This is a genomic window from Candidatus Poriferisocius sp. (assembly GCF_965202595.1).
GTDB lineage: Bacteria > Actinomycetota > Acidimicrobiia > Acidimicrobiales > Bin134 > Poriferisocius.
Window position 1 is genome coordinate 57,672 of record NZ_OZ241836.1, and the last position, 56,651, is coordinate 114,322.

At 64.8% G+C, this 56,651-nt stretch carries 55 protein-coding genes and 2 tRNA genes (2 of these 57 cut by a window edge); 35 read left to right on the top strand and 22 right to left on the bottom strand.

Translation table 11 applies throughout. From position 1 onward, the window contains the following. Together ACOGXC_RS00625 and ACOGXC_RS00630 are read right to left on the bottom strand one after the other, a co-directional pair. Positions 1-513, bottom strand: the 5' portion of a protein-coding gene (locus tag ACOGXC_RS00625; RefSeq protein WP_419918814.1) for a Rieske 2Fe-2S domain-containing protein. Its footprint begins 708 nt before the window's first position; the window shows 513 of its 1,221 coding nt (coding positions 1-513); it begins with the start codon at positions 511-513; its stop codon lies off the left edge, out of view. Positions 514-644: 131 nt separating this feature from the next. Continuing rightward, positions 645-1,457, bottom strand: coding sequence for an oxidoreductase (locus ACOGXC_RS00630; protein WP_419918815.1), 813 nt, complete (start codon positions 1,455-1,457; stop codon positions 645-647). Positions 1,458-1,638: 181 nt separating this feature from the next. Between ACOGXC_RS00630 and ACOGXC_RS00635 the strand changes: the two genes are divergently transcribed. After that, on the top strand, positions 1,639-2,463 hold the full coding sequence (locus ACOGXC_RS00635) for an HpcH/HpaI aldolase/citrate lyase family protein (protein ID WP_419918816.1): 825 nt from the start codon (positions 1,639-1,641) through the stop codon (positions 2,461-2,463). Positions 2,464-2,505: 42 nt separating this feature from the next. Here ACOGXC_RS00635 and ACOGXC_RS00640 read toward each other — a convergent pair whose 3' ends face one another. Both ACOGXC_RS00640 and ACOGXC_RS00645 read right to left on the bottom strand, forming a co-directional pair. Further along, positions 2,506-4,104, bottom strand: coding sequence for a nitrilase-related carbon-nitrogen hydrolase (locus ACOGXC_RS00640; protein ID WP_419918817.1), 1,599 nt, complete (start codon positions 4,102-4,104; stop codon positions 2,506-2,508). A 147-nt stretch (positions 4,105-4,251) separates the two neighbouring features. After that, positions 4,252-5,037 carry an IclR family transcriptional regulator gene (locus tag ACOGXC_RS00645; protein ID WP_419918818.1) on the bottom strand — a complete coding sequence of 262 codons (786 nt, stop codon included), beginning with the start codon at positions 5,035-5,037 and terminating at the stop codon, positions 4,252-4,254. Between the two features lie 212 nt (positions 5,038-5,249). Between ACOGXC_RS00645 and ACOGXC_RS00650 the strand changes: the two genes are divergently transcribed. Genes ACOGXC_RS00650 through ACOGXC_RS00665 form a run of 4 tightly spaced genes read left to right on the top strand, consistent with a single transcriptional unit; the run spans position 5,250 to position 10,192 of the window. Continuing rightward, a complete protein-coding gene (locus ACOGXC_RS00650) occupies positions 5,250-6,380 on the top strand; it encodes a CaiB/BaiF CoA transferase family protein (RefSeq protein ID WP_419920090.1) in 1,131 nt (376 codons plus the stop codon). Beyond that, positions 6,377-7,201 carry a cyclase family protein gene (locus ACOGXC_RS00655; protein WP_419918819.1) on the top strand — a complete coding sequence of 275 codons (825 nt, stop codon included), beginning with the start codon at positions 6,377-6,379 and terminating at the stop codon, positions 7,199-7,201. Before ACOGXC_RS00650 ends, ACOGXC_RS00655 begins: the two co-directional genes overlap by 4 nt. Before the next feature lie 52 nt (positions 7,202-7,253). Further along, positions 7,254-8,666 carry an MmgE/PrpD family protein gene (locus ACOGXC_RS00660; RefSeq protein WP_419918820.1) on the top strand — a complete coding sequence of 471 codons (1,413 nt, stop codon included), beginning with the start codon at positions 7,254-7,256 and terminating at the stop codon, positions 8,664-8,666. Then, entirely contained in the window at positions 8,663-10,192 is a 1,530-nt protein-coding gene (locus ACOGXC_RS00665) for a dihydroorotase (protein ID WP_419918821.1), read from the top strand. The genes ACOGXC_RS00660 and ACOGXC_RS00665 overlap by 4 nt, the downstream gene beginning before the upstream one ends. Positions 10,193-10,221: 29 nt before the next feature. Here the strand turns inward: ACOGXC_RS00665 and ACOGXC_RS00670 are convergent, their stop codons facing one another. Beyond that, complete coding sequence (locus ACOGXC_RS00670; protein WP_419918822.1) at positions 10,222-11,124, bottom strand: hydroxymethylglutaryl-CoA lyase; 903 nt, start codon at positions 11,122-11,124, stop codon at positions 10,222-10,224. Between the two features lie 38 nt (positions 11,125-11,162). Here ACOGXC_RS00670 and ACOGXC_RS00675 point away from each other — a divergent pair, with 38 nt between their 5' ends. Beyond that, complete coding sequence (locus ACOGXC_RS00675) at positions 11,163-12,359, top strand: CaiB/BaiF CoA transferase family protein (protein ID WP_419918823.1); 1,197 nt, start codon at positions 11,163-11,165, stop codon at positions 12,357-12,359. A 79-nt stretch (positions 12,360-12,438) separates the two neighbouring features. Next, positions 12,439-13,065 carry an N-carbamoylsarcosine amidohydrolase gene (locus ACOGXC_RS00680; protein WP_419918824.1) on the top strand — a complete coding sequence of 209 codons (627 nt, stop codon included), beginning with the start codon at positions 12,439-12,441 and terminating at the stop codon, positions 13,063-13,065. A gap of 45 nt (positions 13,066-13,110) precedes the next feature. Here ACOGXC_RS00680 and ACOGXC_RS00685 read toward each other — a convergent pair whose 3' ends face one another. Beyond that, entirely contained in the window at positions 13,111-13,263 is a 153-nt protein-coding gene (locus ACOGXC_RS00685) for a hypothetical protein (protein ID WP_419918825.1), read from the bottom strand. 58 nt (positions 13,264-13,321) lie between these two features. Here ACOGXC_RS00685 and ACOGXC_RS00690 point away from each other — a divergent pair, with 58 nt between their 5' ends. Together ACOGXC_RS00690 and dcd are read left to right on the top strand one after the other, a co-directional pair. Then, complete coding sequence (locus ACOGXC_RS00690) at positions 13,322-13,906, top strand: HD domain-containing protein (RefSeq protein WP_419918826.1); 585 nt, start codon at positions 13,322-13,324, stop codon at positions 13,904-13,906. Further along, on the top strand, positions 13,903-14,463 hold the full coding sequence (dcd, locus tag ACOGXC_RS00695) for a dCTP deaminase (RefSeq protein ID WP_419918827.1): 561 nt from the start codon (positions 13,903-13,905) through the stop codon (positions 14,461-14,463). The genes ACOGXC_RS00690 and dcd overlap by 4 nt, the downstream gene beginning before the upstream one ends. A 60-nt stretch (positions 14,464-14,523) precedes the next feature. Here dcd and ACOGXC_RS00700 read toward each other — a convergent pair whose 3' ends face one another. The 3 genes from ACOGXC_RS00700 to ACOGXC_RS00710 all read right to left on the bottom strand — a co-directional run bounded on the left by ACOGXC_RS00700 (position 14,524) and on the right by ACOGXC_RS00710 (position 16,688). After that, positions 14,524-15,060 carry an SAF domain-containing protein gene (locus ACOGXC_RS00700; RefSeq protein WP_419918828.1) on the bottom strand — a complete coding sequence of 179 codons (537 nt, stop codon included), beginning with the start codon at positions 15,058-15,060 and terminating at the stop codon, positions 14,524-14,526. Between the two features lie 327 nt (positions 15,061-15,387). After that, entirely contained in the window at positions 15,388-16,188 is an 801-nt protein-coding gene (locus ACOGXC_RS00705; protein WP_419918829.1) for an S-methyl-5'-thioadenosine phosphorylase, read from the bottom strand. A gap of 20 nt (positions 16,189-16,208) precedes the next feature. Beyond that, positions 16,209-16,688 (bottom strand): FmdB family zinc ribbon protein, encoded by a 480-nt coding sequence (locus ACOGXC_RS00710; RefSeq protein WP_419918830.1) that lies wholly within the window; start codon positions 16,686-16,688, stop codon positions 16,209-16,211. Between the two features lie 79 nt (positions 16,689-16,767). Here ACOGXC_RS00710 and ACOGXC_RS00715 point away from each other — a divergent pair, with 79 nt between their 5' ends. Together ACOGXC_RS00715 and glp are read left to right on the top strand one after the other, a co-directional pair. Further along, entirely contained in the window at positions 16,768-17,349 is a 582-nt protein-coding gene (locus ACOGXC_RS00715; RefSeq protein WP_419918831.1) for a glycerol-3-phosphate acyltransferase, read from the top strand. Continuing rightward, entirely contained in the window at positions 17,297-18,595 is a 1,299-nt protein-coding gene (gene glp, locus ACOGXC_RS00720) for a gephyrin-like molybdotransferase Glp (protein ID WP_419918832.1), read from the top strand. Before ACOGXC_RS00715 ends, glp begins: the two co-directional genes overlap by 53 nt. A 143-nt stretch (positions 18,596-18,738) precedes the next feature. Here glp and ACOGXC_RS00725 read toward each other — a convergent pair whose 3' ends face one another. After that, a complete protein-coding gene (locus tag ACOGXC_RS00725) occupies positions 18,739-19,185 on the bottom strand; it encodes an IS30 family transposase (protein WP_419918833.1) in 447 nt (148 codons plus the stop codon). A 197-nt stretch (positions 19,186-19,382) separates the two neighbouring features. On the opposite strand from ACOGXC_RS00725, the gene ACOGXC_RS00730 reads away from it, so the two are divergent. The 10 genes from ACOGXC_RS00730 (at position 19,383) to ACOGXC_RS00775 (ending at position 27,256) form a co-directional block, all read left to right on the top strand. Next, complete coding sequence (locus tag ACOGXC_RS00730; protein WP_419918834.1) at positions 19,383-20,387, top strand: DUF222 domain-containing protein; 1,005 nt, start codon at positions 19,383-19,385, stop codon at positions 20,385-20,387. Positions 20,388-20,433: 46 nt separating this feature from the next. Next, complete coding sequence (locus tag ACOGXC_RS00735) at positions 20,434-21,408, top strand: IS30 family transposase (protein WP_419918168.1); 975 nt, start codon at positions 20,434-20,436, stop codon at positions 21,406-21,408. Then, entirely contained in the window at positions 21,398-21,670 is a 273-nt protein-coding gene (locus ACOGXC_RS00740) for an HNH endonuclease signature motif containing protein (protein WP_419920091.1), read from the top strand. Before ACOGXC_RS00735 ends, ACOGXC_RS00740 begins: the two co-directional genes overlap by 11 nt. 246 nt (positions 21,671-21,916) lie before the next feature. Then, a complete protein-coding gene (moaA, locus tag ACOGXC_RS00745; protein WP_419920092.1) occupies positions 21,917-22,885 on the top strand; it encodes a GTP 3',8-cyclase MoaA in 969 nt (322 codons plus the stop codon). 162 nt (positions 22,886-23,047) lie between these two features. After that, positions 23,048-23,527, top strand: a complete 480-nt coding sequence (moaC, locus tag ACOGXC_RS00750; RefSeq protein WP_419920093.1) for a cyclic pyranopterin monophosphate synthase MoaC — start codon at positions 23,048-23,050, stop codon at positions 23,525-23,527. 230 nt (positions 23,528-23,757) lie between these two features. Continuing rightward, on the top strand, positions 23,758-24,282 hold the full coding sequence (locus ACOGXC_RS00755; protein WP_419918835.1) for a hypothetical protein: 525 nt from the start codon (positions 23,758-23,760) through the stop codon (positions 24,280-24,282). 133 nt (positions 24,283-24,415) lie between these two features. Continuing rightward, positions 24,416-24,489: transfer RNA gene (locus ACOGXC_RS00760), tRNA-Ala, on the top strand. A 244-nt stretch (positions 24,490-24,733) separates the two neighbouring features. Beyond that, complete coding sequence (locus tag ACOGXC_RS00765; protein ID WP_419918836.1) at positions 24,734-25,735, top strand: phosphotransferase family protein; 1,002 nt, start codon at positions 24,734-24,736, stop codon at positions 25,733-25,735. Between the two features lie 43 nt (positions 25,736-25,778). Beyond that, complete coding sequence (locus ACOGXC_RS00770; protein ID WP_419918837.1) at positions 25,779-26,144, top strand: hypothetical protein; 366 nt, start codon at positions 25,779-25,781, stop codon at positions 26,142-26,144. A 2-nt stretch (positions 26,145-26,146) separates the two neighbouring features. Next, positions 26,147-27,256, top strand: coding sequence for a hypothetical protein (locus ACOGXC_RS00775; protein WP_419918838.1), 1,110 nt, complete (start codon positions 26,147-26,149; stop codon positions 27,254-27,256). Between the two features lie 93 nt (positions 27,257-27,349). Here the strand turns inward: ACOGXC_RS00775 and ACOGXC_RS00780 are convergent, their stop codons facing one another. After that, entirely contained in the window at positions 27,350-28,180 is an 831-nt protein-coding gene (locus ACOGXC_RS00780; protein WP_419918839.1) for an SDR family NAD(P)-dependent oxidoreductase, read from the bottom strand. Between the two features lie 57 nt (positions 28,181-28,237). Next, on the bottom strand, positions 28,238-29,209 hold the full coding sequence (gene rsgA, locus ACOGXC_RS00785) for a ribosome small subunit-dependent GTPase A (RefSeq protein WP_419918840.1): 972 nt from the start codon (positions 29,207-29,209) through the stop codon (positions 28,238-28,240). 241 nt (positions 29,210-29,450) lie between these two features. Here rsgA and ACOGXC_RS00790 point away from each other — a divergent pair, with 241 nt between their 5' ends. Then, positions 29,451-31,529 carry a molybdopterin-dependent oxidoreductase gene (locus ACOGXC_RS00790; protein WP_419918841.1) on the top strand — a complete coding sequence of 693 codons (2,079 nt, stop codon included), beginning with the start codon at positions 29,451-29,453 and terminating at the stop codon, positions 31,527-31,529. 454 nt (positions 31,530-31,983) lie between these two features. Here ACOGXC_RS00790 and ACOGXC_RS00795 read toward each other — a convergent pair whose 3' ends face one another. Beyond that, positions 31,984-33,576, bottom strand: a complete 1,593-nt coding sequence (locus ACOGXC_RS00795) for an ATP-binding protein (protein ID WP_419918842.1) — start codon at positions 33,574-33,576, stop codon at positions 31,984-31,986. Between the two features lie 149 nt (positions 33,577-33,725). On the opposite strand from ACOGXC_RS00795, the gene ACOGXC_RS00800 reads away from it, so the two are divergent. Both ACOGXC_RS00800 and ACOGXC_RS00805 read left to right on the top strand, forming a co-directional pair. Next, entirely contained in the window at positions 33,726-34,994 is a 1,269-nt protein-coding gene (locus ACOGXC_RS00800; protein WP_419918843.1) for an acyl-CoA dehydrogenase family protein, read from the top strand. 39 nt (positions 34,995-35,033) lie between these two features. Then, positions 35,034-36,191: an acetyl-CoA C-acetyltransferase gene (locus ACOGXC_RS00805; protein ID WP_419918844.1), complete on the top strand. Its 1,158-nt coding sequence runs from the start codon at positions 35,034-35,036 to the stop codon at positions 36,189-36,191. 62 nt (positions 36,192-36,253) lie between these two features. Here ACOGXC_RS00805 and ACOGXC_RS00810 read toward each other — a convergent pair whose 3' ends face one another. The 4 genes from ACOGXC_RS00810 to ACOGXC_RS00825 form a co-directional block, all read right to left on the bottom strand. Then, positions 36,254-37,051 carry a fibronectin type III domain-containing protein gene (locus ACOGXC_RS00810; RefSeq protein WP_419918845.1) on the bottom strand — a complete coding sequence of 266 codons (798 nt, stop codon included), beginning with the start codon at positions 37,049-37,051 and terminating at the stop codon, positions 36,254-36,256. 92 nt (positions 37,052-37,143) lie between these two features. Then, positions 37,144-38,283 carry an enoyl-CoA hydratase-related protein gene (locus tag ACOGXC_RS00815; protein WP_419918846.1) on the bottom strand — a complete coding sequence of 380 codons (1,140 nt, stop codon included), beginning with the start codon at positions 38,281-38,283 and terminating at the stop codon, positions 37,144-37,146. 46 nt (positions 38,284-38,329) lie between these two features. Next, entirely contained in the window at positions 38,330-39,832 is a 1,503-nt protein-coding gene (locus ACOGXC_RS00820; protein WP_419918847.1) for a class I adenylate-forming enzyme family protein, read from the bottom strand. Between the two features lie 144 nt (positions 39,833-39,976). Then, positions 39,977-40,282: a hypothetical protein gene (locus ACOGXC_RS00825; RefSeq protein WP_419918848.1), complete on the bottom strand. Its 306-nt coding sequence runs from the start codon at positions 40,280-40,282 to the stop codon at positions 39,977-39,979. Between the two features lie 152 nt (positions 40,283-40,434). Between ACOGXC_RS00825 and ACOGXC_RS00830 the strand changes: the two genes are divergently transcribed. The 7 genes from ACOGXC_RS00830 to ACOGXC_RS00860 all read left to right on the top strand — a co-directional run bounded on the left by ACOGXC_RS00830 (position 40,435) and on the right by ACOGXC_RS00860 (position 46,322). Then, positions 40,435-41,661 (top strand): CoA transferase, encoded by a 1,227-nt coding sequence (locus tag ACOGXC_RS00830; RefSeq protein WP_419920094.1) that lies wholly within the window; start codon positions 40,435-40,437, stop codon positions 41,659-41,661. 256 nt (positions 41,662-41,917) lie between these two features. Beyond that, complete coding sequence (locus ACOGXC_RS00835) at positions 41,918-42,643, top strand: VIT1/CCC1 transporter family protein (protein ID WP_419918849.1); 726 nt, start codon at positions 41,918-41,920, stop codon at positions 42,641-42,643. Then, complete coding sequence (locus ACOGXC_RS00840) at positions 42,640-43,503, top strand: SDR family NAD(P)-dependent oxidoreductase (protein WP_419918850.1); 864 nt, start codon at positions 42,640-42,642, stop codon at positions 43,501-43,503. The genes ACOGXC_RS00835 and ACOGXC_RS00840 overlap by 4 nt, the downstream gene beginning before the upstream one ends. Before the next feature lie 127 nt (positions 43,504-43,630). Next, positions 43,631-44,773 (top strand): methyltransferase domain-containing protein, encoded by a 1,143-nt coding sequence (locus ACOGXC_RS00845; protein WP_419920095.1) that lies wholly within the window; start codon positions 43,631-43,633, stop codon positions 44,771-44,773. A gap of 134 nt (positions 44,774-44,907) precedes the next feature. Continuing rightward, positions 44,908-44,983 (top strand) — tRNA-Glu (locus tag ACOGXC_RS00850). 95 nt (positions 44,984-45,078) lie between these two features. Further along, positions 45,079-45,867, top strand: a complete 789-nt coding sequence (locus ACOGXC_RS00855; protein ID WP_419918851.1) for an SDR family NAD(P)-dependent oxidoreductase — start codon at positions 45,079-45,081, stop codon at positions 45,865-45,867. Positions 45,868-46,055: 188 nt separating this feature from the next. After that, a complete protein-coding gene (locus ACOGXC_RS00860) occupies positions 46,056-46,322 on the top strand; it encodes a hypothetical protein (protein ID WP_419918852.1) in 267 nt (88 codons plus the stop codon). Between the two features lie 96 nt (positions 46,323-46,418). Here ACOGXC_RS00860 and ACOGXC_RS00865 read toward each other — a convergent pair whose 3' ends face one another. Genes ACOGXC_RS00865 through ACOGXC_RS00875 form a run of 3 tightly spaced genes read right to left on the bottom strand, consistent with a single transcriptional unit; the run spans position 46,419 to position 50,452 of the window. Continuing rightward, positions 46,419-48,713 (bottom strand): fibronectin type III domain-containing protein, encoded by a 2,295-nt coding sequence (locus ACOGXC_RS00865; RefSeq protein ID WP_419918853.1) that lies wholly within the window; start codon positions 48,711-48,713, stop codon positions 46,419-46,421. Further along, a complete protein-coding gene (locus tag ACOGXC_RS00870) occupies positions 48,710-49,786 on the bottom strand; it encodes a hypothetical protein (protein ID WP_419918854.1) in 1,077 nt (358 codons plus the stop codon). The genes ACOGXC_RS00865 and ACOGXC_RS00870 overlap by 4 nt, the downstream gene beginning before the upstream one ends. A 24-nt stretch (positions 49,787-49,810) precedes the next feature. Continuing rightward, positions 49,811-50,452, bottom strand: a complete 642-nt coding sequence (locus tag ACOGXC_RS00875) for a UGSC family (seleno)protein (RefSeq protein ID WP_419918855.1) — start codon at positions 50,450-50,452, stop codon at positions 49,811-49,813. Positions 50,453-50,487: 35 nt separating this feature from the next. Here ACOGXC_RS00875 and ACOGXC_RS00880 point away from each other — a divergent pair, with 35 nt between their 5' ends. The 4 genes from ACOGXC_RS00880 to ACOGXC_RS00895 all read left to right on the top strand — a co-directional run bounded on the left by ACOGXC_RS00880 (position 50,488) and on the right by ACOGXC_RS00895 (position 55,282). Further along, entirely contained in the window at positions 50,488-51,480 is a 993-nt protein-coding gene (locus ACOGXC_RS00880) for a hypothetical protein (RefSeq protein ID WP_419918856.1), read from the top strand. A 35-nt stretch (positions 51,481-51,515) separates the two neighbouring features. After that, a complete protein-coding gene (locus ACOGXC_RS00885; RefSeq protein WP_419918857.1) occupies positions 51,516-53,354 on the top strand; it encodes an ABC transporter substrate-binding protein in 1,839 nt (612 codons plus the stop codon). A gap of 61 nt (positions 53,355-53,415) precedes the next feature. Beyond that, the gene (locus tag ACOGXC_RS00890) at positions 53,416-54,348 is read left to right on the top strand and encodes an ABC transporter permease (RefSeq protein ID WP_419918858.1); all 933 of its coding nucleotides are present in this window, start codon (positions 53,416-53,418) and stop codon (positions 54,346-54,348) included. 58 nt (positions 54,349-54,406) lie between these two features. After that, entirely contained in the window at positions 54,407-55,282 is an 876-nt protein-coding gene (locus ACOGXC_RS00895; RefSeq protein WP_419918859.1) for an ABC transporter permease, read from the top strand. Positions 55,283-55,380: 98 nt separating this feature from the next. On the opposite strand, the gene ACOGXC_RS00900 is transcribed toward ACOGXC_RS00895, so the two are convergent. Further along, a complete protein-coding gene (locus tag ACOGXC_RS00900) occupies positions 55,381-56,307 on the bottom strand; it encodes a transglutaminase family protein (protein ID WP_419918860.1) in 927 nt (308 codons plus the stop codon). Further along, positions 56,304-56,651: the 3' portion of an alpha-E domain-containing protein gene (locus ACOGXC_RS00905; RefSeq protein ID WP_419918861.1), read on the bottom strand. It continues 708 nt past the right edge of the window; only the last 348 of its 1,056 coding nucleotides appear in the window; its start codon lies off the right edge, out of view — the gene reads right to left on this strand; the stop codon is at positions 56,304-56,306. Before ACOGXC_RS00905 ends, ACOGXC_RS00900 begins: the two co-directional genes overlap by 4 nt.

Here is a 56,651-nt window from a genome sequence, read left to right on the forward strand (position 1 = left end):
ATGCACGAACGGCGTGTGGGCGATGTCCACGGCGTTCTCCAGCACCCGGTCGTAGTTGGCGTCCCAGGTGAAGTCTCCGGTGACCGCCCGGTAGCCCGCCGCTTTGACCTCGGTGTGCTCCTCGAGGCCGTCCAGCTCGGGCATCGGGGGGCGCTGATCGGGGGGAAGGTCGCCCAGGAACACCCACACGAACCCGTAACGTTCAACGCAGGGATAGGTGTCTACACGGGCTTTTTTGGGGATGGGCGAACCGGCACGGTTAGCGGGAATCTCCACGCAGGCTCCGTCGGGGCCATAGCGCCACCCGTGGTACGGGCACTGTACGCAGTTGCCCACCACCACGCCGCCGGCCAGCGATCCGCCCCGGTGAACGCACAGGTCGGATTGAGCGTTGACGGTACCGTCCGGGCTGCGCCACAGCACCAGGTCGTGGCCATGCACGCGGGCCGGCACCGGCTCGCCGGCGATGTTGTGACCGAACTCTACGGCGTACCAATGGTTGGTGATGAACATGAAAATGACCTCTCGTTGAGAACTCAGGTTGGTCGGGGCATTGATTCGTTTTTCGGGTGTCGGGTTGGCTGGGGCATTGATTCGTTTTTCGGGTGTCGGGTTGGCTGGGGCATTGATTCGTTTTTCGGGTGTCAATTTGGTCGGGGAAGGATCCGGTCACCGCCCCAGAGGGCCCGCACCAGGCGGTCGGTCATCTCCGGGCCGAAGAACCGCTCGCCCATCACGTTGGCCGGATCCCGTTCGGCGATGTTACGCCTCCGGGTGAGGTCATCGGCCGCCAACCGCTCCCGTCGCTCGAGCGGTACGGTCTCGGCTTCGTCCACCCATTGCAGCCATCGATCCACCCGCCGGTGAGCCAACTCGCTCACCTGGTTCAGCCGGGCCTCGTCGTGAGTGCGACCGGGGGTGGTGAAGCAGATGGCCACCTCGCTCAGGGCCTGGCGGACATAAAGCGCCTTGGAGGTGAACGGGGCCAGCCCCTCGTCGGCCCGCAGCTCCAGGAACTCCTCGTTGAGCGGTCCCCAGTACCTGTCCAGCGCCTCGGTGTCCACCATGAGGTCGGAGCGGGGGTTGAAGTCGATGTAGAACCAGAGGTCGGGCAGGGTTCCCCAGGCGATACCCAGATGGGGCACGGAGATGTGGGGCCCCAGCCACGCGGTCACATGCATGTTGGTGAACCCCAGCGGTGGGTTGCCGATCCAGGAGTGAACGAGCCAATCCATCTCGGGACCGGAGTAGCCGGCCAGCCTTCCCGCCGGGTACTCGGCTTCACCCCGGTAGGACTCCAAGTTTTCGGTGCTGGGATCGCGGGTCAACTCGAAGCGGGCCTCGATCTTGACCATGATTTCCTGGGTGATGGACCACAACCGAGCGAACGTCTCGGTGGCATCGGTCGGGCCCCGTTCGTCGAATATGTCCTGGACACCCTTCAGCGTCTCGCGCATGAGTGCTCCCCCGGGTTCGGTCAGACTGATGGGGACGGTTCGCCCTTCAGCGTCTCGCTCATGGGTGTTCCGTTACCATCGGTGGCAAGTTGTTCCGGTAAGCGGAACATTGTTTCATTACTATTGACAGTAGGGCTGAGCCAGCCCGAGTGTCAACCGACTTTGAGGAGCAGAGGCAAACATGAGCCGAACCACGCTCTATGTACCCGGCGACCGACCCGATCTCTTTGACAAGGCCCTGGCCTCGGGGGCGGATGCCATTATCTGCGATCTCGAGGACTCGGTGCCCGAAGCGGCCAAAGCGGCTGCTCGGGTGGCAGTGGATCGCTGGCTCCGGGCCAACTCCGGGGCCCCGGCCTGGGTGCGGGTCAACAACCGTCCCGATCTGTTGGATGCCGATGCCGCTCTGGCGCGGTCGCTGATGGCCGGCGAAGTGAGTTTTGCCGGCGTGGTCGTGCCCAAGGCCGATCCGGCGGCCTGCGGGACCGACTTCGGCAACTGCCCGGTGATGGCGCTCATCGAGTCGGCGGTGGGGGTGGCTCAGATATACGAGATTGCCGCGGTTCCGCAAGTGGTGCGGCTGGCGGTGGGCGAGGCTGATCTGGCTGCGGACATGGGCATGATGCCGTCGGCCGACGCGCTGGAAATGTGGCCGATCCGTACCCGGGTGGTGGTGGCATCGGTGGGAGCCGGTCTCGACGCGCCGTGCGGGCCGGTACCCATCGACCTGGACGATGAGGCGGGATTGGTGACGAGCAGCGAGTCGTTGCGCCGCCACGGGTTCGGGGGCCGGTCGGTGATCCATCCCCGGCAAGTAGCGGCGGTGAACGCGGCCTTCACCCCTTCCGATGATGAGATCGCCTGGGCCGAGGCGGTGATGGCGGCGTTGGAGGAGGCGGCCGCGGCCGGCCGAGCGGTTGCGGTGATTGATGGGAAGTTCATCGACGCCGCGGTGATGCGCCGAGCCCGAGCCGTGCTCAGCCGGGTGATCCGGCTGGGGCTGTGAGTCTCTGGATGGTGGTTGATGGGGGCGGGGAAAGCAACGTGCTCAGCCGGGTGATCCAGCCGGAGTCGTGAGCACGGCGGCTGCTTGCCAGGGTCGCCCGCCCACGAGGTCGGTGTTTTTCGACACCTCCCGGTTCACGGCTCGGCCGGGATGCATCGTCGCCACCAGCAGCTTGTCGCCGGGTGCGGCCCGAGTGATGACCGGGGTGTTGATGGTGCCGTCGTAGGGAGTCGATCGGTTGGGGTTCCAGAGCGAGTCCGCCGGAGGGTCAATCAGCATGGTGGCCGCGGGCGAACCGGGGGGCCCGCAGGCCACCAGGCTTATCCGGTTCTCGGCGGCCCGCTCGACCAGGGCCAGATCACATTCCCAGTTGGCTTCGGGCTGCCAGCACACCACCACCATGTGGGCTCCGGCGATGGCGGCCAGGCGCACGGTTTCGGGATACCGGTGGTCGTCCCCGACAATTACCGCCAAGTCGCCGAAGGGGGTGCGGTACAAGCCCACCGAGTCGCCCAGCCGGGTGGCAGTTCGATGGCGGTCGCTCCGGTGGATCTGCACCTGCTCGTGGACGGCACCGGTGGCCGACCACACCTGGCCGATGTGCTGGGCATCCCGCAGCACGGTGGTTATCACCAGCACACCGGGGGGGACATCATCCGGCACCGGTGTCAACTCCGGAAGCACCACCAATTTGGCTCCGACATCTATGGCGTCGTGCACCAGCTCCGGATTGGAGTGGGCACCGGGTACGCACCCGGCCACCACTTCTGAGGTCGAGGCGGGGGCCGGCCGGATGGTGTGGGGCCGGGCCAGAGGACCGTACACCTCGGGTCGCCGCCGCTGGAGCCTGCCGGGGACGCTGCGGGATAGGTCGAGGTCGGCCACCACCACCGCCTCCCCCGTTCGGGGGCCGATGGCCATGACCGTGCCATCCGGGGCCGTTATCTGGCTCTCCCCGGCCCCTTCCAGCGCCTCGGGGGGCACGCCGAGCGCCTTGCTGAACTCGGGTACCCGTTCGGGGGGCAGCAGCGGGCCGACCTTGTTCGCCGCGGCCACGAACACCCCGTTCTCAACGGCTCGCACAGGGATGTGCAGGGCTGCCTCATCGAGGGCAAACGAGTTGAGGCTGTTCAACAGCAGCCGAGCCCCCCGCACCGCAAATGTTCGGGGTACCTCGAAGGTCACGCCATCCATGCATGCGTACAGCCCCACCGGGCCGAATACGGTGCCGGCCACCGGGCTTGCCCCGGCCCCGGCGCATAGATGGGCTCGTTCGTTTCCCATGAGCATCTGCTTGTCCGCGGTGGCGATGGCTCGGCCCTCGGGGTCGAACAGAACACTGGTCAGGGTGACCTGCCCATCGGCACGAGGCACGGTCACGGCCAGGGCGGTGTAGATGCCGTGTTCGGCGGTTCGTCGGGCCAGCGCCCCCAGCCAGGGTCCGTCGAGGGCCACCGCCACGGATCGGCAGTGGGTGCTGCCTTCGTACAGCGAGATGTGGTTGCAGAACTCGGGCATCACCACCACTTGAGCTCCCTGAGCCGCAGCTTTGTCGAGCATCCGCAAGCAGGTGTCCAGGTTCTTGTCCAGATCAGTACCCGTTGCCAACTGCACTGCCGCTACCCGGACCCGATCCTCCACTGCCTTGCCCTTAGATTGGACCGGTTGGGGGTTGGGCTCCGAGCTTTGTTGACAGCTCTCGGGTGATTTCCACTGCTTTGACTTTAGGTTGGGGGTTGGGCTCCGAGCTTTGTTGACAGCTCTCGGGTGATTTCCACTGCTTTGACTTTAGGTTGGGGGTTGGGCTCCGAGCTTTGTTGACAGCTCTCGGGTGATTTCCACCACGGCGGCGGCCGAGTGGGCGATCTTGTCACGGAAGCGTTCGATGGGTCCGCAGACGCTGATGACCCCTACCGGCCGGTGGTTGTGGTCGAGAATGGGCGCAGCCACCGAGCCGGCATCGTGCTGGCGCTCACCCAGCGATACGGCGAAGCCCTGCCGGCGGATGCTTTGCAGCTCGGTGCGCAGTTCTTCGGCAGACACGATGGTGGACTCCGTCATGGCGTCGAGCGGGTTCTCGGCCAGGTATAGATCGAGCTCCCCCTCGTCCAGCCAGGCCAGGAATGCCTTGGACGACGCGCCGGCGTGAAGGGGGAACGATCCGCCTATGGGCACGGTCATCTTGACCTCGCGAGGAGGGGTTACCTGGGCCACGTATACCCGGCGGTTGCCGTGACGCACCGACAGGGTGGCGGTCTCGCCGGTCTCGGTGCTGAGCCGTTGCATTCCATCCCGGGCCAGGCTTCTGAGGTCGAGTTGATCCCGGTAGGCTGCGGCCAGCTCCAGCACTGCCGGGCCCAGCGAGTACCGGCGGCTATCGGGATCGATGGCCAGCAGGTTGCGGGCCCGCAACGAGGTGAGTATCCGGTGGATGACCGCCTTGGATGCCCCCAGCTCCCTGGATATCTCGGTTACTCCCAGAGTGCCCGACGAGTCGGCAAACAGAAACAGAACGTCAACGGCCCGGTCGATGGCTGCCACGCTCCGCCCTGCTTCGGTCGTTGGAGAGGTCACGCTCCGCCCTGCTTCGGTCATTGAGCTTGCCTTTTCTCCTGCTGCGCTCAAGGACGGCAATTTTATCGCATACCTGTTGCCCATGGTTGCCAACAACCATCCCGATAAGGAACACTGGGAACAATGTTCCCCTGGGCGAAACACTGTTCCACGTGACCGGACCCCTGGCCGACCTCAAGGTCATCGACGCTTCCACCGTACTGGCCGGGCCGATGATCGGCCAGATAATGGCCGACTTCGGTGCCGAGGTCATCAAGATCGAACACCCCCAGAGGGGCGACAGCCTGCGGGGTCATGGCGCTCAGAAGGACGGCCACGGACTCTGGTGGAAGATCGTGGGGCGCAACAAGCGTTGTGTGGGCCTGAACCTTGGCCATCCCGAGGGGGCCGAGGTGTTCCGGACTCTCGCAGCCACCGCCGACGTGGTGATCGAGAACTTTCGGCCGGGCACCCTGGAACGGTGGGGCTTGGGTTGGGAGACGCTGTCCGACCTGAATCCGCGACTCGTGCTCTGCCGGGTGACCGGCTTCGGCCAGCGCGGCCCCTATGCCCGAAGACCGGCGTTCGGCACCCTGATCGAGGCCATGAGCGGTTTTGCCCACATGACCGGTGAACCCGACCGGCCGCCGACGCTGCCCCCGTTCGGTTTGGCCGACAGCATTGCCGGCATAAGCGGGGTGGCCGCGGTGATGATGGCCCTCCACCACCGGAATGCCACCGGCCAGGGTCAGGTGGTGGACTTGTCGATCCTGGAGCCGCTGGTTGCTGTCCTTGGCCCCCACGTAATCAACTGGGACCAGACCGGCCAGATCGCTCGACGCTCGGGCAACCGCTCGCTCAACAACGCTCCCCGCAACATCTATCTCACTGCCGATGGCCGCTGGGTGGCGGTGTCCAGCAGCGCCGATTCGGTGGCTCGCCGCACCATGGAGCTGGTCGAAAGGAGCGATATTGCGGCCGAGCCCTGGTTCGCCACCGGGGTGGGGCGGGCTGAGCATGCCGACGAGATCGACGCGGCCCTGGCGGCATGGATAGGCGAGCGTTCGCTGTCCGAGGTGGTCGAGGAGTTTGCCGCCGCCGAGGTGGCGCTGGCCCCGGTGTACGATGTGGAGCAGTACGTGGATGACCCCCAGGTGCAGGCTCGAGAAGCCGTCGTGGTGGTGGACGATCCCGATCTCGGGCCGATCAGAATGCAGAACGTCCTGTTCGGTCTGTCGTCAACCCCGGGATCCATCCGGCACCCCGGCCGCCCCCTGGGCGCGGACACCGATGAAGTGCTGGTCGAGGCGGGCGTGAGCGAGGAGCGGCTGGAGGAGTTGCGTGCCAAGCAGGTGGTGGCATGAGCGGGGCTGTTGGCACCGTGGCCGGGGGCTTGATCGATTTGGTGGAGCGGGCCACGGTGTACGACCTCGGTCGCCCGTTGCGAAACGGCATGGCTCAGTCGCCCAACCACCCCATGTTTCGCCACTGCCTGGATCGTCGCCACGGTGACATGACCCGCGCCGACGGCGGTTCGGCCGCTGCCGATCTGCTGGTCACCGGCTGTCATGTGGGGACTCATGTGGATGCTTTGGCCCATGTGAGTCACCAGGGGCAGCTTTACGGGGGAGTGGATGCCCTCGAAGCGCAGTCCGCCGGGGGCTTTGCCGTACTGGGTATTCAGGACCTCATGCCGTTCGTTGGCCGGGGTGTGATGCTGGACATACCCGGCCTGCTCGGGTCGGAGATGTGTGCTGGAGGCCACGAGATCACCGTTACCGAGTTGGAGGGTGCCGTCGCCCGTCAGGGCACCCCGGTGCGATCGGGTGACGCGGTGCTGGTTCGCAGCGGGTGGGGAGCGCACTTCGGCGACCCCGAGCGCTACCGGGGGGTGACCACCGGCGTGCCCGGTGTGGGAGAAGCCGGTGCCCGCTGGTTGGCCGAGCAGGGAGCGGCCTTGGTCGGGGCCGACACGCTGGCGTTCGAGTGCCTTCCTGGCGGTCAGGGTCACGCCCTGCTGCCCGCCCATAGGGTGCTGCTGGTGGAGCGGGGGATCAACATCATCGAGACGATGGACCTGGATGGTCTGGCTGGAGCCGGGGTGTACGAGTTCGTGTTCGTGCTGTCCCACCTGAACATAGTTGGGGCCACCGGTGCTCCCGCTCGACCGCTGGCCATCGCATGAGCTCGTTGTTGGCACCGCCCTTTGGCCATTGCATGAGCCCTTTGTTGGCACCATGAACCCCATCTTGGCCCAGCTCGCAAAACTGGCCCACGGGCCGGTGCCCGATGCCGTTCGGCATGGGATTCCGGTCCGGATCATCGACATCGTGGGCATCGCGGTAAGGGCTGCTCGGATGGACACCTCCCGGGCGGTGATCGGGTTCGCCACCGACCAGTGCACTGCCGCCCAGGCCACGGCCATTGGGGCCTCGGATGCCATGGCCGCGACCGAGGCCGCGTTCGTCAACGGGGTTCTGGCCCATTCGCTGGATTACGACGACACCCACCTGCCCTCCATCCTCCATCCCAGCGCGTCGGTGGTTCCGGCCTCGCTGGCGGTTGCGGAATGGCGAGGGGTTGCAGGTGCCGCGCTGGTCGATGCCGTGGCGGTGGGCCTGGAGGTAGCCGTGCGCCTGGGTATGGGCGGTTACGACCATCAAGCCCGCCAGTCGGTGTATTTCGAGCGGGGCCAGCACGCCACCTCCATATGCGGGACGGTGGGATCGGCGGCCGCGGCCGCCCGGCTGCTGGGGGCCGATACCGATGGCATCGCTCACGCCATGAGCATCGCTTGCAGCATGGCCAGCGGGATCATCGAGGCCAACCGGGCGGGGGGCACCGTCAAGCGGCTCCACTGCGGTTGGGCCGCCCGGGCCGGGGTAACCGCCGCCCAGCTCGCAGCCCGGGGCATTACCGGTCCGGCGACGGCAGTCGAAGGTCGATTCGGGCTGTTTCGAGCCTTTCTCGGTGACCAAGCCGACCTCGGCGCAGTCATCAGCGATTTGGGGGACCGCTGGGAGGCCGAGAACATATTTTACAAGCCGTATCCGGCCAACCATTTCACCCACACCGGCATCGACGCCGCCATTGCCTTGCGCCATCGCGGCCTTCGCCTCGGGGACATCGACTCCGTGATCCTGGAGGTGGCCCCGCCGACCGTCCGTACCATTGGCGAACCCATCGAGGCCAAGCGGTTGCCCGAAACCGGGTATCAGGCCCAGTTCAGCGGGCCGTACACCGTGGTGGCCGGGCTTGTTGGGGGTGAGGGCCTGGGGGTTGGCCTGGAGGATTTCCGCGATGCCCTGGTGCACGCTCCCGAACGCCGGGAGTTGATGGCCCGGGTGGACGTGGTTGGTGATCCCGGTTTCATGGACATATACCCGTTTCAATTCCCGTCCCGGCTTACGGTCACTACAGTCACCGGTCACACCCTGGTCTCAGAAGTACTGGCCAATCGGGGCAGCCCCGACAGGCCCCTTTCCACTGAAGAGCTAACCACCAAGTACATCGACAACACCGCCGGTCTGGTGGCCGAAGAGGTGGTACACCGGACTCACGACGCTCTGTGCGGTCTGCTCACCGCCCCCTCCATTGCCGGCCTGCTGGCTCCCCTGACCACCCTGGCCCGAACCGGAGAACATCCATGACCGAGACCGTCCCCCAACATGGTACCGAGACCGTTCCCCAACCCGCCATCGAGGCTTCCACCCCTCCCGACTTTGTTGTCGCCGGGGCCGTGGTTGTCCGCCCCGACGCCGGTATCGCCGAGAAGTTGGACATCGCCATCACCGGCGGCAAGGTGAGCCAACTGGCTGCTGGGTTAGCGGCCTCGGCCCCTGCCGGCACCGAGGTTTTCGACGCCTCGGGCCTGGTGGCTTTTCCAGGATCGGTGGATGCTCATACCCACATGGGCATCTACAACCCGCTGGACGAGGACGCTGTGAGCGAGAGCCGGGCCGCGGCCCAGGGCGGCACCACCACGGTGCTCAACTACATGCGCACCGGACAGTACTACCTCAACCAAGGTGGCCCCTACGCCGAGTTCTTCCCCGAGGTGCTGCGCCGGATGGATGGCCACTGCCATGTTGATTACGGCTTTCACCTGGCCCCCATGGAAGCGGCCCATATCGACGAGATTCCCATGCTGGTTACCGAGCACGGCGTGACCTCGTTCAAGATCTTCATGTTCTACGGCGGCCACGGGCTTCACGGGGCCAGCGACGATCAGGCCCGCTTTTTGATGACCCCCGCCGGCGAGCGCTACGACTACGCCCACTTCGAGTTCGTCATGCGAGGTATTGCCGAGGTCCGCCGGGCCCATCCCGAGTTGGCCGCTACTTTGTCGCTGTCGTTGCACTGCGAGTCGGCCGAGATAATGACCGCCTACACCAGGATGGTCGAGGCCGAGGGTCGCCTGAGCGGTTTGGCCGCCTACTCGGCATCCCGGCCCCCGCACTCGGAGGGACTGGCGGTGACCATCGCCTCGTATCTGGCCCACGAGACCGACGTGGTCAACATCAACCTGCTTCATCTGTCCTCGGCCAAGGCCATGGACGCGGCCCTGCGCATGAGCAGGTGCTTCGAGAACGTGAACTTCCGCCGGGAGGTCACCATCGGGCACCTGCTGGTGGATATCGAGACCTCGGGTGATCCGTGGGGCAAGGTCAACCCGCCGATCCGACCCCGCCATGACGTTGAGGCCCTGTGGGAGCACGTTCTGGCCGGCGATGTGGATTGGGTGGTGAGCGACCACGCCTGCTGTAGGGCAGAGGCCAAGGTTTCCGCGTCGCGCCCCGATGACATCTGGCTGGCCAAGAGCGGTTTCGGCGGCACCGAGTACCTGCTGAACGGGCTGTATTCCGAGGGCACCAAGCGGGGCCTGGGGCTGGTGGACATTGCTCGCCTGCTGTCGTGGAACCCGGCGCGGCGCTACGGTTTGGGCACCAAGGGAACCATCGGGGTTGGCTACGATGCCGACATCGCCCTGCTCGATCCGGCGATCAGCCATGTCGTTCGGGCCGGCGAGTCGGAGTCCAGCCAGGGCTACTCCCCCTTCGAGGGTCAGGAACTCACGGGCAGGGTCAGCCACGTATGGTTGCGGGGTAGGCGCATCCTGGACGGCGGCAAGGTGGTGGGCGACCCCCTCGGCCAGTACCAGAAACGGCCGACATGAGATCGGCCGGCTTCTTTTTCGGGGATTATTCAGCGGGGTTGGGGGAATCCCCCGGCTCTGGCCACCAGGCTGGGCACACCGTGACCGAGTTGGGTTTCCAGCCACCTGCTGGTCTCGATCAGGGTGTCCAGATCCAGCCCGGTGTCGTAGCCCATCTCGTGAACGAGGTAAACCGCATCCTCGGTGGCCACGTTGCCGGTGGCCTTGGGGGCGAACGGGCAGCCGCCCACCCCACCGAGGCTGGTGTCGAACACCCGCACGCCGGTATCGATGGCCGCGGCGATGTTGGCCAGCGCCGTGTTGCGGGTGTTGTGGAAGTGCCCTCGCTGCGCAACCCCGGGGGCCCGCTCGGCTGCGCCCGCGAACAGGGCGGCCACCTGGTTGGGAACCCCCACCCCGATGGTGTCGGCCAGAGCCAACTCGTCGGGCTGCGTCTCGGCCAATTGCGAGACGATGTCGAGCACCCTGGCGGCATCCACCCGACCCTCATAGGGGCAACCGCAAACCGCCGACACGGTGATCGCCGTTTTGATCCCGGCCTCTCGGGCGGCAGCGCTGATGTCGCGCCACCGCTGTATCGACTCGGCTACCGTGGCTCGCTGGTTGGCCTGGGAGAACGTCTCGGTGGCCACCACCACACCGCAAACCTCGTCCACGCCGGCGTTGATGGCCCGCTCGACCCCCCTCTGGTTGAGGGCCAGGGCGCTGTAGCTCACCCCGCCGGGCCGGGGTACGCGGCCCATTACCTCGTCACCGTCGGCCATCTTGGGTACGGCTTTGGGGCTGACGAAGCTGGTGGCCTCGATGCGGGTGTGGCCGGCGGCAATCAGCCGCTCGATGAGTTCGACCTTCTGCGGGGTGCTGAGGTCGGCGGGATCGGCCTGCAACCCGTCGCGAGGGGCCACTTCCACGATCTGAACATTTTTGGACACGACAGTGCCAACACTACCGGCAAGGGCAAGGAGAGAACATGACAGGAGCGCTCACCGATATCCGGGTGATCGAGATGGGAACGCTGCTGGCCGGGCCGTTCTGCGGCCAGCAGTTGGCCGACCACGGGGCCGAGGTCATCAAGATCGAACCTCCGGTGACCGGCGACCCCATGAGGGCTTGGGGCCAGGAGAAGTCCGATGGCAAATCGTTGTGGTGGCCGGTGGTCGGCCGGGGCAAGAAGTCGGTCACCATCAACCTGCGCGAGCCTGCCGGTCAGGACCTGGTGCGGCGTCTGGTCGCCGGTGCCGACGTGCTGCTGGAGAACTTCCGGCCCGGCACCCTCGAGAAGTGGGGTCTGGCCCCCGAAGAGCTCCGGGCCCTGAACCCCCGGTTGATCGTCACCCGGGTGTCGGGCTACGGCCAGACCGGTCCTTACGCCGCTCAACCCGGCTTCGGGGCCATCGGCGAGGCTCTGGGCGGCATCCGTTACACAACCGGCGACCCCGGGAGCTTGCCCAGCCGCACCGGCATAAGCATCGGCGACACCCTGACCGCCATGTTCGCCACCATCGGCACCCTGGGGGCCATCCATGCCCGGCAGCGCACCGGCCAGGGCCAGGTGGTGGATGCTGCGCTTTACGAGTCGGTGCTAGCGGTCATGGAGTCGTTGCTGACCGAGTACCACGTGGCCGGATTCATTCGGGAACGCACCGGTTCGATCATTCCCAACATTGCGCCGGCCAACGCCTACCCCACTCGTGACGGGAACCTGCACTTGATCTCGGGCAACCAGGACACCGTTTGGCGCCGGCTGGCCGAGGCGATGGGCCGCCCGGAGCTGGGCACCGACCCCCGTTATGCCACCCACCATGCCCGGGGCGACAACCAGCTCGAGCTGGACGAGTTGATCGCCCAATGGACGGCCACCCTCGACACCGCGGAGTTGCACCGGTTGTTGAACGAGCACAGCGTTCCCAACGGTCAGATGTATCGCGCGCCCGAGATGCTGCTTGACGACCATTTTGCGGCCCGCGAGGCCATTGCCTGGGTGGACAGCCCGGATTTCGGTGCCATACCCATGCAAAACGTGGTGCCCAAGCTGTCGGGCACACCAGGGTCGATCAACTGGTCGGGTCCAATGCTGGGGGAGCACAACGATGAGGTATTGGGCGGGATCCTTGGACTGGACACCGATTCACTCGAACAGCTTCGATCCCGCGGGATCATCGGCTGATTTTGGGGGTGTTTTATGACTGACCACGAGCTGAAACATCGGCTGATGCCCGGGTATCGGTTGATTTTGGGGGTGCTGCATGACTGACCACGAACTGAGCGAGGACTACCGCCGGGCCGGTTTCAATAACCGCCTGGGGTTCGGATCGCGACCTGCGCTGGTGGTTATCGACTTCTGCCGGGCCTATCTAGACCCGGAATCACCACTTTATGCCGGAGTGGAGGATGCTCGGGCCTCTTGCTTGCGGGTTCTGGCCGCGGCTCGCAGGGCCGGTATACCGGTGATGCACACCAGGGTGGAGTTTCAGCCCGGGGGGGCCGACGGCGGGGTATTCTTCCGCAAGGTCGGTGCCCTGGAGTGCTTTGTGAGAGGCAATCCACTGGGTGAGTACGGCGAGGGTCTCGAACCGGCCGAGGGCGAGGTTGTGGTGACAAAGCAGTATGCCTCGGGGTTCTTCGGCACCTCCCTGGCCCCCACGCTCACATCTCTGGGCGTGGACACGGTGATCCACACCGGGGTATCCACCAGCGGTTGCGTTCGGGCCACCGCCGTGGATGCCTGCCAGCATGGTTTCATCCCCATCGTGGTGCGCGATGCCTGCGGAGATCGGGATCGGCAGGTCCACGAGGCCAACCTGTTCGATCTTGACGCCAAATACGCCGATGTGGTGTCCGAGCGGGAAGTACTCAACCGCCTGGCGGGTTAGTTCCCAAAGGCCACAGCCCGAATCAGGTCGGGCCATAACCCCGTTTCAGCGGAAAAGCCTACCTATACCCCGGCCTGTCGCTCTTCCGACCAGCCGGCGGGCGACGCGCTTGCCCATCTTGCCTTTCTTGGCCGCGTTGATGTCGCCCAGCAGTCGAGCCAACTGGTAAAGAAAGCCACGAGTTTGGTTGATGCTCATGCCATCCAATGCTAGCGGGCCGGGGTGACACCAGGTCCGGTGCCGTAAGCTGTTGACCATGGCGACTCTGCCCCAATCCACCTTGCCCGATGCCAACCTGCCCCATGCCACGTTCACCCGGATGGACGAGTCCACCGCTCAGGATTGGGTGGCAACCCGGCCTGCTCACGACCATACGGCTCGAGGGCTGGCCGACCGGGTGTTGAAGGAGCTGCGAGATCTGGCCGCCGGACCCCAGGCCTTTGCGGTAGACCGGCTGGTGCACAGTCTCCAGACGGCTCACCGAGCCGAGAGGGCGGGACGGGATGACGAGTACCTGGTGTGCGCACTGGTCCATGACATCGGCGATCTGATGACTCCCCGAAACCACCCCGACCTGGCTGCGGCCATTCTCAAACCGTTCGTGTCCGAGGCCAACCTGTGGATGGTGCAGATGCACGGCGTTTTCCAGGGCTACTACTTCTGGCATCACGTGGGCCTGGACCGCAACAGCCGCGATGCCTATGCCGGTCACCCCCATTACGACCGCTGTGCCGAGTTCTGCGCCGAATACGACATGCCCGCGTTCGATCCGGCTTATCCCACACCCACCCTGGAGCACTACGAGCCGCTGGTGCGCAATTTTTTCGCCCCGACCCCGTGATCCTCTCCGACCGAACCATCCGATCAGAACTCGAGTCGGGTCGTATAGAGATCGACCCGCTGGACGATGGTGCGATCCAGCCGTCATCGGTGGATCTGCGCATCGACCGCCACTTCCGGGTGTTTCGCAACCATACCGAGGGGTGCATAGATGTCAGGAAGAACATGGATACCCTCACCGAGCCGGTATCCATCGAGACCGACGGCGTTTTTGTTCTTCACCCCGGCGAGTTCGTGCTGGGCTCCACGCTGGAGAGGGTGCGGGTACCCAACAACCTGGTGGCCCGGCTGGAGGGCAAGTCCTCGCTGGGTCGCCTCGGGCTCTTGATCCACTCCACTGCCGGATTCGTCGATGCCGGGTGGAACGGCCGGCTCACCCTGGAGCTGTCCAATGTGGCTACCCTGCCCATCACCCTTTACGCCGGGATGAGGATCGGCCAGATCTCCTTCATCCGCATGACCACCCCCGCCGACAACCCCTACGGTTCCGCCGAGGCCGGCTCCAAGTACCAGGACCAAACCGGCCCCGCCCCCTCCCGCTACTGGAAGAACTGGTAGCTGCACATACTCCCGCCCCCTGCTCTTTCCCGAAGTGGGGCGCAAATGGGTGGTTGGTTGTTATGGGGGTATGAGGGCAAGGGTTATTGAGCCTTCCACTACGGCGGCGGCGACGGGGATGAGTTCTTGATTGGTGACGGCGATGGTCACTGCGTGGTCGGCGGTGTTGGTGATCACTGCGGCTCGGGCCACGGTGAGCGTGGCCTGGCGTTTAGAGCCCGACTCATCGGGGATGGGCAGGGTCACCAGCACGTCCACCCGGTCGCCGGGGGCCAGCGGGGGCAGGGCGGTGTGGCCGGGAACCGCTACCTCGATCCGGCCGGTTAGGGGTAATCCTCCCAGCCGAGGTCCGGTCACCACGTCGCCGGGGTAAAGGGGAGCCGAGGTCATCTCGTCGCCGGTCAGTTCGGCCAGCGCGCCGGCGGGCAGGCTGAGGGCCGGGTATCGGCGGATCTCGGTGTTCTGCTCGCTCAGCGGCCGGCCGGCCTCAATGGGTTGGGTGGCCACCACCACCGGGGTCAAAGCGCCCAACGAGGAGTTGCCCCGGGCCAGCCCCGCCACGATTGCCACCACCAATCCGGTGATTGCCGCAGCCACGGCCACCACCAGCCAGTAGCTGCGCCTCCCACCCGTAATTCGGGCCAGTAAAGAGCCCCGCCAGGTTAGAGGGGTTTCTGGAGATTGGTCCGAGCCCCGCCAGGTTGGAGGGGTTTCTGGAGATTGGTCCGAGCCCCGCCAGGTTGGAGGGGCTTCTGGAGATGGGTCCACAACCGCTGTCCTGCATCATCTCCGCCGGGGGGGAAGCAACCCCCACCATAGCGGCGGGCAGCGACGGTGAGCAGCAAATATTCACAAATATCCGGGGAAATCCGGTTATGGGGCCCGAAATACCCGGGAATATCGGGTTATGGAGGGCCCGGTGGCTCAGCTTGGCGGCAGGGGTGGTTCGATGCCGTTGGTTCGGTCGCAGCAGCCGGGAAGGTTGTTGCCCACTGCCCGGATGGCTCCGAGCAACACGGCCCGCATCCGGTCGAGGTTCTCGGCGAAGAACGCGAACACCTCGTCATGGGTGACCGGCTTCGAGTGGGGATCGTCCTCCAGGCCGGCATCGTAGTCGGTGACCAGGGCGGCGGTGGCGTAGCAGATGCCCAACTCGGCGGCCAGGGCGGCTTCGGGGTACTGGGTCATGCCCACCACGTCCCAGCCGTTTTGCCGGAACCAGCGGGACTCGGCCCGGGTGGAGAAGCGGGGGCCGGAGATAACCACCACGGTTCCCCCGTCGTGGGTTGTCATGTCCTGGGCCCGGGCCGCATCCAGCAGAGCCCCCCGGAGTCTTTCGCAGTAGGGGTCGGCCAGCGAGACATGGTTGGTGACGGTATCGAAGTAGGTGTCGGCCCGGCCCGAGGTGCGGTCGACGAGCTGATCGCACACCACCACGTCGCCCGGAGCCAGCTCGGGGCGCAGCGAGCCGCAGGCGCAGGGGCCGAGGATGGCCCTTACCCCGGCCTGGCGCAGGGCCCACAGGTTGGCCCGGTAGTTGACCCGGTGGGCGGGGTAGCGGTGGCCCGGCCCGTGACGGGGCAGAAAAGCCACCTCGATGCCGTCAACCGTGCCGATGCTCAGCGGCCCTGAAGGGGGTCCGAAAGTCTCGTCACCGGGAACCTCGACGGCATCCTCCAGCAGGGAGTAGAGCCCGGTTCCGCCGATGACACCGATCTCGGGCATGTCGGATACCAGCCCGTGTGCTAGTCCGTGGAGCCCGAGGCGGATTTTGCCGGCTCACCCCCGGAGGCCTGGTTGTCCCCGCTGCTGCGGTCCCGATCGGCGGGTTTTGCCGGCTCACCACCGGAGGGTTCCGTCGAGGTTTTGCCGGATTCGCCGGTGCCGGATTTCTCGTGACCGTTGGGCGAACCGGTGGTGGCGGGCGACTTGGTTCCGGAGCGGCTGTCGTTGCGGTAGAAACCGTCGCCCTTGAAAGTGATACTGGGCACGCTGAACACCTTGGACACCCGACCCTTGCCGGGCTGGGTGCAGGCCGGGGGGCTGGCGATGGAGCCGGCTTCGGGGCAATGCACGAGAGAGTCCTCGGAGAAGGATTGGATCACCTCGAAGCGGGCATTGCAGGTTTGGCAACTGTAGTCGTAGGTGGGCACGATCAGGCAGGATACGTGGCAGCAAGGATTTCTGGCTATCCGGCAGATCACCCATTCGGTTGTTGCCGGCATCAGGCAATTTCTGCCCGTGCGGGAGGGCGCACGGGCTCGCCCATCCCGAGGGTGGTTTCGGTTTACTACGATAAGAAACGTGGACTGGGAATGGCTCCTGGTACTGGGCGGGTACGCATTGGGCACCTTTCCCAGCGCTCTGCTGGTGGGCCGGTACACGGGCCACGACCCGACCCGGGAGGGATCCAACAACCCGGGGGCCAGCAACACTTACCGGGTGGCCGGCCGGTGGCCGGCGGCGTGGGTGCTGGTTAGCGATGTGGGCAAGGGGGTTGTCGCCGCCGGTTTGGGCCTGACATTGGGAGGCCGGCTCTTGGCGGTGGCCTGCGGGGTCGCGGCGGTGGTCGGCCACATTGTGCCCCTGGGTCGTTACCGCCAGGGGGGCAAGGGGGTTGCCACCTTTGGAGGGATGCTGCTGATGCTCACCCCGCTGGTGGGGGTCATCCTCATCGGTGTTTGGGCAACGGTGCTGGTGGTGACCAGAAGGGCGAGTGGGGCCTCGCTGGGGGCGGTGTTGGCCGCACCGGCGGCGGTGGCCATCCAGGGGTGGTCGGCACCGGAGGTCGGGGTGGTGATCGGCTGCGCGGTGGTGGTTGTCGTTCGCCATTATGAGAACATTCGCCGCATATGGCGCAGAGAAGAACCGGCGATCTGGTCGTGATCCCAGCCCGACCCGGTTCTGTTACCAACAGGGTGGTCTTGTGATCCCGCTGGCTGAAGCACAAGAGAATGTTTTGGCAAGGTGCAGTGTGCTCGAGCCGGCGGTTGTGGGAATTGGCGAGGCCAGAGGTCTGGTTACCACCGGGACGGTGACCGCCCCCGAGCCGGTGCCCCACTTCGACAACACGGCCATGGACGGTTTCGCGGTGCGGTCGGTGGATGTGGTTGATGCTCCGGTAGCCCTTACCATCGTGGGCACGGTGGCCGCGGGCCCGGTTCCCGATATAACTGTCGGGGCCGGACAGGCCGCTCGCATCATGACCGGAGCGGCCATCCCCCCCGGATCGGACGCGGTGATAATGGTGGAACTCACCGAGGTCGGTTCCGACGGCACCCGGGTTACGGTGACCCGCCCGGTGCCCGCCGGAAACCATATTCGCCGAGCCGGTGAGGATCTGGTGGTGGGCCAGACCGTTTTCGGACCGGGAGAGGTGCTCACCCCTGGACACCTGGGGGTGCTCACCAGCTTGGGCATCTACCAGGTGAGGGTGCGTCCCCGAGCCCGGGTGGGGGTCATGTCCACCGGCAGTGAGTTGATCGAGGGGCCGCAGGCGCTGGAGGTGGGTCAGATTCGCGACTCCAATCGGCATACGTTGCTGGCCCTGCTGGCGGAGGCCGGGTGCGAACCGGTGGACCTGGGGTGCCTGGCCGATGACGAGGACGAGATCGCCGCCGGTATCGGGGCCGGGGTGGAGGCGTGCGATGCCCTTTTGACCTCGGGCGGTGTGAGCATGGGTGATTACGACTACGTGAAGAAGGTGCTCGACGAGATCGGGGACATGACCTGGATGCAGGTGGCCATCAAACCGGCCAAACCCCTGGCTTTCGGCCTGGTGAAGGGGGTTCCGGTATTCGGGCTACCGGGCAACCCGGTGTCGTCCATGGTTTCCTTCGAGCTGTTCGCCCGACCCGGTTTGCGCAGGATGATGGGGCACCCCCCCGATGCCTGGCACCGCCGGCCGGTGACGGGTCGGGCCGCCGAGCCGCTCCGCCGCCGGGCCGATGGCAAGACTCATTTCGCCCGGGTGCGGGTTGAGTATGCCGGCGGCGAGTACCTGGCCAGGTCCGCCGGCGGCCAGGGGTCGCACCAGCTCTCGGCCATGGCTGCTGCTGACGCTCTGGCGGTGCTGCCCGACGGCGACGGACTCGATGGGGGCGATCCGGTCGAGTTGCTGATCCTGCGCTAGGTGTAACATTGGGAAGGGAATTATATATTTGGGTTGACGCACCCATTCTTACCTGGGGTTTTGTAAGTTGCAACATGGACATAAGCCAGTATTTTCAACCCAGATATGTAATTCCCCAAACATGACACCAAACCCAACCCCACCTAACCTATCTGCGCGCGCTCTTGGTGTAGATGGTTTGGGCGGGTTGCCAGTGGTGGAGTCTGCGGGGCATTGAGGTCTTCGATGATGGCGAGGTGTACCGGGCCGATGTTGAGGTTGGTGCTTTTGGGTAGCCAGCGTCGGGGTGTGGTGTTGTTTTGTTCGTTGGTGGGTCGTTGCCAGGGGGATCGGGGTTCGTAGAAGTATATCTGTATGCCCAGGTTGTGTTCGATGTTGGCCCATTTGGCCATTTCTGTTCCTTGGTCCCAGGTCAGGGTTTTGACCAATTCGGCGGGTTGGCGTTTGAGTGCGGCGGTGACGGCTTTGGCGGTGTTGTGGGTGTCGTAACCATCGGGTAGTGGTACTACCAGGGTGTGGCGGCTGGTGCGCTCCACCAGGGTCGGAAAGCTCCACCGGTGACCCTCGACCGGCCCGACCCCTGGGCGCACGCTACCGGGGTGGCCCCTGTATCTTTGCCACCGCTGCTAGCTGTAACTCTTATGGAGGTTGTTGATGGTTCGGTTGGGTGAGTCTGTGATGCCATTGTGGTGGTTGTAAATTATCTCGGTGGTGGGGGAAAATATTGATCAGAATTATTTTTATATTTCGGGTGGGTATTGTCACCCTTGCTGATAGTATTGTGGGTATGAAGTTCGACCCCAGTGTTTCCGAACCTGAGACCAATTCTGCTGGCAGTGACGGTGCTGGTGGTGGGGATGTTTTGCGGTTGGAGTTGGTTGATTTGGAGGGGATGGACTCCAAGAGTTTGTTCAATTTGATGTTTGATATCCTCGCTACCCGCCACATACTCGATGGGTACATGACCGAAGCGTTGAATCGTTACGGTGATCTTGTGGGTGAGGGCGAACTGCGGGCTCTTTGCCTTCAGTTCGGTATGGGCCGTTACCTGGCCAACCGCGAAGCCCGCACCGCCGGCGCCCTACGGGAGTTGCCGGCCACGGTGGATGCGGTCAAAGCCGGCGGGTTCTCCATAGATCATGCCCGCTTGTTGGGGGAGTCCCATGGTCGGGTGCCTTTGAACCGGGCCCAAGAAGACGACCTGATCGACAAGGCCAAAACCGAGGACCTGGACCGGTTCAGGAAAACCCTGGCCCGCCAGGAGGACGACCGGCGCGGCACCGATGAGGAGTCGCGGCTCGATCAGCAGCGCCGCCGTCGCAAGGCTGCGGTGTTCAACGGTGATGACGACATGGTGGTGCTGCACGCCGAGTTGGACCGGGTGACCGGTGAGCGGGTCAAAACCGCTCTCGACGGCATGTGTGATCGCCTGTTTCGCGACGACTCCAAAAATGGTAACGACCGCACCCCTCAACAGCGCGCAGCCGACGCGCTGGTCGCGCTGATCACCCAAACCCCTGGTAAGAACCCCAAAACCACCGATGGCACCTGTGGTGGTCATGTGGGGGTGCAGCCGACGACGCTTTTGGTGAAGGTTGATTACGACTTGCTCACCGGCCAGCTCAAAAACGCCGGGCTCATGGACGACACCCCCATTTCGATGGACGAGTTGCGCCTCATCGCCTGTGACGCAGCGTTGGTGCCGGCCATTTTCACCGCCGAAGGAATACCCCTATACCTGGGTCGCAAGCAACGGAAGGCTCCACCGGTGATCGCGACAGGTCGGCCATGATGGTCGATCAGAAACATTGGCGAATCACCGGTGGAGGTGTTCCAGTATGGCACAGAGGTTGTGTGCGGGCGAGCGTGCCCGCATCGAGACTATGGTTGGGATGGGGGTGGGGACAGCTGAGATGGCCCGCCGGTTGGGCAGGAGCCGCTCCGCGGTGTGGCGGGAGTTGCGGCGCAACGGGGGTGGTTCGGTGTATCGGGCCGATGCGGCCCAAGCCGTTGCCGATGTGCGGGCTTTGAGGCCTCGCCCATCCAAGTTGGCCACAGATCCGGTGTTGGCCGACGCGGTGGCCGAGTTGTTGGCGCTTCGTTGGTCCCCTCATGCGATCTCAGAATCTCTCCGCAAACAAGGGCTGCGGGTGTGCGCAGAAACCATCTACCGGGCGTGTTACGACCCCAGCGGACGCAGCGGCCTAGCAGCCGATAGCTGGAAACTGCTGGTGCGCCGTCGCCGGCGGCGCAAACCCCGAAGCCGTTGTGAGCAGGCGAAACGCTCCGTGCTGGGTGATTTCCGGCCCATAGCGCAGCGCCCCGCAATAGTCGACACCCGAGCCGAGGCGGGCCACTGGGAAGGTGATCTGATAATCGGTGCGAACAACCAATCAGCCGTAGCCACCCTGGTGGAGCGCACCAGCCGCCACACCCTGGTAGTGCCTTTATGTGATGGTTACGACGCCCGAAACACCGCCAAAGCCGTCACCGCCGCACTCAAACGCCAACCCGCCGAAATGGTCAAAACCCTGACCTGGGACCAAGGAACAGAAATGGCCAAATGGGCCGACATCGAAAAAACCCTCAACATACAGGTCTATTTCTGCGAACCCCGATCCCCCTGGCAACGACCCACCAACGAACAAAACAACGCCACACTCAGACGCTGGCTACCCAAAAGCACCAACCTCAACATCGGCCCGGTACGCCTCGCCATCATCGAAGACCTCATCAACACCATGCCCCGCAGAATCCACCAATGGCAACCCGCCCAAACCATCTACACTAAACTCTGTCGCGATCACCAATAGAGCCTACCAACGCTCCGCCACCCAAAAGCAAAAACTCGCCCTCTACGCCCGAGACAAACACTGCGTAAACTGCGGGCTAAGAGCCACCGCCTGCGATGTTCACCACATCAAACCCTGGGAACACGGCGGCAAAACCAACATCAACAACCTCGTCCTGCTCTGCCCCACCTGCCACACCCAAACCCACAAACACCAACCCCAACCACCCCCCACCCGACGATTCAAACAGCCCATCTACAGCAACGTCCTACTCAGCACATAACCAACCAACGCAACCAACCCATCACAACCACCGGCAAAACCTACCAACCCCAACCAAAGGGAATTACATACCTGGGTTGAAAATACTGGCTTATGTCCATGTTGTAACTTACAAAACCCCAGGTCAGAATGGGTGCGTCAACCCAAATATATAATTCCCTTAACATTCGTAGAGGTTGTTGGCGCGTGATGCGGGTGTGCCGCGGGTGGCGGGTTGGGGCAGAATGGAGAGGTGCGTGCGCCGCTGATGGATGGGTTCGGTCGGGTGCACCGGGATCTCCGCATCTCGGTGACCGACCGCTGCAACTTTCGCTGCACGTACTGCATGCCCGCCGAGGGGTTGGACTGGCTGCCCCGGGAGGATTTGCTCTCGTTCGAGGAGATCGAGCGGATCGCAGCGCTGATGGTCAACAGGTTCGGTATCGACAGCATTCGGCTGACCGGCGGGGAACCCACGGTACGGGCCAACCTACCGGTGCTGGTCCAGAAGCTGGCCGCGCTGGACGTGGATCTGGCCCTGACAACCAATGGGGCCACCCTGGGACTGCTGGCCGGCAAACTGGTGGCCGCCGGGCTGAGGCGTATCAACATCTCGCTGGACTCCCTTCGCCCCGACCGCTTCCACCGGCTCACCCGCCGGGACGACCTCGACCGGGTACTGGACGGGATCGATGCCGCGGTGGCTGCCGGCCTGGACCCGGTGAAGATCAACGCGGTGATGATGCGGGGCATCAACGACGACGAGATCGTGGACTTCGCTCGGTTCGGCCGGGAGCGGGGGGTGGAGGTTCGGTTCATCGAGTTCATGCCCCTGGATGCCGATCTGTCGTGGAGCAACGACAAGGTGGTGACCCGGGACGAGATCGTGGCCACGGTGGCGGGGGCGTTCCCGCTGGTCCCGGTGGAGCGCTCGCACTCGCCGGCCGCGGTGTGGCACTACGCCGACGGCCGGGGATCGTTCGGGGTCATCGCCAGCGTCACCGATGCCTTCTGTGGCAGTTGTGATCGGGTACGACTCACCGCCGAGGGCATGTTCCGCAACTGCTTGTTCGCGGTGGACGAGCACGATCTGCGGAGCTTGTTGCGTTCGGGGGCCGGAGACGACCGGATAGCCGCTGCCATCTCGGCGGCGGTGAGAGACAAGTGGGCCGGGCACGCCATCAACCAGGTGCACTTCATTCGCCCCAACCGCTCGATGTCGCAGATCGGGGGTTGAGGGTGGTTCGGGGGCTTGGTTGGGGTTGGACGTGGTGGTCACGAAGGATCGGGGGTTGAGGGTGGTTCGGGGGTTGAGGGTGCTTCGGGGGCTTGGTTGGGGTTGGACGTGGTGGTCACGAAGGATCGGGGGTTGAGGGTGGTTGATGTCGGATTTACTCACATGGATTCCCTGGGTCGGGCTCGCATGGTGGACATCACCCCCAAGGAGCCATCCCACCGCCGAGCCATTGCCCGGGCCAAGGTGTTCATGAGCGCCGATACCGCTTCGGCGGTGGCCAGGGGGGCCATCGCCAAGGGAGATGTGCTGGCCGTGGCCCGTGTGGCGGGCATCCAGGCGGCCAAGCGCACTGCCGAGCTGATCCCGCTCTGTCACTCACTCACGGTGGGGGCGGTGATGGTCAACTTTCGGATCGAGGACACCTACATCGAGGTCGAGACCGAGGTGGAAACCGTGGATCGCACGGGGGTGGAGATGGAAGCCCTCACAGCCTGTTCGGTGGCCGCGCTGACCGTCTACGACATGTGCAAGTCCCGGGATCGGGAGATGGTCATAGGCGAGATTGCCCTGTGGGAGAAATCGGGGGGACGCTCCGGCCACTACCGCCGGTCGGGGGATCCCGGAGTTTCCCACGACGACTGACCACCTATTCGGTGGAGCTATTTTGGTCGAGGGTTGGGGCCGAGTGGCACGGGTGGACTTTTTGTAGTACAACTGTAACAAGTGTTACGTCACTGCAACTTCCGCCAGCAGGTGGTAACAAAGCATTCCGTCCCTTCCCCCGAGTGTCCCAAGCGCGACCATCCACCGGTTGGTGACTTGTCGCGGCTTACAATTTCGCTTGCAAGGGAAACCTGAGATTGGTTACGTCCGTGGTTCTCATGATTTTGGCCGCCGCATGGGCCGCCTTTTTGATTCCGCCCCTTATCCGTCGAGCGCGCCACGGCCAGCTTTGGGGTAGGCGCAGAACCCGACGGGGTTCGCTCCGGGGTTTGGGTGCTCCTGTCCGGTCGATAAATCCCCGTCTGGCCGAGCGGGGGGCCCTGGCCGCTCCGGTGGTGGCCCTTCGGCCTTATGCTGCGGTGCCCCCATCGTTGTACGCTTCTTCGATGGCATCGACTCAAACTCGAATCATGCCCCGCTCCTCGATTGCAGCTCGCCGCCGCCGGCGCACGATCCTGGTCACGCTCATTATCGGGGCGCTGGTCTCGTTCGTGCTTGCGATTTACTGGGGTGGTTTTGCTCTCGTGGCCCATCTGGTGATCGATGCCATGTTGCTGGCCTACGCCATGCTGCTGGTGCAGTACCAGCGGACCCATGAGGAGCGACTCCGGTCGGTTGATGTAGGGGCCCCGGCATCCCAGCCACGACGCGCCGCCTCCGGCGGGCACGGCTGATCCGGCTGCCCCCAAGATTGCCGGCCGGGCTGATCCTTTCCCCCGGCTGATCCGGCTGTTTCCACGATTGCGGGTCCGGCCGATTTCAAGCTCTGATCGGGAGTGGGCCACTGGTAGGGTGGGTCGGGTACCCGGGGCTGTAGCTCAGTTGGCTAGAGCGCCTCGTTCGCAACGAGGAGGCCGGCGGTTCGAGTCCGCTCAGCTCCACTGAGGCTTGCGTTCTTTCAGTGCTGGTTGCGGGGTTTGTTGCTTGCCCCGTCTCGGTTCTGGTGCTGGGGTTTGTTGCTTGCGCCCTTTCGGTTCTGGTGCTGGGGTTTGTTGCTTGCGCCGTCTCGGTTCTGGTGCTGGGGTTTGTTGCTTGCGCCGTCTCGGTTCTGGTGCTGGGGTTTGTTGCTTGCGCCCTTTCGGTTCTGGTCTTGGTGCCGGCGTTTTTCGCTAGCGTGTTGTGGCTATGCCTGGGGATTCCCATGAGGCTTTGGAGAGGTTCGTTCGCACGCGGTTGGGTGACGTGAGCGGGTTGCGGGTGATGGGTGAGGCTCGGGCCACCGGGGGGCAGTCGAGGGAGAACTGGCCTTTTGACGTGTGGTGGCAGGACGGGAACCGGTCGTGTCATCGCCGCTTGTTCTTGCGGCGTGATCCGGTCGGGAGCGTGCTGGAGACTGATCGGCGGGTGGAGTACGAGGTGTTGCGGCGGTTGCGCGACCAGCCGGTGCGATCTCCCGAGGTGGTATGGCTGGATGCCGACGGATCGGAGCTGGGCCGCCCGTCCTTGGTGATGACCCGTTACGACGGCATCAACGATCACTTCGTTCTGGAGGGAGGCCGGAGCGGGTTCGACGAGAACACCCGAGTGGGTATCGCCTCCCAGATGGTTGACCTGATGGTCGAGATTCATGGCTTGGACTGGCAAAGCGCCGGGTTGGATCGCGTGCTGGCGGTGCCGAACGACCCCGCGGCGGCGGCCATCGACGAGTGGGCCTCGGTCATCGAGCGCCAGTCTTTGGAACCCCAGCCGGTGCTGGCCCTGGTGGAGCGATGGCTGCGCCTGAACCAACCTTCACCGGGGGAAATCACCCTGGTTCACGGCGATATCAAGCCGGGTAATGTGCTGCTGGACGGCGACCGGGTGCAGGTGCTGCTGGATTGGGAGACCGCCCACCTGGGTGATCCGACCGAGGATGTGGGATGGGTGACCAACCCCATCCGCCGCCGGGAGCACTTGATCCCCGGGCGGTGGGAGGCGGATGACTTGGTTTCGGCCTACGAGGCCCGCACCGGCAGGACTGTGGATCGGGCCGCGCTGCGGTTCTGGCAGGTGCTGGCCAACTACAAGCTGGCAGCCATCACCTTGACCGGGGTGCGGAGCTTTTGCGAGGGCCGCAGCCATCGGGTGTGGGCCAATACCGGGCGCCTGGCCGAGGTTCTGCTGGCCCAAACCGAAAGGGAGCAGTAATGAGGCTTATTTTGTGTGGGCGGGTTGTTGTATGAGACCTACTTTGAGTGAGCAGATCGAGGGTGCTCGCCGGGTGCTGGTGGATCTGGCCGGGCCCGAGGTATCCGATCCGTTCATCCGTGAGCAGATTACCCACGCTGCCGCGGCCCTGGAGCACGCGGCGGGTCGCTGGTCCCAAGTGCTGCCCGACCTGGTGGCCGATGTCAGGGCCCTGGAGGAGTTGCTGGGCATCCAACCAGCGGTGCTGGCCGAGGCAGTGCCGGGAGTTCCCGATCTGGCCGGTGCCGAGGAGTACCACCGGGAGCTGCGGGCCTGGCTTGTTGATGAGATCATGGTTGCAACCGACGCAACCGAGTGCTCCCCCGCGGTGCGGGCCTACCTGTCCGACTCCGTGGAAAGGCTGAGGTAACCATGCTTGGACCCATGGACGACACCCTGTGGCACCAGATTCCCGAACCGTTCGAGCACGCCGGTACTTCCGACCCCCGGTTCTTCGACCGCTACTGGTTCGCTGTCTACGACCCTGCCGGGCAGGGGGCCATGCAGTTCACCATGGGTTCGTACAGCAACATGAACGTGCTGGATGGTGGGGTGGTGATGGTTCGGGGCGGCACCCAGCACAACCTGAGGGCATCCAGAGCGCTGCGCCCCCGCCTTGAACCCGATGTCGGCCCGATGCGGGTGGAGCCCACGGTCCCGCTGGAGGAGCTACGGTTGATCCTGGCTCCCGGTGCCCATTCCATGGCCTGCGATCTGGTGTGGCGGGCCGAACTGGCCCCCGAAGTTGAAAAGCCCCACATGGAGCGGGAGCGAGGCCGGGTGACCCAGCACTACCAGCGGTTCAACCAGGTGGGGGTGGTGGACGGCTGGATCTCGGTGGGTGGTGAGCGTCTGGGGGTAAAAAGTTGGTGGGGTTGCCGGGATCATTCCTGGGGGGTGCGCCCGCAGATGGGTATCCCCGAGCCGGTCACCGGCCCACCCCGCCGGCCCGGCGAGGCCGGCACGCTGTTCTACTTCCTGTTTTTCTCCACCAACCGGCGGGCTGGTCATGTGCAGATCATGGAGCGGGGGGCCGAGCGGGTCTACCTCACCGGGTTGATCCGGGACCGGGACTCCCCAGATGCCGATTGTAGTGTAACCGGAGCCGATCTGTCCTTGGAGTTCTTTGCCGGCACTCGGCGATTCTCGTCGGCCGAAATGGAGGTGAGCCTGGACGGCGGCCGCTCGCTGCGGCTCCACTCGGTGCCACTGGGCTCGGCGGTGGCCATGGCCGGGCTGGGCTACAGCGGTGGTTGGAACGACGGGCTGGGCCTTGGGGTGTACCGGGGTGAGCAGCACATCGAGCACGAGACCTGGGACATCAGCCACCCCGCCGATGTGGTTCCCGCCGCCGGCGAGAGGTTCACCCCGCTGCACCGGATAGCTCCGGTAGCCGTGACCACCGGTGAAAGCGGCGAGATCGGTACCGGCAGCCTCACCTTGATCGCCAACGGCCACCTCCCCCAGTACGGTTTGCCCTAGAGGTGCGCGGCTGCCCCCGGCGAGACCACAAGGGGTCAGGGGGCGTCGGGGAGGTTGGTGAAACTGGGGTCGGTGGGAGTCGGTTCTTGGGGGTCAGGGGGTGTCGGGGAGGTTGGTGAAGCCCCGGCCGTCGGCTCGCCGGTACCAACCCTGGGCGGTCATGGTGCCGCCGTCCACAGGAATGGTCTGGCCGGTCATGAAGCGGGACTGATCGGAGGCCAAAAACAGGGCCACCTCGGCAAAATCCTCGGGGTTGCCGAAGCGGCGCAGGGGGATCCACCGCTGGGCGTGCTCAATGGGGCGTCCCCTCAGCATCTGGTCCAGGGGGGTTTGCAGGGTGACGGCCATGTCCGGGGCGATGCAGTTGACCCTGATGTCGTGTTCGGCCATCTCCAGGGCCAGGCAGCGGGTGAACGCCGACACCGCAGCGTTGGCCGCCGAGTACACCGCCATGCGAGCAATGCCCCGCATGGCCTCCACCGTGGACACGTTCACGATGGTGCCTCCACCCCCGTCAATCATGGTGGGTAAAAATGCGTGGGTGCAGCGCAGCACGTGGCGGAAGGTGATGTCGATCTGGGCGTTCCAGTCGGCCTCGGTGGTGCGGAGAAACAGGCCCGCGCCGGGGCGGTAGTCGCCCACGTTGTTGACCAGCGCATCCACCCGACCATTGCCGAAGTCCACCGCGGCTCGATGGAACTCGGCAACGACCGCGGCATCGGTTATGTCGCCCACCACCGCCACCGCCCTCCCTCCGGCATCGGTTATGTCGCTCACCGCGGTCGTGGCCAGGTCGGGGTCGATGTCGTTGATTACCACCGCGGCCCCGGCCTCGGCGAACAGCCGGGAGATTCCGCCCCCGATTCCCCCGCCCCCGCCGGTAACGGCTGCGATCCTGCCTTCCAATGGTGTTGCGCTCGGCATGAGAAGTTTCTAGTCCATCCCGCACTCCCGTGTACCTCTATACGCTGGGTTCATGGGCTAATGGCGGGGGCGGCGGGCTCGATCCAGGTCCTGGTCGGCGAGTTCTCCGGCCAGTTCCAGGTACCGGCGCAGCCTTCCGGGGTCAACGTTGCCGGCCACCGCGCAACCTGGCTGTCCCTGGTGCCAGCAATCCTCGGAGAATCGACACTGGTGATCGAGGGCGTCGATCTCGGCATAGGCGGCGGCCAGACCCTCCCATGCATCCCACGGTCCCACCATGCGGATACCGGGTGTGTCCACCAGCGATCCCTCCCCGGGCAGTGGGATGAGCCGTCGGGCGATGGTGGTGTGACGGCCCCTGGCATCACCGGACCGCACCTTTTGGGTAGCTTGAACCTCGGTACCCATCAGCGCGTTGACCAGGGTGGATTTGCCCACTCCCGAAGGGCCCAGAAGGGCCAGGGTGCGGTTTTTCTCCGTCATGGCGGCCACTTCACGGAGGCCTTCGCCCGGCAACGCCGCGGTGATTACCACCTTCGCTCCCGGGGCCAGGTCAGAAACCTTCCGGGCATCCTTTTCGGGGTTCCGGCAAAGGTCGGCTTTGGCCAGGATGATCGCCACTGCGGCTCCCGACTGCCAGGCCACCACGCAGAAGCGTTCCAGTTGGGCCGGGTTTATCCGCCGGTCCAGCCCGTGCACCACCGCCACCACATCGGCATTGGCCACCAGGTGCTGGGGCCGGGCCAGCTCGGCCGGGTCTCGCCTCACCACCAGTGTCCGGCGTTCCAGCACCTGTTCCACTGCGGGGCTGGCCTCGGGGCCGGGAACGATGGTCACCCAGTCGCCGGTCACCGGGGCCACATCCCCCTGGGCTCGTTGGGAGTCCGACGACACCCTGATCCGACCGTCGTCGGTCATCACCTCGCATTCGCCCCGGTCCACCTGCACCACCCGCCCCAACCGGCCGGCCAGAGCCCGGGCTGATTCCCGCCGCTGCTGGTCTGCGCCTATGGCCTTCAGGAGTACCATTCGAGTCTCATGCTCGGCCCCAAAGGGTTTACCAAAAGAGGATGCGGAGCGAGCTTGGGGTCAGTTCGCAGGGATTCATAGGCGAGCTTGGGGTCAGGTCGCAGGGATTCATAATAGCCTCGCGCTCGAGCAAGTCCGGTTGGAATTGCCAGACTGAACGGGTCGGAAGCGATTCGGTATGTAGCATTGGGCCAGAACTGCTGGATAGCGGCATCCGGGGTCTAGCGATCGGAGTGCGGATATGAGCGAACCGCAACTACCAGAACCAGTCGAGCGGGCACCAGGTATCACTCGGCTCCACGCCATCTCCGCCGGGGTCGTGAGTGCCGGCAGCGCGCTGGGATTGGGTGAGATCCTATCCGGGTTGAGCCGCAAGATCCCCTCGCTGGTCGTCGCGGTGGCCGATGTGGTTGTCGACAACACCCCGGGTGCCATTGCTCGCTGGTCCATCCGGCAACTGGGCAGCAACCAGAAGCCGGCACTGGTGTGGGGAATCATCGTGGTGTCGATCCTGCTGGGCGCTTTGCTGGGTTGGGCCTCCCAAAAGCGCCGGTGGGTGGCACCCGCCGGGTTGCTGGTGTTCGGCGTGATCGGTGGGTGGGCGGCGGCCCATAACCCCTTGAGCAGCGACGGTTTGGGATGGATGTCGGGCTTGCTGTCGGGAGCCTTCGGCATTGTGGTTTTCCTGGGCCTCTACGCGCTGGCCCTGTCCTCCCGGCCGGTGGATGAGCCCGAGGAGGCCGAGGCCCGTCCGGTACCGATGGTCGGTCGGGGCCGGTTCGACGACCGGCGTCGCTTCGTCGGGGCGGTGGGCATAATGGCGGGGGCCTCGCTGGCCGGTGGCCTGCTCGGGCGATGGCTGCGACGGCGCGACACCGTGGAAGGGGCCCGCCAGGGGTTTGCCGCTCAAGCTCTCCAGGGGCGTACCATCGCCACCCCGACCCCCCGACCCACTCCAACAGCACTGCTGGTGCCCACGGATCAGCAGGCATCACTCGGCCCCGCCCCGAACTCGCTCGGCCCCCCCACCAGTTCAACGGTAGAGGCCACGCCTGCGGCTACAAATGATCCCACGGCTGATCCGACTGCTCAGGCCACGGCTACGCCCACGGTTGATCCGACTGCTCAGGCCACGGCTACGCCCACGGTTGATCCGACTGCTCAGGCCACGGCTGAGGTTACGGTTGATCCGACTGCTCAGGCTACGGCTACGCCCACGGCTGATCCCACCGCTCAGCCTGTGGCTACCCCTGATCCGACTGCTCAGGCTACGGCTACGCCCACGGCTGATCCCACCGCTCAGCCCACGCCTTCAGCCACTCCTGACCCCACGGCGCGGGCAACCCCCGATCCCACCGCTCAGCCCACTCCCCAAGCGACTCCCTCGGTCACGGCTGAGCCGGCGAGCAGTGCCAACTTCAACCATGTCAACGGGATCGCGCCGCGCATCACCCCCAACAAGGACTTTTACCTTATAGACACTGCTATATCAGATCCCCAGGTGGACCCGAACGATTGGTCGCTGCGGATTCACGGTATGGTGGATCGAGAGGTGGAGTTGGGCTACGAGGAGTTGCTGGATCTCGGCCTGGTGCAACATGAGGTGACCCTGGCTTGCGTGTCCAACCGGGTGGGTGGCGGCCTGGTTGGCAACGCCGTCTGGGTCGGGGTTCCCCTGTCCACGGTGTTGAACCAGGCTGGGCCCCGTCCCGGAGCCACCCAGATCGTGGGTCGTTCGGTGGATCGGTGGACTGCCGGCTTTCCCACCGAAGTGGCGTTCGACGGCCGCCCCGCGCTGGTGGCCGTTCAGATGAACGGGGAACCGCTACCCATCTCCCACGGCTTCCCGGCCCGGCTCGTGGTGGCCGGTATCTATGGCTACGTCTCGGCCACCAAGTGGCTGTCCGAGATCGAGCTCACCACCTGGGATGGTTTCGACGCTTACTGGATTCCCCGGGGCTGGTCCAAGAAGGGACCGATCAAAACCCAGTCCCGTATAGATGTGCCTCGCAAGGACTCGACCATCAATCCAGGGCCGACCGCGGTGGCCGGGGTGGCCTGGGCTCCCACCCGGGCCATAGAAGGAGTGGAGGTACAGTTGAATGACGATCCCTGGGTGCCGGCCCAACTCAGCCGCGAGACCACGGTCAACTCCTGGCGGCAGTGGATGGTTACTTGGAACGCCATCCCCGGAACCCACCGCATAAGGGTGCGAGCCACCGACGGCACCGGTTACACCCAAACCTCCGAAGTCAGCCCCCCAGCACCCGACGGGGCCACCGGCTGGCACACCATCCAGGTGAAGGTGAACCAAGCCTGACCGTTGCCCGTTCGATTACGCCCGTGATCGCGACGGATCGGAATTATATATCCGGGTTGAAAAAGCTGGGCTTAGAGCGTGTGGATAGGTGATGGTTCATCTGTTGTTGTGTTGGTCTGGCGTTGGTGTTGGGTGGTTAGTCAACGACAGTTACGTGGCCACCGCGCAACGCGGCCTGTACCTCAACATTGAGACTTTGCGCCTGGATCGCGGCTATGAAGGCTGTGTGGGGGTTTGACCCGTTCACCGGTATATCCGCGCGCGCTCTTAGACTGCGCTGGCACCCTCAAAACCCCAAGTAAGGGGAGTACATCAACCCAAGTATGTAATTCCCCAAACTATGGTCACCCTAGTCTAAGTGGAGTGGCCTGTGATTTGGTGCAGACGAGTCATGTAGCGTCGTCTGATGCCGTCGTAGTCGGGTTCGCTGCCTTCGACTTTTCCACCGGGGGGCTTAGCTGACGGCGATTGGCTTGCCGGGGCCCCGTGGTCTGGCTGGCGGGCTTGGGTGGACTCCTAGGCGGGTCAGCATGGCTTGATGGGCTTGCGTGCCGGTGGCGAGCAGGAAGGTGTCGAGCGGTAGGCTCCCGATTCCGGACTCGGCCTCGCGGGCATGGAACACTGCGCTCTGGGGGGCCACGAGGTAGCTGTTGCCGCGAAAACTCGGGTACCGCCCGATCAGGGCGCTGAGGCCCCGGCGGCTGTGGTTCGGTGACGAGGCGATCTCGAACGCCAGCGGCGCTCGGGGGTCGTCGTAGATGAGGTCAACCTCGTGGTTGCCGTCGCGCCAGTGATGCAGCCGCACGCCGGCGTGCACGGCCAGGGTGTTGAGCGAAGCCGCGGCGAGGTTCTCCAGCAGCTCCCCCCGCTCGTCGGGATCCGACAGGGGGGCCACGCCCCGGTGCAGCGCGGCGTTGCGCACTGCGCCGTCGGTGAAATAGAGCTTGCGGCCCCGCCGCTGCACGCTGGGCTCGGCACCGGAGTAGTTGGTGAGCGTGAACACCAGGTAGGCCTGCTCCAAGTAGGAGAGGTAGCGATCCAGCGTCGGCTGGGCGATGCCCAACTCCTGGCTCAACTTCTGGGGCGACAGAATCCCCGTGACCTGACCCGCAAGCACGTACAGAAGGCGTTCGAGCATCAACGGGTTCTCAACCTGGGACGCTTGGGGGATGTCCTTGTAGACGCAGCGCTCCACGACATCGCCGCGAAGGACCCGTTGAGACTCCAAGACTTGGTTCGCGAGGTCGGGGTCTGGATCGTCGCGAGAGGTGATCCTGGTAAGCAGTTCGGGGAACCCGCCGATGAACATCAGCAGCGTTCGGTAGGTCTCCAGTTGCCGGGCGGCTCGGCTGCCCGCCCGCAGCGAGTCGAGCGTTTCGGCCAGCGTGTCGCCGGGCCGAAAAGTCTCATCCTCAACCTGATCGGGTGATGTTTGGCTCCGAGATGGCGTGTCGCCGGGCCGAGGTTCAAGTGGAACAGCCGCCAGGCTGAGGAACTCCTCGAGGCGGCAGGGCAGCAAGTGGTGCTCCTCCCAGCGCCCCACCCCGCTCTCGGGCCGCTGCTTACGCAGCACGGTGGTGCTGCTGGAGGTGGCTGCGATTCGCACCGGCCAGTTCTCATCGTGGAAGGTCTTGAGCCACAGGTCCCAATCGCCGGAGTACACGATCTCGTCCAGCATCAGATACACAGGGGCGTCGTGGCTGGCTTCCTGCGCGATTATCAGGTACCTCACCAGATCACCGAGGTTGAACTGGAGCAGCAGCGGGTGATCCATTCGTAGCCACCAGATCTGATCGGAGGCGATTCCAGCACCCATCAGGTGTCGGACGGTCTGGTACAGCACGGTCGTCTTGCCCACACGGCGCGGCCCGAGGATCACCTGATGCCTGCGGGGTTCGTTGTGGACGAGCCGCTCCCAAAGCACGGGGGCCAAGGATCGCTCCGTGGGTGGTGCGAGGGCCTCGGGGACGGTGCCGGACTGATGCCAGGGGTTCTGCTCGTCGAGGGTCCTCCGGTAGTCCTCGGGGCGAAACTGCCAGTCAACCATCGTGTCCAGCCTCCAGTGTTGCTTATATTGTGATTAGCATATTTTAAAAATATGCTAATCACAAAACTACATACTTTCCCACGAGGATTCGTTCCTTGGTTGCGTTCATGGTGCCTATCAAACCCTGCTCGCCGGTACAGTTCCGGTGAATGGATTTTGATCTCACCCCGGCTGAGAGGGATTTTCGTGATGAGGTGCGGACTTGGCTGGAGGAGCATCTGGTGGGGGAGTTCGCCGGGTTGCGGGGCCGGGGCGGGACGGGTCAGGAGGACATTCCGGTTGCCCAGCAGATCGCCTGGGAGCGTGAGCTGGCCGGTGGTGGCTGGTTGGGCATCGATTTTCCCTCCCACCTGGGTGGCCGGGAATGCAGCCTTTCCGAGCAGGTGCTGTTCCACCAGACTTATGTGGAGGCTCGGGCTCCGGGGAGGTTGCCCAACATGGGGGTCACGCTTCTGGGACCAACCTTGGTGGCCTACGGATCACCCGAGCAGCAGCAGCGCTTCGTGCCCGCCATCCTGGCCGCCGACCAGTTCTGGTGCCAGGGCTACTCCGAGCCCAATGCCGGGTCCGACCTGGCCAATGTGGCCACCAAAGCGGTGCTCGACGGTGACCGCTGGGTGATCACCGGCCAGAAGATCTGGACATCGCTGGCCCAGTACTCCGACTGGTGCTTCGTGGTCTGCCGCACCGACCCCGACTCCGTTCGCCATGGCGGGCTCTCCTACCTGCTGGTGCCGATGGACCAGCCCGGCATCGAGATCCGACCCATCGTGCAGATCACCGGGGGTACCGAGTTCAACGAGGTCTTCTTCGACGCCGCGGTGACCGATGCCGATCTGGTGGTGGGCCGGCCGGGACAGGGTTGGGAGGTGGCCATGGGCACGCTGGCCTTCGAGCGGGGCGCGTCCACCCTGGGCCAGCAGACCTACTTTCGCCAGGAGTTCGACGGGTTGCTGGCCGAGGCTCGGGCCGGGGGCACAGCCGGCGACCCGGTGATCCGCCAGGAGCTGGCCCGAACCTACGCCGAGCTGGAGATAATGCGGTACAACAACCTGCGGATGCTGACCGCGGTGGATTCCGGCGGGGTGCCGGGGCCGGAAATGTCCATCGGCAAGCTGGTGTGGTCCAACTGGCACCGGTCGCTGGGTGAGCTGATGATGAGGGTGCGGGGAGCAGCCGCGCTGGTGGCGGAGGGAGGCGAGGGAGAGGCGGGCGCAGCCGCGGCGGAGGCAGGCGAGGGAGAGGCGGGTGCAGCCGCGGCGGAGGCGGGCGAGGGTGGGGGCGAGGGGTACTCGTTGGACTCGTGGCAGCGGACCTTTCTCTACAGCCGGGCCCACACCATCTACGCCGGATCCAACGAGATCCAGCGCAACATCATCGGTGAGCGGGTTCTGGGTCTACCCCGGGAACCGCGATGATTGCTCTACACTGCCACCGTCGCACAATGAGGAGACGGCATGGCTGAGGCATACATCATCGACGCGGTTCGCACCCCGGTGGGGCGGCGGGGCGGCAGCCTTTCCGGGGTTCACCCGGCCGATCTGGGGTCCCACCCCATTGTCGGGCTACTCGACCGTACCGGTGTCGATCCGGCGGCGGTGGACGACGTGATGTACGGCTGCGTGGATGCCCTCGGCCCCCAGGCCGGTGACATCGCCCGCACCGCCTGGCTGGCCGCGGGGTTGCCCGAGCACGTACCCGGCACCACCATCGACCGCCAGTGCGGATCGGCCCAGCAGGCCGTCCACTTCGCGGCCCAGGCGGTGATGGCCGGGGTCAACGACATGGTGGTGGCGGGCGGGGTTCAGAACATGAGCATGATCCCCATCGGGTCGGCCATGGTTGTGGCCGAACATGTGGGGGTCACCGATCCCGACCCGTTCACCGGATCCACCGGCTGGGTGGATCGCTACGGCACCCAGGAGGTGTCGCAGTTCCGGGGTGCGGAGATGATCGCCGAGCGCTGGAACATCAGCCGACAGGACATGGAGATGTTCGCTCTGGCCAGCCACGAGCGGGCGGCGGTGGCCACCGATGAGGGCCGTTTCGACAACGAGATCCTACCGCTGGCCGGTTTGGAGGCCGACGAGGGCATCCGCCGAGGCACCACCCTGGAGAAGATGGCCGAACTGGCCCCGCTGGCTGAGGGCGGCCGGCTCACCGCTGCGGTGTCCAGCCAGATCTCGGACGCGGCCTGCGCCCTGCTGATCTGCGGCGAGCGGGCGGTGGCCGATCACAACCTGCGGCCCCGGGCCCGCTTTCACCACATGTCGGTGCGCGGGGCCGACCCGATCCTCATGCTCACCGGCCCCATCCCCGCCACCGAGTATGCACTGGCCCGCACCGGCATGACCATCGACGACATCGACCTGTTCGAGTGCAACGAGGCGTTTGCCTCGGTGGTGCTGGCCTGGATGGCCGAGCATCACGTGCCTCACGAGAAGGTGAACGTGAACGGCGGGGCCATTGCCCTGGGTCACCCCCTGGGGGCCACCGGTGCCCGACTCATGACCACGCTATTGAACGAGTTGGAGCGCACCGGTGGCCGCTACGGCATGCAAACCATGTGCGAGGGCGGCGGCCAGGCCAACGTCACCATCATCGAGCGCCTGTAAGCACTGGGTAACCGGTAAGCACTGGGCTGGCCCGGGTGGAGAAGCCCAGTGGGAGGTTCAAACTATTGGGTCCACTTAACTTTTCTGGCCCCCGACCACCCGCAGCCGTGTGCGTAGACATTGGCCTTGTACTTAGCACCGGCAGTGAGGCCTGTGACCGTTACCATCAGGGCGGTTCCCTGGTAGGCCATTCCAGTGTCGCTACCGGCGCTGGGGTTGTAAGTGTTATTCTTTACCTCTTCACCAGTGGTGCGGTTGTATAAACGCACGGCATAGATACCGTCATGGCCGCACTGCCCGCCGTAGCGAGGAGTTGCTGGTGCGGCCCATGTCAAGGTTGCACTGGTGCCGCTATCGCTTACGGTTAGGTTTCTAACCCGGCGAGGTGTTCTCCGTACGGCCTCGTTTCCAGCGTCGGGGTCGCTGCCGGAGTTGGAGGCGTTGGTGGTGACTTTTACCTTAGCCGCAGCAGAATAGACCTTGCAGGCACTGCCGTGATCCGCGGCATAAACTTCAACCTGGTAAGAGGTGTTAGGAGTGAGGCCACCCATCGCGTACGACCTAGTGGAGGAACCAAGCTGACCGGTTACCGCTACCTCTCCTTCATCTGCATCAGTCTCCTCCTTGAACCTGACGAAGAAGCCTTGAGCGGAGCAACTCTGGCTTTGTTCGTACTGCCATGAGATGGTGACTTCGGTGTCGCCGGCGGTGGCGGTCACGTTGGTAACAGGTGGGGGAGTTTGGAGTTGGGCCGCGGCTGGGGTTGTTGCCGTGTAGGCCAGCCCTGCTGCGATCAGGCCCGCAGCCAGCAGTAACCGGCTGATGGTGAATCGTGGGATGAACAGCGGGAGATGGAACATTGTGGCCTCCGTGGGTCCGGTTCAATGGATAGATTAGCTGGGGGGGGGGGGGTCATTGCAACCCCCTGGCAGGATAAAACCAGGTTTTTTGTTCAGTGTTGGATGCGGTCTATCAGGCCCCAGGAGAGTGCGGTGGTTGCGTCGATTTCGCGGTTGGTGAGAGCAAGATAGCACAGTCGCTGGCGGCCGATTCGGCGGGCGAGGCTGACGGTGCCGCCCGCGCCCGGCACCAAACCCATGGCCACCTCGGGGAGGCGGAAGGTGGTGCTTGGGTGGGCTATCACATCGTGGGCGTAGGCCGGCAGCTCCACCCCTGCCCCCACGCAGGTGCCGTGAACCAACACTCGGGTTTTGGCGGCCAGGCGGTCGAGCCAGAAGGCGGCGCTGCGCACCGAGCGGATGCGATGAGCGGTAGCGGGGTCGGGTGTGGTTCCGAACTCGGCCAGATCGCCGCCGGAACAGAATGTGGGTCCGGCCCCGTCGAGCACGATTCCGTCCAGGCCGGGGTCGGCCCATGCGGCTCGGAGTTGCTCGACCAGGCCATCGCGCATCTCGGCGCTGAAAGCGTTGTGACGCTGGGGGCGGTTCAGGGTCAATCGCAGGGTGGAGCCGGTCCTTTCGGCAACCACTGGGGGTGGCGGGTCGGCAGGTCCGGTCTTTTCGGCAACCACTGCGGGTGGTGGGTCGGAAAGGGAGGTTCGTTGGGCCGGCACGGGCCGCGCAGGAGGGTTGGATGGCTGCCGCTGGGGTTGGGTGGTGAGCCAGTCCCGAAACATGGGGCCCGACTGAAGGGTGGAGTAGGCCAGCGATTCGGCTACCAGCCCGTCGACGGTGGGGAGGTTCTCGCCGAGGCGGAGAAGCTGGACCAGGGTCACCGCCGCCGCTGGTGACGCGGCTGCGGCTGTGGTTATTCGATCCAGCTCCTGGGTCGGAACAGCCGCGGGCCCGGTGAGATCGTCCGGGCTCAGCACCATGTCGAAGCACTCCCTCAGATCAGCCGGCTCGGGGGCATCAGCGATGTCGATACCCCTGGGCAGGGACAGGGCGATAATCGCGGGGATGTTCCCGATCAGATCGGCCAAACCGGTGGGTGTTGGCTGGGTCAGGTCGGCGGCGGTTGGCTCCACGAGGATCATCGGGCAGCTTGCCAGCCCCAGATCCTCGCCGGCGTAGGGTTGGGACAGCAGCGCCCGCGCCTCAGCCAGGCCGGATACCAGTACCGGTGAGCTCATCGCGCCAGGTCCAGCTCATGCGTTATCGCTTTTCGTGTCCGGTCACCTATGTACCGGTGAGCTCATCGCGCAGGATCCGGCGCAGGAGCTTGCCGGTCTCGTTGTAGGGCAGCTCGTCGCGCAGCTCTATGCGATCGGGGGTGCGGGACGACCGCATCCGGGTCTTCACGAAATTCTGGAGTTCGGCGATGTCCACCGTCTGGCCCGTGGCGGGCACCACCACCGCGGCCACCGCCTCGCCCCACTGCTCGTCGGGCACGCCGACCGCGGCGGCATCCACAACCGATGGGTGGCTCAAAAGCACATCCTCTATCTCACCGGGGGAGATGTTCTCGCCACCCCTAACGATGATGTCGTCCATGCGGCCCTCCACGTACAGGTAACCGCCGGCATCCATTGATCCACCGTCGCTGGTCGGGAACCAGCCCTCGGGAGTAACCCGGGAGTCCCGGCCCAGGTACTCGCCCGACACCTGCTCGCCCCTTACCCAGATCTCGCCGGAGGTGCCGGGGGCCACCGGGTTACCCTCATCATCGCGGATGGTTACCTCGATGGCCGGCAGGGGCCGCCCGGCCGAGCCCAGGCGGGCCCGAACCGCCGGATCATCGGAGGCGTGGGCCTCGCGGTGCTCATCGGGGCCCAGCACAGCCACGGTGGAACTGGTTTCGGTGAGGCCGTAGGCGTTGACAAAGTTGGTGCTGGGCAGCAGGTCGAGGGCTCGGTAGATGACCGGAGCCGGCATCCTGCCCCCCCCGTAGGACAGCGCCCGCAGCGAGGGGAGCCCGCCACCGACCTTCTCCAGGTGCTCGACGATGCGGGCCAGCATGGTGGGAACGACCATGGCGTGGGTGACGTTCTCGGTGCGAACCAGGTTCACCCAGCCTGCGGGGTCGAAGTTGGGGAGCTGCACGATACGGCGCCCGGCGTAAACCGAACTCAAGATGGCGGCAATGCCGGCCACATGGTACGGGGGCACCGATACCAGCGTGGCCTCGTCCTCGGTTGCGCCCATGAACTCCACCGAGCCGATGATGTACGACACCAGGTGCTTGTGGCGCAGCACCGCAGCTTTGGGTGCACCGGTGGTGCCGCTGGTGTAGAGCAGGATGGCGATCTCGTCGGGGTCGTTGCCCCAGTCGCTATCCCCAGAGTCGCCTCCGGTTCCGGCCCACTGGGTCAAGAAGTCGGGTCGGGCAACGGCTCGCACCCCCTCGACATCACCGATGGTGGTGAGGGCGTCGGGGTTGCACACCGTTACCGACGGGGCGACCTCGGCGGCCAGGTTGCGCAGTTCGGCCCCGGTCAGCCGGTAGTTGAGGGGGACGAACGGCACCCCGGCCCAGGCCGATCCGAACAGGGCGATGGGGAGGGCCTCGCTGCTGGTGTCAACCATGCTGACCCGATCTATGCCCGCCTCGCGGAAACGGGCCGCGGTCGCACCGGCCCGGTGGAAGAGCTGATCGTAGGTGAGCCCCGTACCCAATGACCCGATGGCGGTTCGCTCCGCGAAACCACCCGATGCCATCTCCAAAAGCATCATCAGGTTCATGTTGCCGTTCCCAGCAGTCGGGCCGTTACTAGGGTTGCCGTTCCCAGCAGTCGGGCCGTTATTAGGGTTGCGGTTCCCAGCAGTCGGGCCGTTATTAAGGTTGCCATCCCCAGGGAAAGCCGGCAGGTGCCTACGGTCCAGCGGTCAGTCGGAAGCCGGGAGGGGTTTGGCCTCTTTCAGGCCGAGGGGCGTGCCGCCCAGCGCTAGAGAACCGTCCCCCGGTTTGGTGCACAGCACCTCGAGCGTTTCATCCTCATTCACGTAACGCTTGCCCAGCGCGGTGCCCCCGGCGGCATCCCCCGCAACCTCGCCGTTACGTTCAGCACTGGATGGGTCGGCCATCGGCGCGCCACCACAAGTGATTTCCACGTTGCCGCTGGGTGCCTTGACAACGATGAGCTCGGTGTCGCAAACCGAACTCTTGAGGCGGCTACCCGGTTTCAGGTTCATTCCTACCTCCTGAGAGATACCCATTGATCTTTTCCCATCAACCACCAAAGGTACAAACTGCGGTTGTGATGCAGCCATCTGCCCATGATCAAAATTCGGCTGTAGTTGTGATGCAGCCATCTGCCCATGATCAAAATTCGGCTGTAGTTGTGATGCAGCCATCTGCCCGTGATCAGGATCCGGCAGCGTTGGTGAAGGTGCCCCCCGGTAGCGGCCGTCACCCGGCGCTGGTTTGGGCCGCATCCGGGCTGATGAGCCTGACCGGACCCGAGCACGGCCCCCCGGTACCGGCTTCGGGCCGCTGGGTGGAGCGGCTCGATGATGTGGTGCAGGAGATTGCTCGGTTGCGCGGAGCCCCTTTGAGGGCGAGCGCGGCCGGCTTTCTGGGAGAGCGGGTGGCGCTGGCGGGCCATCGGCGGCAGGGGTCGCTATCGGTTGGGGGGGCGTGCCGGATGGTGGCGGCATCCGACGGGGTGCTGGCGGTGTCGCTGCCCCGCACCAGCGACTCCGAGGCGGTTCCGGCCTGGCTCGAGCTTCACTCCGCCGGCACAGCCGATGTTTGGTCGGCGGTGGCGGCAGGGGCCAGAGAGCGAACGGTGGCAGAACTGGTGGAGCGGGCCGCTTGGCTGGGGTTGGCGGTTGGGCCGGCCACCAGGCCTGCGCCCCCAGCCGAACCCTGCTCGTTCGTGGCGGCAGGGCCGGCAGCTTCGGGCCGCAACCTCGTGTTGGACCTGAGCTCGCTGTGGGCCGGGCCCCTGTGCGCATCGCTTCTGGGTGGTTTCGGGCTGGAGGTGTTGAAGGTTGAGTGCCCCGGCCGCCCCGATGGGGCCCGATACGGCTCGCCCCCGTTCTACGAGCTGCTCAACCGGGACAAGCGCGAGGCGGTCATCGACCTGGGGTCGGAGTCCGGCCACCGCCGGTTCTTGGACCTGTGTCGGCAATCGGCGGTGGTGGTGGACGGGTTGCGCCCCAGGGTATGGGCCAACTGGGGTATCGACCGCCTGCGGGTGGCCAGGGACTGCGGGTTGGTGTGGGTCTCGATCACCGCTCACGGTGACAACCGGGCCGGATTCGGTGACGATGCTGCGGTGAGCGGGGGACTTTGGCTGCCGGATCCCGCCGGTGGGCTTCCCTGGTTCGTGGCCGATGCTGCCGCCGATCCCGTGGCCGGTCTTGTGGCCTGCCGGGCTGCGGCCTCGGCCCTGGTGGCGGGCCGGGCCGGGATGATCGAAGTGGCCATGAGCCGGGCGGTGAGCTGGGTGCGGGCCGGCGACGATCTAAGCGTGGACGGTGCCGAGGTGTTCCGCCGGGGCGACCATTGGGTGGTGCGAGCGGGCGACGATGAGCAGGAGGTTACCGAACCAACCGGTCCTGCCTAAGCAAAGTGATCGCCTGCGGGGATGAGGGCCGGAATCCTTGTCCCAGAAGGCACGGGGTGGGGGCCTGCCTACGCAAAGTGATCGCCTGCGGGGATGAGGGCCGGAATCCTTGTCCCAGAAGGCACGGGGTGGGGGCCTGCCTACGCAAAGTGATCGCCTGCGGGGATGAGGGCCGGAATCCTTGTCCCAGAAGGCACGGGGTGGGGGCCTGCCTAAGCAAAGTGATCGCCTGCGGGAATGAGGGTAGGTTGAAGCGGTGTTCGCGAAGCAGAACCGCGGTTCGCACCACCACGGGGAGGGGCACCATCGCAACGTGACCCGGGGGGGTTACCGGGCCGCGGTATTCGGTGTGAGCGATGGGCTGGTGTCCAACGTGGCCCTCATTCTGGGGGTGGCAGGAGCCAGCTCGGGCCAAGAACTCGTGCGCATAGCCGGTATAGCCGGTCTCATCGCCGGAGCGGTGTCCATGGCCGCCGGCGAGTACATCTCGATGCAGGCTCAAAGGGAGTTGCTGGAACGGGAGCTGGAGATGGAACGCCGGGAGCACGCCCGCAATCCCGAGCATGAGGTGCAAGAACTGGCCGAAATATACGAGTCGAGGGGGATGTCCCCACAGGCAGCCCAGGAGATGGCCGCCAACATCATGGAGGAGCCGGAGAGGGCACTGGAGGTGCACGCCAGAGAGGAGATGGGCATCGACCCCAACGAGTTGGGCAATCCTGTGGTAGCGGCCGCCTCTTCGTTCTTCTCGTTTGCCTTCGGGGCGATTCTTCCTCTGCTGCCCTGGTTCTTTGCCGGCGGCAACAGCGCCATCGTGGTTTCGATCCTGCTTGGGGTGGTTGGTGCGGTGCTGGTGGGCAGCGCTCTGGCTCTGGCCACCGGTCGCTCGGTTGTGAGGGGCTCACTCCGCCAACTGGCGATAACCGCCGGGGCTGCGGCCATCACCTTCGGGATCGGCTCCGCTGTGGGGGTGGGGGTATGAGCACTCCCGCCATCTCCTCGAGGTGGACGCTGGGAGGTGACGGCGGTTCCAGCCGGCCCATCTGGGATCAAGGTCGGGTGTTGGACCCGTCCAGCGTGCTGCTCACCGAAAAGGTGGCCGTGGTCACCGGTGGGGCTCGGGGGATCGGCGCGGCCTCTGCGGTTGCCCTGGCCCGGTTCGGGGCCGACCTGGCCATCTGCGACCGGGAGGCCGACGACATGGCCGCCACCGCCGCCACGGTGTCCGAGCTGGGTCGAAGGTGCCTGACCGGGCTGTTCGACGTGCGCGATCTTGAGGCCCGGGAGGCGTGGCTGGCCGAGGTGGCCGAGACCTACGGGCGGGTGGATGTGCTGGTGAACAATGCCGGGGGTACGTTCAACGCCCCGTTCGCCGACATCAGCCTGAAGGGGGAGGCCGCGCTCATAGCCGAGAACTTCACCCAGGTCACCGGGTTCATCCGAGGATGCGTACCGCTCATGGCCGGGGGCGGGTCGATCATCAACGTCACCTCCATCGAGGCCCATCGCGCCGGTCCCGGTTTCTCCATCTACTCGGCCATGAAGGCGGCCCAGGCCAACCTGGCCAAGACCCTCTCCCTGGAGCTGGCCCCGGCCGGCATCAGGGTCAACTGCATCGCCCCCGATGTGATCCCCACCGAGGGCGAGGGGTTGCTCGGGGCCGAAGCCATCGACAAGGTGCCCGAGCTGGCGTCCCAACCCTGGCCCGAGACGGGCTCGGTTCACGACTGCGCCGCCGCGGTGGTGTACCTGGCCGGGGACATGTCCCGGTTCGTGACCGGCTCCACCATCCACATCGACGGGGGCAACCTGGCCGCGGCCGGGTGGAAACGCCGAACCTGACCAGCAGGGGTTATACAAACAACATGGACATAACAACATGGACATAACAACATGGACATAACAACATGGGCATAACAACATGGGCATAACAACATGGACATAACAACATGGGCATAACAACATGGACATAGACGTTGATCGGGTGACCGAGCTGGCCGGGGACATCGCCACTCATATGGCGGGAGCCACCACCATGGCCATGGTCCACATTGGTGATGAGCTGGGTTTGTACCGGGCGATGGCGGGGGCGGGACCGATGACCGCGGCGATGCTGGCCCAAGCGGTCAATTGCCATCCCCGTTTGGTGACGGAATGGCTACGCCAGCAGGCCGCCGTCGGGCTGGTCGAGCTTCACGGCGAGGAGCGGGGTGATTTTCCCGGTGAGGGCGAGGGGGGCGATCATCATCCGCCTGGCCGGGGGCTGGTGAATCTCCCCGGCGGCGGCGAGGAGGAGGTCTTGTTCGAGTTGTCCGACGAGGCCGCCGTGGTGCTGGCCTGGGAAGTGAGCCCCGCGTTCTTGGCCGGCGGCATCGGAATGTTCCGGTCGATGTTCGCCGACATGGACGACATACTGGAGGCCTTCCGCGGCGACGGAGCTTTGGCCTGGGGCGATCACCACCCCTGCCTGTTCACTTCCACCGCCCGGTTCTTCCGCCCCCAGTACGAGGCCTATCTGGCCAACGAGTGGATTCCGGCGGCCGACGGGATTCACAGCAAGCTTCAGGCCGGAGCGGCGGCGGCCGATGTGGGGTGCGGCTGCGGTGACTCCGTGCAGATCCTGGCTTCGGCCTACCCCCTGTCCCGCTTCACCGGCATCGATTTTCACGGCCCGTCCATCGACCGGGCCATCGAGCTGGCGGCGGCAGCCGGGCTGGACAACGCCTCCTTCGAGGTGGCCGACTCCAAGGGCTATCGCGGCCCTTACGATGTGATCTTCTTTCTGGACTGCCTGCACGACATGGGCGACCCGGTGGGGGCGGCGGCCCACGCTCGCAGCCAACTGACCGAGGGCGGCTCGGTGCTGGTGGTGGAGCCGTTCGCGCTGGATGGTCATACCCGCAACCTGGCCGAGAATCCCATGGCTGCCACCTCCTACGGGGCCTCGGCGGTGTTCTGTACCCCGTGCTCGCTGGCCCAGCCCGTGGGCCTGGGGTTGGGAGCCCAGGCCGGCGAGTCGGCCATGCGGGCGGTGTTCACCGAAGCCGGCTACTCCCGCTTCGAGCGGGTCACCGAAACCAGATCCAACATCGTCTACCAGGCTCGCCCCTGATTGCGGGGTTTATGTCACCCTGGTGGCCCGCTCGGAGGGCTCTGGGTCGGCTCGCCCCTAAGGGGGAGGAGGGGGAGAGGTCATGTTTTCGGGTCGCAGTTGCAGATCTGTAGCCGGTAAACTTCCACGCTGCTGCCCCGTTCGTCTAGAGGCCTAGGACGCCAGATTCTCAATCTGGTAACACGGGTTCGAATCCCGTACGGGGTGCCATACTCCTTTTGCTTGCCGTGTTGTTGCTTTCGGGTGGCCTTTAGCCGGGCTCGAATCCCGTGCGGGGTGTCATTATGCGCATAGCTTGTCCCGGTATGGATACTGTGCCGGGGGAGTTGGCGGGCAAGGTGGCGCTGGTAACCGGGGCTGCTCGGGGTTTGGGGGCCGAGGTGGTTCGGCGCATGGTGGTCGCCGGTGCTCGGGTGACCGCCGCCGACAGGCGGGTTGAGGACGGAACCGCAATTGCGGTCGCGGCCGGTGCCCGCTTCTTCGAGTTGGATGTCACCGATGCTGAGCAGTGGCGGGCCGCAGTGGATAGCGCGGCCGGTACCGGCGACGGTGGGAAGCTGGACATCCTGGTCAACAACGCGGGCATCATCCGGGTGGCTCCCATCCTGCAATGCGAGCCCGCCGAGTTCCGCAAGGTGGTCGAAACCAATCTGGTGGGAACTTTCCTGGGTATTCGAGCGGCAGCACCGCTGATGGCCGCCGGTGGGGGAGGATCCATCATCAACCTGTGCTCCCCCGGGGGATTCGAGGGCACGGTGGGGATGCCGGCCTACACCTCCTCGAAATGGGGCATCCGGGGGCTGACCCGCACGGCCGCACTCGAGCTGGCCGATTCCGGTATAAGGGTCAACACTGTGGTACCCGGTCCGATGCGGACGGCCATGACCCGCCGCCGGGGATGGGACGACGAGGATTATGCCCGCCATTACGGGGCCACCGTGCCGTTGCGGCGCATGGCCGAGTTCGGGGAGGTGGCGGATCTGGTGATCTGGCTGGCCTCCGACCGGGCCTCCTACTGCACCGGTGGGGATTACGCGGCCGACGGCGGTTTGGGGGCGGGCAAACCGGCGGTCGTCCCCCCGGACCAGATGTAGCTTCCATGAGGGTGGTGAGCAAGGGGTTGAGGTGACCGGCGCGGCCTGCGCCCATGGGGGTTTCGGGGCCTGGGGCGACCGGCGCGGCGGGGAGGATCACAAAACTGGTGGCTGTCAATGTGCCAAGAGCACCAACCGGGGGCGTACAATGATAGCCCTGTGCAAGCAACCATCTACTTGGGACAGCCATGGGTCGAGGATCAGAGAGTTTCCAGAAACGGCAACGGGAAAAGAACAAGAAAGAGCGGGCCGCGGCCAAGCAGGCCCGCCGCCAGGGCAAGGCCGAAGACCCGTTTGAGCAGGAGGAACCCCTGCCGAGCGGACGGTCGGAAGCCGACCTGTACGAGGATTTCCGCCTGCTGAGCGAGAAGTACCAGTCCGGCGGGATGGACGAGGAAACCTACGAGCTGCGCCGAGCCGAGATATTCGAGCAACTCGGCCTTGAGGTCCACTGACCCCAGCAGCGAGCGCAGGTGGCTGGGTGTCCACCTGTGTTGTGGTGGCCCGGTTTTTGTGGCTTTTCGTGTTGAAGCTGGGAGGGTTAGCCGGGATCACCAACCGCAGCGGTAGCCATACGCGCTTGTCCATTGGGAGGTGCCATCCGCGTTGATGGCGCGAACGCGGAACCAGTGCCAGTCAGACCAGCCAGTCGAGTCGGGTGCGACTCCGGTGCGGATGAACTCGGTTCCGGTGACTGTGATGGTGGTTCCGGCTCCGTTGCCAACCCAGTGTTCAACTTGGTAGCTGGTCGCGTTGCTGACCTTGTTCCAGGTGACGCTCATGGAGTTCTCGGTGTGGCGGCAGGCGATGGTCGGCTGGTTAGGCGCTGGGAGTCCTTTGAGGATGCAGGTGACGTACTCGTAGGGGTCTTGCTGAATCGGTTCACTTGAGCTGTAGTAATCCCGTCTTGTGGCTGTTATGTTGCTTATTGTAATTGTGTAGCAGTGGTCGCTATCGATAGGTGGATCCTGCAAGTTTGAGTTTGTATCGCCATTAATTGCCCATACAAGTGCCTTAAATGGCTGATTGTTCCAGATTATCTCGGTCGGTACAGTGCCGTTATCGTCCGTGACTGTAACTGTGGCTGAGGAATAATCATATATCATACCTTTCTCTGGTAATTTGAAATGCCACCTTCCCCAGTTAGTGTTTGCCGGTATGTAGCCAGGTGGAGGCCAAGCTACGAACCCTCTGGGCTGCTTAATCTCAAATGAGTCATACCATATATCATGGACAAATAAAGCGTTACTGCTGTGTTTGTGTTCACCACCTGTGTGTTGGGGAGGGACATCACCAGTGCCCATGTTTCTAACACGAGGATCGAGTATCCACTGTCGATGCCCGACAGCCAAGTTAGTGCTTCCTGGGTCTTGCATGTAACCGTCAATGGATGGCAGGCCGTATACTCCTAAGAACAGGTTGCTGCTGGCTCCTCGGGCACCGTCCTCGGTGTAGCAAGTCCATTCAGGACCAGGATTGTGGGACAGGTTGTGGTTAGCGCTCATTATCAAGGCTGCTGCTTGAGCTAGTTGTGAATACCGTTGATTCTCGGTGACAGGGTTGAGCCCGGCCATCCCTCGATACCAATTGACCCGCTGGATCACACTGTCGCGAAATTGTTGGCTGGTGGTGCCAGCAACACAAGCGTCCACATTTCCACTGAATTCAGGGTCGGGCTCAACCCTTTGAAAGTCAGCAATTGTTCTGGCTATTACTTCAGCTCGGTTCCAGGTGTCGAACCCCGGACCTTGCCCACTACCGCGGTTACCAACCAGCGGTGCCGACGCTTCGTTGCGGATTCCAAAGCTGTCGAGAGCCACTCCTGCCGGTACTCGCACCACAACTTCGCCTACGGTCCACGGCTCTACCAAAACTTCGTACCGGTTGCCAGCACCAGAAAATTGAGATACCCAACCGTTGGCAACCGCAATATCGCTTTTCTCGAATCCAGTAACCGGCCGGATAAAAGCTATCATCGTTCTAAAACTACCCTCAATTAACTCATCCACCGAAAAAGGTGTTACTTCAACAGCAAGGGGCCCAACCGGGGTTACTGTGGTTGAGGGTGTTTCGGGGCCGGGTCCGGCTTGGTTAAGTGCTCGTATTTCGAATAGGTAGGGTTCGCTATTTTTGAGGTTGGTTACGGTGTGGGTAAAGACATAGGCTCCGCCTGGTATTGTCTGCCAAGCGCTATATTGTTGGCCGGGTGTTTGGAATCGGTATTGCCAGCCCCTTATGGGCAAACCTCCATCACCACCAGCCTCCCACACCAACGTAACCTGACCATCACCTGCTTCCGCGACCAAACCAGCCGGTGCTTCCGGCACCGTGGTGGAAGCAACTTTGTCACTATTGGAACCGGCCTCATCGTTAGCGGAAGCCAACCGGAGGGTGAGTGGGGAGCTGACCAGCCAGCGCCTGCTGGGGGCGTCGGGAGGGAAGTAGCGGTTTTGGGGCAGCAGGCGGTCACCCCATGGGCCATCCGGCTGGGCTGGCTGGAGGGCAAACTCAATCCTGCCGTTGGCCAGCTTGCGGGCAACGATCCGGGCTGTTGCGGCTCCTACGGTGAGTGGGGAGCTGACCAGCCAGCGCCCGGTGGGGGCGTCGGGAGGGAAGTAGCGGTTTTGGGGCAGCAGGCGGTCACCCCATGGGCCATCCGGCTGGGTTGGCTGGAGGGCGAACTCAATCCTGCTGTCAGCCAGTTTGCGGGCAACGATCCGCACCTGAACCGTGCTGTCATCGCTGGTGGTGGAATCCTGCGCAACGGCTGGGGAGGGGGCGATTACGGTGAATTGAATGACTGACAATGTGACCATGCAGATCGAAAGCAAAACTGAACGTTTCATATTCGGTTGCTCCGGTCGTGGATGGGGCGGCTGGTGGCCATGCCTAGCATGCATGACAGTCCGGCTGATTGGAGCCCGCCGGATCCGCCGGCCACCAGGATCACGAAGTAGTCGGGGGCGGGGACAATGGGTATGCGGTCGTTGTGGATGGTCACTCCCATCTCTTCGAGCACTTCCCTGGTTGCTTGGTGGCGGTACGGGGGGTAGAAGTCCAGCGGTACCCGAGCCTCGGCGAACAGGTGTTCCCGCAACTCCTGCTTGGTGGGCATCAGCCCCGCCACCATCTCGGCGATCACCGGGCTCATCACCAGCACGGTGTTGAACGGGTTGGGGGCGTCGTGGCCGCCGCACGGCCCGCTGGTTGCCAGCCCGTGGGTGACATGGTGCAGCACCTGGTCGGGCTCGTGGTGCATGTCGGTAATGGGCCACATCCCGTTTACGGCCAGCACGGTAACCACATCGTCGCCGGCTCGGAATCCAGCCTCGGTGTGGTAGGGCGGCCACGGGGATGCCTCCTCGTTCTCGGCCACGCACAGCGAGGTGGCTTTGCCGGGCCAGCCCAGCGGGGCCTTGTCCACCTCTCCGGGGACAGCCCCCCCGATGTTCACCAGGGCCAGCCTCATGGCCCGCCCCACGGTGGCGTTGGTGCGAGATCCCGGCCCGAAGCACCCGGCGCCGTAGTTGAAGCCCAACCGGTTGCGGACCGGTCCGTTGACCACCAGCATCGGCCCCACCGGGTTGGTGGTGGTCTGGATACCGTGGGCGTTCATCTGCGGGTCGCAGAAGGCGTCGATGGCGGCGATCAGAACCGGCATCACCTCGGGAGCGCATCCGGCCATCACCGCGTTGGTTGCGATCTTCTCCACCGTGGCCGGCGCGTTCAGCGGGGGGATCCGGCCCACCACGTGATGGCCGGGTAGCCCGGAGGCGGCCACCGCGTCAGCCACCCTCCCAGGAGTGGGGGGCACCACCGGCAGCCCGTCGGTCATGCCTCGCTCCCGCAGGTAAGCCTCAACGGCACCGGCTCCGCCTTGAATGGTGACTCTATTCACCGGGTGATCGCTCTGGTTCATGCCGCTACACCCTCGATGGTGGCCCTAATCACCGGGTTGGGCCACCAGGGCGGCCACGATGGCGGCCATTCGGGATGCGATGTCGGTTCTGATCTCGGCCTCGGGCCACTCGTCGTAGCCCGCCGGCAACACGATCAGGGGTTGGTTGCCCACCCGCAGCCCCCGGGCGGTGGCCTCGGCCAGGCCCCGGAACTGCTCGGTCACCAAACCGACGGCCGGGGTACCCAGCTTCTCCAGGGTGCTGCTGGCGTGGATACACCACGCCGTGCACGAGCCTCAATTGCCCAGCCCGCTGATGACGGCATCGACCTCGGCGTGGAATGCCTCCATCTCCTGGTGGTAGCGCTCGGGATCGGCACCGTGCATGGGGCCGGCGGTCGTCACCACCACCTCGGCCGCCCCGGCTCGCTCCACCAGCAACCGGGCCAGCTCGTCGGCCAAGATGGCCATGGAGCGCCACATGTTGTTGTCGATGATGCCCACCACCGATCCGGCCAGCGACTCCCGCCGGGCGGCCAGCGGCTCGAACGGTTCGTTCATCTCGCCGCCGGGCAGCAGGATCGTGATGGTACCCCCGGGCTCTTCATCCGGTGTCTCCGGTGGTGCCTCCGGTGGTGTCTCGAGGGCGGGGTCCGCCGGCGGTTCCGTGATCGTGTCCAGGGCCACGAGCTTACTTTACGCCGAAGAACTAATGTGATGAGATGCGCACCATCACCCGACCCCGCTCCCCGGTAGTTATCGAGCAGGCGCTGGATGATCCCGAGGTGCTGCTGGGGGTGCTGGAGCGGCAGTCGCCCCACCCGATGACCTTGGCCGGGGCCGAGTTCGCCGAGAGCCGGGCCTCTCTTCGGGCCGGGGCCGCGACCGGCAACGTGCCCCCGTTCGTCGAGGTGGTCGAAGGTGAACCCCGGATCCCGCCGGTGTTCCGCACCACATGGGGCATCGACGGTAAGCCGGTGGTCGGAGCGAGCACCATAGTTTTCAACCCCCGGTTCTTCCACGCCGCCCAGCGGCTCTACGACGCCGAAGTGGTGCGCCCCTACTTCACCTATGTGAACATCAACGCTCCCAGCGGCCAGTATGCCCGCCACACCGACATCCCGGCTTTCAGGGGCGTGAGCCGGGAGCGCTATCCCACCTGGTTGCTCAACTGCATGCTGCACTCGGGGTGCTTCGACCGCTGGCGGGTGCGGATCGCCACGGCGGTGTCCTGGTACTACAGGGGAACCGGTGGGGAGTTCACCTACTGGCCCGAGGGTTGGGACGGTGACCCCGTGACGGTGGACCCCCCCTACAACTATGGCGTGATGGGTGACAACGATTTCATGCCCCACCGGGTGGAGTCCATCGGTGCCGAGGCCGACCACGCCAATTACGGCTTCGATGCCACCATCACGCTGACCCCCGACCGGGACTGGGTGATCGAGGAGCCCGGGCATGAGCCGGTGCGTCATGGTTTCAACGATGTGAGGGTGTCGCTGTCGTGGAAGGCCTTCGTGTTCTCCGACGCTGCTGAGGCCAGGATTCATGACAGCCACCGTGATGATCTTGACGAGTCCACCGTGGTCACGCTGCTGGCCGAGGACTGTGCCCGGCGAGGGGTGATCGTGCCCGACGAAACCGATGCTTTGCACCATCCCGAGTTCGGGTCGCGGGTTCGGAGCGTCTACCTGCCTTCTGAACTACGGTTTTGACCGTCTGACCATAGGAGACCATAGGAGGTGGTTTGATGCCTGGTGAGCGCCGACCCTTGAGGAATGTCCTGGGGCCACTTCTGGCTGTGTTCTGCGCCCTGGCGCTGGTGGCATCGGCCTGCGGAGGGGGCAACGACGATGACGGTGGCGACACGGTTGTCGGTACTACCCAGCCAACCCCCGCCGGTTCTGGCGATGCCGGCTCTGGCGATGGCGGCGGTTCTGGCGATGCCGGCGATGGCGATGGCGGGTCCGGAGATGATGATGTCAGTTCTGGTGATGCCGGCTCCGGCGACGATAACGGCTCTGAGGCCGGCAGCAGTTCGGGGAGCGATGGTGGTGCTTCTGATGGAACGGCCGGCGAGTCCCCGGTATTGGCCGAGCCGGTCTACGGCGGTACGATGGTGTTCGGCCTCGAGGCCGAGACCACCAACGGGCTGAACCCGGTGAACGCTCAGGCCGCGGTGTCGGGCCACATCCTGTTCCGCGCTCTGTACGAGACGCTGACCATCGAGGGGACCGGCGGAGAGGCTCTGCCGCTACTTCTGGAGAGCTTCACCCCCAACGACGACTTCACCGAATGGGTTCTGACCCTTCGACCGGGCATCACCTTCCACGACGGGTCACCGGCCGATGCGGCTGCGCTGAAACGCCACTTCGAGGAATTGCAGAAGGGCACCCTGACCGGTATCGCGATGGGTGATCTGGATATCGACACCATAGAGGAAGTGGACGGCTTGAGCGTGAGGCTCATCCTGAACCGGCCCCAGGCCACCCTTCCCAACTACCTGACCTCCCATCTCGGATACTTCGGGGCCCCATCCATGTACGACCTGGGTGCCGAAGGCAGCGCTCGCAACCCCATCGGCACCGGCCCGTTCATGCTGGATGAGTGGATCCCCAACGAGATCACCCGCATGGTGCGCAACCCCAACTACTGGCGTACCGATGCGCAGGGCCGGCAACTCCCCTATCTGGATGCCATCGAGTTCCGCCCCATTCCCGATACCGACGGCCGGTTCGCGGCCCTGCGGGCTGGTGACCTCGACGCCAGCAGCGTGAACACCGGCCTGCGCATCGACGACTACAACGAGCAGTTCAAGACGTTCTGGGAGCCGGATCAGTACTCCGAACCCTCATACCTCATGTTGAACAACTCGGTACCCCCGCTTGACAACGTGGAGTTCCGCCGGGCGCTGGCCCAGTGCACCGATCGCCAAACCTTCAATGATCTTCGCTGGGATGGGCAGGTGCCGGCAACTGGCCCCTTCGCCCCCGGCACTCCCGGGTATCTCGAAGACGCCGGTTTCCCCGCCCACGATCCCGATGCCGGGCGAGCCACCATCTCCAGGCTTGGTGTCACCGGCGTGGAGATCGGTACCACCAACGACTCGTCCAACCTCTTCAGCACCGAGTTGATCGCCTCCATGTGGGGTGATTGCGGGCTGGATGTGTCCATCACCCAGGTTGATCAGGCGGAGCTGATAACCAACGCGGTGGTTGGCCGGTTCACCGCGTTCTTGTGGCGCAACCATCCCAGCTACGACCTGACCGCGGAGCGGATCTGGTGGCACAGCCGCTTCGGGCAGGGCATCGCGCTGAACTTCGGTCGCATCAACAACCCCCGGGTCGATGCCGCTCTGGATGAGGCCCGGGAAACCAGTGATCTCGACCGGCGCCGGGAGCTGGCCGAGGAGGTCAATCGGGCCTTCGCCGAGGAGGTCAACAACATCTGGTTCTACTACTCCAACTGGTTGGTGGCCACCCAGGACAACGTGCACGGCATCGACACTTTGACGCTGCCCGGGGGCGGGGAGCACGAGAAGGTTTTCAACGGCAGGGTTTTCTTGGGTGAGGCCTGGATCGAACAGTAGCGGGCGGCTCCGACTCCGACTACGGGGTTGACCAGGGGGCAGGACACCGGTGCTCCGGTTCATGGGGGTGCGATTGGCCCAGCTTGCAGTGGTCGTGCTGGTGGTCACGCTGCTGTTCTACTGGATGTTGAACCTGCTCCCCGGCAATCCCTGCGTGGCCGCAACGGGCGGGGCGGCCACCCCGGAACGGATCGCCGAGTGCGAGCAGGATCGCAACCTCGACGACCCGGTGATCGTGCAATGGGCCAAATGGGGTGGGGATGTGCTCACCGGCGACTTCGGGAAGTCGTACCTGGATGGGCGCAGCTTCGGCGAGGCCATCTCCAACTCGTTGCCCCGCACGTTGCTGCTGATGGCCTATTCCCAGCTTCTGGCCCTGGGGGTGGCCATTCCCCTGGGGGTTTGGTCGGGATACCGCCAGGGCAGCGTGGGCGACAAGATCACCAGCGGCGGCGCGTTCGCGTTGCTGTCCACCCCGGTTTTCGTGCTCGGGCTGGTGTTGATGCTGGTGTTCGCGGTCAAGCTGGACTGGTTCGACCTGAGTGGCTACCGGCCGATCTCCGAGGGGGTGGTCGCGCATTTCAAGGTGATGTTCCTGCCCTCGGTGACCCTGGCGGCTGGGTTGATGCCCGTATACCTGAGATTGCTGCGCACCGATGTGATCGGCACGCTGCAAGAGGATTTCGTGGGAACCGCTCGGGCCAAGGGCCTGCCGGTGCGTCACGTGCTGCTTCACCATGTGCTGCGCCCGTCGAGCTTCACGCTGCTGACCATCTTCGGCATCCAGGCTGCTCAGGCCGTGAACGGGGCCATCGTGGTGGAGTTCCTGTTCGACCTGGACGGGGTCGGATCGTTGCTGGTGACCTGGGTGGCCGCCCGTGAGTTTCTGCTGGTTCAGACCCTGGTGGCGCTGATCGCCGCGGTGTTCGTGACCGTGACCACGATGGTGGACCTGCTCTACTCCGTGCTCGATCCCCGGGTGCGGCGAAAATGACCGGCTCAGGGCGGCTCTGCGGGCGCTCTATCGTGCTCGATCCCCGGGTGCGGCGAAAATGACCAGGATCGGCACCAAGCAAGTCGCGGGGTCGATGCCCGAGGTTGTGGTTCGCAAGCGCCGCCATCACGTGGCCCTGGTTCTATCGCTGGTTTGGTTGGCCCTGGTGCTGGCCGGTGCGGTGTTGGTTCCCTGGCTGGGATTTCTGGAGGATCCCCAGCGCCCCCTGGCCGGCTGTCCCGAAGAGGGGCCGTCGTGGTCGCATTGGTTCGGCACCGACCAGCTCGGCCGGGACATGTTCGCCCGTTCGGTTTGGGGTAGCCGGCTGTCGCTGTCCATCGCCGGCCCGGCGGTGGGGATAGGGATCGTGGTGGGAAGCGTGCTGGGGATCGCCGCCGGATACTTCGGCAAATGGATCGACCTCGCCGTCAGCAGCCTGGTCAACGTCGCGCTGGCTCTGCCGGCGTTGCTTTTCGCCCTGTTCATCGTCACCATGCTGGGCCAGAGCTACATGAAGGTGACCATAGCCGTGACCATCCTGACGATCCCGCCCATAGCTCGCATCGCCCGGGCCCAGGCGCTGCGGTTCGCTGCTCAGGAGTTCGTGACCGTGGCCGGCATAATGGGAGCCCGATGGCCCCGGGTGCTGTTCCGGGAGATACTTCCCAACGTGGTGCCGGCGCTGGTTTCCATCGCTTTTCTGGCCATGGGGATCGTGATAATCGCCGAGGGCAGCCTCTCCTTCATCGGGGTGAGCGTGGGCTCGCCCAGCATCACCTGGGGCAACATCTTGGCCGCGGGGCGAGGCAGGCTCGAAGAATCCCCCCACATCGCTCTGACCACGGGTGCTGTGATGTTCTGCACGCTTTTGGCATTGAACTTCGTGGGCGATGAGCTGCTGAAGCGCCTCGACGTGCGCGAAGCCCGCATCTGAATTTGCTGAATCCGCGGTCATTGTGCGGCTGATGAATCCGTTGAATTTGCGGTAATTGTTGCGGCTGATGAATCCGCGGTCACGGTTGTTTTAGTTGGCTATTGCTGTTGCTGCCCTGCTGATCTTGATTCTTGTTGCCTCTCGGTGGGGTCCATGCGGCGGATCTCCACCGAGGCGTTCACATCGGGGGTGCACGGTCCGGAATAAACCCCCCGCAGGGGAGGAACATCGTCGTAATCCCGGCCGTGGCCGATCTTCACGTGCCGGCGGCCCACCGGCATCCGGTTGGTGGGATCGAACGCCAGCCAGCCCGAGCCGGGTACGGCCGCTTCGAACCAGGCATGGGTCTGCACCCTGACCAGGTCGCCGTCGATGCTGCCGGTACGGTCATCGCTTGAGAACAGGTAGCCGGACACGTAGCGGGCCGGTATGCCAACGCTGCGGCACAGGGTTACCGCCAGATGGGCGTAGTCCTGGCAGACACCAACCCCCTGGGCCAAGATGTCGGTGATGGGTTGGCCGATCTCGGTGGTTCCGGGACGGTAGTCCAACCGATCCCCTACAAAGTCGTGCAGCGCGGTAACCGCCCCCACTACGTCCAACCCTTTGGTCCCTTTGGTCCCGGTCAACTTGCGGGCCTCATCGGCCAGGGTTCGATCCCATTGAGTATGGCGGGTGGGTTTCAGGAACTCATCGTGCTGGTTGAGGAAATCCTGATCGGCCAGCAACTCCATCGGGGTAGAAGCGGGAGCAGAGGCGGGCAAGGGGGCCGGATCCTGGGTTTCGACCGAGGCCTCGGCGGTCACTTCCAGCACGGTGTGGGGTTCGGTGACACCGAACTGATCCACCCGGGTGCCCCAGTAGTCGGTGAACGGCAGCATCCGGGCCGCCGGTTCGACGGTAATCCTGTAGTTCAGCAGTTGCTGGCGCTCCCCGGTGACCGGGCAGGCCCGCATCTCGTTCTGGGATTCCCGCACCGGGGTGTCGAACGTGAACACCGTGCGGTAGCAGATGTCCAATCTCACAACGGCCCCCCCGGTTTGATCGGAGCTCCCTGTTTGATCGGAGCTCCCGGTTTGATCGCCTGGGCGTGGAGGTCGAGAGCCTCGCCCTTGCGGAAGAAATGACCACCGACCAGTTCGGCCACCTCCCGCACCCCGGCTTCAATGGCGGTCAGATGGCTGGGCAGGTCGGCCACCATGTCGGCGAAATCGGCATACTCCAGTTCGGATCGGAGCTGTCCCAGCCGGCGGAGCGGCGGGGGTTTCTCGTGGGGCACCAGGGCTGCTACCTGGTTCTCGCTCACCAGCAGGCAATGGAGCACCGACCGGGGGAACAGCTCGTTCACCAGCAGGAACCGGGCCACATC

Coding starts and splice junctions, on each gene's coding strand:
- ACOGXC_RS00630 (WP_419918815.1), bottom strand. CDS start 1,457: ATGCGCGAGACGCTGAAGGGTGTCCAGGACATATTCGACGAACGGGGC.
- ACOGXC_RS00635 (WP_419918816.1), top strand. CDS start 1,639: ATGAGCCGAACCACGCTCTATGTACCCGGCGACCGACCCGATCTCTTT.
- ACOGXC_RS00650 (WP_419920090.1), top strand. CDS start 5,250: ATGATCGGCCAGATAATGGCCGACTTCGGTGCCGAGGTCATCAAGATC.
- ACOGXC_RS00655 (WP_419918819.1), top strand. CDS start 6,377: ATGAGCGGGGCTGTTGGCACCGTGGCCGGGGGCTTGATCGATTTGGTG.
- ACOGXC_RS00660 (WP_419918820.1), top strand. CDS start 7,254: ATGAACCCCATCTTGGCCCAGCTCGCAAAACTGGCCCACGGGCCGGTG.
- ACOGXC_RS00665 (WP_419918821.1), top strand. CDS start 8,663: ATGACCGAGACCGTCCCCCAACATGGTACCGAGACCGTTCCCCAACCC.
- ACOGXC_RS00675 (WP_419918823.1), top strand. CDS start 11,163: ATGACAGGAGCGCTCACCGATATCCGGGTGATCGAGATGGGAACGCTG.
- ACOGXC_RS00680 (WP_419918824.1), top strand. CDS start 12,439: ATGACTGACCACGAACTGAGCGAGGACTACCGCCGGGCCGGTTTCAAT.
- ACOGXC_RS00685 (WP_419918825.1), bottom strand. CDS start 13,263: ATGAGCATCAACCAAACTCGTGGCTTTCTTTACCAGTTGGCTCGACTG.
- ACOGXC_RS00690 (WP_419918826.1), top strand. CDS start 13,322: ATGGCGACTCTGCCCCAATCCACCTTGCCCGATGCCAACCTGCCCCAT.
- ACOGXC_RS00705 (WP_419918829.1), bottom strand. CDS start 16,188: ATGCCCGAGATCGGTGTCATCGGCGGAACCGGGCTCTACTCCCTGCTG.
- ACOGXC_RS00710 (WP_419918830.1), bottom strand. CDS start 16,688: ATGCCGGCAACAACCGAATGGGTGATCTGCCGGATAGCCAGAAATCCT.
- glp (WP_419918832.1), top strand. CDS start 17,297: ATGAGAACATTCGCCGCATATGGCGCAGAGAAGAACCGGCGATCTGGT.
- ACOGXC_RS00730 (WP_419918834.1), top strand. CDS start 19,383: ATGAAGTTCGACCCCAGTGTTTCCGAACCTGAGACCAATTCTGCTGGC.
- ACOGXC_RS00735 (WP_419918168.1), top strand. CDS start 20,434: ATGGCACAGAGGTTGTGTGCGGGCGAGCGTGCCCGCATCGAGACTATG.
- moaA (WP_419920092.1), top strand. CDS start 21,917: ATGGATGGGTTCGGTCGGGTGCACCGGGATCTCCGCATCTCGGTGACC.
- moaC (WP_419920093.1), top strand. CDS start 23,048: ATGGATTCCCTGGGTCGGGCTCGCATGGTGGACATCACCCCCAAGGAG.
- ACOGXC_RS00765 (WP_419918836.1), top strand. CDS start 24,734: ATGCCTGGGGATTCCCATGAGGCTTTGGAGAGGTTCGTTCGCACGCGG.
- ACOGXC_RS00775 (WP_419918838.1), top strand. CDS start 26,147: ATGCTTGGACCCATGGACGACACCCTGTGGCACCAGATTCCCGAACCG.
- ACOGXC_RS00780 (WP_419918839.1), bottom strand. CDS start 28,180: ATGCCGAGCGCAACACCATTGGAAGGCAGGATCGCAGCCGTTACCGGC.
- rsgA (WP_419918840.1), bottom strand. CDS start 29,209: ATGGTACTCCTGAAGGCCATAGGCGCAGACCAGCAGCGGCGGGAATCA.
- ACOGXC_RS00790 (WP_419918841.1), top strand. CDS start 29,451: ATGAGCGAACCGCAACTACCAGAACCAGTCGAGCGGGCACCAGGTATC.
- ACOGXC_RS00795 (WP_419918842.1), bottom strand. CDS start 33,576: ATGGTTGACTGGCAGTTTCGCCCCGAGGACTACCGGAGGACCCTCGAC.
- ACOGXC_RS00800 (WP_419918843.1), top strand. CDS start 33,726: ATGGATTTTGATCTCACCCCGGCTGAGAGGGATTTTCGTGATGAGGTG.
- ACOGXC_RS00805 (WP_419918844.1), top strand. CDS start 35,034: ATGGCTGAGGCATACATCATCGACGCGGTTCGCACCCCGGTGGGGCGG.
- ACOGXC_RS00810 (WP_419918845.1), bottom strand. CDS start 37,051: ATGTTCCATCTCCCGCTGTTCATCCCACGATTCACCATCAGCCGGTTA.
- ACOGXC_RS00815 (WP_419918846.1), bottom strand. CDS start 38,283: ATGAGCTCACCGGTACTGGTATCCGGCCTGGCTGAGGCGCGGGCGCTG.
- ACOGXC_RS00820 (WP_419918847.1), bottom strand. CDS start 39,832: ATGAACCTGATGATGCTTTTGGAGATGGCATCGGGTGGTTTCGCGGAG.
- ACOGXC_RS00825 (WP_419918848.1), bottom strand. CDS start 40,282: ATGAACCTGAAACCGGGTAGCCGCCTCAAGAGTTCGGTTTGCGACACC.
- ACOGXC_RS00830 (WP_419920094.1), top strand. CDS start 40,435: ATGCAGCCATCTGCCCGTGATCAGGATCCGGCAGCGTTGGTGAAGGTG.
- ACOGXC_RS00840 (WP_419918850.1), top strand. CDS start 42,640: ATGAGCACTCCCGCCATCTCCTCGAGGTGGACGCTGGGAGGTGACGGC.
- ACOGXC_RS00855 (WP_419918851.1), top strand. CDS start 45,079: ATGGATACTGTGCCGGGGGAGTTGGCGGGCAAGGTGGCGCTGGTAACC.
- ACOGXC_RS00860 (WP_419918852.1), top strand. CDS start 46,056: ATGGGTCGAGGATCAGAGAGTTTCCAGAAACGGCAACGGGAAAAGAAC.
- ACOGXC_RS00865 (WP_419918853.1), bottom strand. CDS start 48,713: ATGAAACGTTCAGTTTTGCTTTCGATCTGCATGGTCACATTGTCAGTC.
- ACOGXC_RS00870 (WP_419918854.1), bottom strand. CDS start 49,786: ATGAACCAGAGCGATCACCCGGTGAATAGAGTCACCATTCAAGGCGGA.
- ACOGXC_RS00880 (WP_419918856.1), top strand. CDS start 50,488: ATGCGCACCATCACCCGACCCCGCTCCCCGGTAGTTATCGAGCAGGCG.
- ACOGXC_RS00885 (WP_419918857.1), top strand. CDS start 51,516: ATGCCTGGTGAGCGCCGACCCTTGAGGAATGTCCTGGGGCCACTTCTG.
- ACOGXC_RS00890 (WP_419918858.1), top strand. CDS start 53,416: ATGGGGGTGCGATTGGCCCAGCTTGCAGTGGTCGTGCTGGTGGTCACG.
- ACOGXC_RS00895 (WP_419918859.1), top strand. CDS start 54,407: ATGACCAGGATCGGCACCAAGCAAGTCGCGGGGTCGATGCCCGAGGTT.